Genomic DNA, 56657 nt, shown 5'->3' with positions numbered 1-56657 from the left:
GGGATGATTCCTTCCGCCTTCATGTTTTCGCTGAGCGCGGTTAGCTCGTTGTAGTTCGTCGGCACGCTCCAGCCGTTCTCTTGGAACAGCGTCTCGTTGTACACCAGCAGCAAGCCCTCGTAGTTCCAAGGAATGCCGACCGTCTTCCCGTCGATCGAGTAGGCGTTTTTCGCCCAGTCGAACATGCCCTCGTCCCAGCCGTACTGCTCGTAGTACCGATCAAGCGGCTCCACGTAGTTTTGCTTGTAGCTCTCTTTTGCCGCGAACGGATCCATCAACATGAGGTCGGGCGCTTCGCCGGCCGCCAGCGCCGGGGCGTAATCCTCCACCGTGACCTCTTTTATCTCGATGTCCGGGTTTTCGGCGGCGAACAAATCGTACATGATTTGCAGCGCGGAGCTCTCCTCGCCCCAGATGTTCGAATCCGGCACCGTAATCGTCGCATTGCCGCTAGAATTGCTTCCCGCATTGGTACAAGCTGCGACCATGGCGAACGCTGCCAACAACAGAGGCGCTGCGAAGCGGCGAGACGGTTTTGAACTTTTCCGCATTTGACAATCCCCCTTAGGATGCTAGGATCCATGCTATGTGAAGCGCTTACAAGGAAATTATAAAGCAATCCCCTTGCGGTGGAATTAGCTGGAATACATCCGAATTGATCAGGTTTACAGGTTGGGGGTTGTTTTTACGGCGAAAACGACGAGAACGCTCGGGCACATTCAGCGCGCTTCGTAAATCGCGGAAGCGGACGCCGAGCTTCGAAAATGTTGCGGAGACATGCCGACGATGAGGCGGAACGCCCGGTAGAACGGCGATATGCTCTGGAAGCCGCTCCGAAGGCAGACGTCGAGCACCGGCTCGTTCGTCGTCGCCAGCAGACGCTTGGCTTCCGCGACGCGGAGACGCAACAGATATTCTTTATACCCTTCGCCGACCGCCTCTTTAAACAGGTGACGCGCACGCGATGCGCTGACGTCGAGCAATGCGGCGACGTCGTTCAACGAGACGGGCTCCAAGAAATTGGCGTGGATGTATTCGAGGGCGGGCTGAATTTTTCGGTACATCCGCAGCGCGTGGGGGTCGCGCTCCGCGCCGGCGGATTCGTAATGCCGGAGCAATGTGCCGCAAATGTGCAGCAAGTAGCCGCGGACGAAATGACGGAATGCATGCCGGCGCGCCGTCGACTCCGCGTACGCCGCCTCGATCAACGACCGGATGCTTACGGCGGCCGGTTCGTCCGCGGCGATTTTGTTGTTCGTCTTCCCCGGCCGGTACATAAAGGGGAGCAGCAATTCTTCTTCTCCCGGGGCGAAGACGTTCGGGTTAAAAAACAAAAAAATAAACGTAAGGGCTTCTCCCTTGTCCGATTGCGCGATATGCGGATCCATCGGGTTGACGATAAAAATGTCGCCTGGCGTTGCCTCGTACGTGCGGTTGCCGAAATAAAACGTTCCCGTTCCCGAAACGCAGCAGCCGATTTCCAGCGCGGTATGCCAATGAAGCGGCGTCTTCTCTTCGGGCACCGTATGCATTTCGCATCGGATAAACCAATCCTTTTCGAACGAGTAATGGTATTTCATGAGACCTCCAACGGACCGATCGTTTACTGCCATTATAGCCGCTTTTGGGAATTTCCGGGCGAAAATCGGCAAGACTTGCTCGCCTTATATCCCTTAGTATGAGGAAACGAGGGAAATGATCGAAAGGGGATAAACGACATGATAGGCGCACTTAAGACGGGGGACATCGCCGCCGCACATACGATTCCGCAGGATTACGTGGAGCGCGTGTACGCCGGTTGGGTCGGGAAGGCGATCGGCGTCCGCCACGGCGGCAACGTCGAGGGGTGGACGTACGAGCGGATTCAAGAAGTGTTCGGGGAAATTACACATTATGTGCACCATTTTAAAAATTTCGCCGCCGACGACGACACGAACGGTCCGATGTTCTTTCTTCGGGCGTTGGAAGACGTTACGCATACACGCGATATTACGCCGGCGGACATCGGGGACACATGGTTGAACTACGCCGGGGACGGTCACGGCTTCTACTGGTGGGGCGGCTACGGCAAGTCGACGGAGCATACGGCGTATTTGAATATGAAAAACGGCATCCCCGCGCCCGACTCCGGATCGATTCGCCGGAACGGGGCGGCGGTCGCCGAGCAAATCGGCGGGCAAATTTTTATCGACGTATGGGGACTCATCGCTCCGGGGAATCCGGCGCTCGCAGCCGAGTACGCGGCGAAGGCGGCCAGCGTCTCTCACGACGGCAACGGCGTGTACGGCGGGCAATTCATTGCCGCTTGCATCGCGGCAGCATTCACTGCGAAGAGCGTCTCGGACATCATCGAAGCGGGTCTGTCCGTCATTCCGGACGATTGCGAGTACGCACGGATGACGCGAAACGTCGTTGCCTACTACCGGGAGCATCCCGAAAATTGGCGGGACTGCTTCGCATACGTGAAGGGCAACTTCGGCTACGATCGATACCCCGGGGCATGCCACATTATCCCGAACGCCGCCGTTATCGTGCTTTCCCTGCTGTACGGGGAAGGCGACTTCGCGCGAACGATCAACATTTGCAACATGTGCGGGTGGGACACCGATTGCAACGTAGGCAATGCGGGAACGATTCTCGGCGTGTTCGTCGGCATCGACGGCATCGACGATTCGTGGCGCAGGCCGATCAACGACTTCCTGTGCTGCTCGAGCGCCGTCGGTACGTTAAATATGCTGACGCTGCCTTGGTGCGCGGCCTACATCGCGAGCTTCGGCTACAAAATCGCGGAGCGGCAGCCGCCGGAACGGTGGGCTTCGATATTGGCCGGAACCGCGCCGCGCTTTCATTTCGAATTTCCGGGATCGACGCATGCGTTCCGGACGGACGCCGAACCGGTCGGAAGCGGGACTTCCTTCGTCGAAGGGAGCGACGAACAGGCCGCCTCCGGGACAAGGTCGTTGAAAGCCGTCTTCGACAGGGCGATTGCAGGCAAAGGGCATCGGGTGTATTACAAAACTTACTACCGCCCGTCCGATTTTAACGACAGCCGGTACGACCCTAGCTTCTCCCCGCAGCTGTATCCGGGGCAAACGGCGGAAGCCCAAATTTTCGTTCCATCGTTCGTACGCGGCGACGTGCTCGCCAGGCTATATGCGAAGGACGGGAACGGGGACGTCCGTCATTACGGGGAGAAGACGACGATTGCGAAGGATGCTTGGCAAAAGCTGACGTATCGGATCCCGGCGATGTCGGGCAGCTGCCTCGAGGAGGTCGGCGTAGAACTGATTCCTGCGGAAAACGGACCGCTGGTGTGTTACATCGACGACTTTGACTTCGGCGGCGTGCCGGAATACGAGGTGTTGTTCGAGAAGGAGCGGCTGGAGCAATGGAACGCTCTTCATATCGAAGTGAGCCAGTGCACTTATCTTCGCGGCATCTGGACGCTCGAAGACGGGGAGCTGAGCGGCAGCTACTACGGCGAACCCGCGGAATGCTACACGGGCGACTTGGCGTGGCGGGATTACCGCTTCGAAGCCGAGGTCATTCCGAAGGTCGGGCCGAGCCACCACATTATGTTCCGGGTGCAGGGCGGCATCCGCTCGTATGCGGCAGGATTTGCGGAGGGCGGCCGGTTCGCGCTCTATAAAAACGCGAAAGGGTACGCGGAGCTTGCGTCCGTTCCGTTCGATTGGGCGCCGGAACAAACGTACCGCATCGCGGTCGAAGCCGTCGGGGACACGTTCAGGTTTTTCGTCGACGGCCGCGCGGTGCTGACGCACCGGGATGCGGAGAACCCGTATTTGCACGGACAGATCGGCTTTTCGAACATGGGCGGCAGCCATACGCATTACCGGTCGTTCCGCGTGAATGGATACTAATGCAAGGAAGGATCCGGAGGCGTCCGGATCCTTATTTTTGATTGAGCGCAGCGTGTCCTTGAGGGCCGATCCATATCGTAGACACTCTCCTTTGTTTTATCCGGGTTTTATCTTATGATTTAAGTAACTGTCATGCGATCGGATGGAACGGTCAGACAGTATCGTTCGAAGGGAGCGGGGAACGCGCGATGTCAAATACGCCGATTTTGGCTGCGAAACTGCTTGTTCCCCTCCCCCGGACGAAGCTGGTTCGGCGGCCGCATCTGATCGAGCGATTGAACGACGGGTTGGATCGAAAGTTGACCCTGGTTTCCGCCTCCGCCGGTTTCGGCAAGACGACGCTGCTCGGCGAATGGGTCGCCGGGTGCGGTCGGCCTGTCGCCTGGTTGTCGTTGGACGATGGGGATAACGACCCGGCGCGGTTTCTGGCACACCTCGTCGCCGCGGTAGCAAAGAGCGCGGACGGTCGGGGGAAGGGCTTGCTTCGCGCGCTCCATTCCCTGCCGCCGTCTTCGATGGAGTCGACGTTGACGCTCTTGCTTAACGAGATCTCGACCCTGCCGTATGCATTCCTCCTCGTCCTTGACGACTACCATGTCATCCACGCCAAAGCGATCGACGAGGTCCTGCGCTTCTTGCTCGAACATCTTCCGCCGCAGATGCATCTGGTCATCGCCACCCGAGAAAACCCGCAGCTTCCCCTCGGCCGCTTGCGCGCCCGAGGCCAGTTAACCGAGCTGCGGGCCGCCGACCTGCGCTTTACGCCCGAGGAGGCGGCCGATTTCCTCCGCCAGGTTATGGGTTTGATTCTCTCGGACGATGAAATTTCAGCGTTGGAAGCCCGTACCGAAGGGTGGATCGCAGGGCTCCAACTGGCGGCGCTCTCGATGCAGGGGCGCGAGGATATTCCGGCGTTCATTCGAGCGTTCGCCGGCGACAATCGGTACATTGTGGATTTTTTAGTCGAAGAAGTGTTGCAGCGTCAGCCGGACCAAGTTCGAAGCTTCTTGCTGCAGACCTCCATACTCGACCGGTTGCACGGCCCGTTATGCGAGGCGGTCACCGGACAGGAAGAGGGGAGCGCGCGACTCCACTCCCTTGAACAAGGCAATTTTTTTGTCGTCGCGCTTGACGACAAGCGTCGCTGGTACCGCTACCATCACCTCTTCGCCGAGGTGCTCTCCGCGCATCTAAGGGCGGAATGGCCCGGCCAAGTCGCCGCGCTGCATCGTCGCGCGAGCGAATGGTACGGGCGGCACGGTTTTACCGACGAATCGATCCATCATGCGCTCGCCGCCGAGGATTATGCGCGAGCGGCGGATCTGATCGAGCCGGCATGTTCGGGCATGGCTAGAGAGGGACATCCGGCGAAGTTGCTTCGATGGTTGGGCGCGATCCCGGACGAACTGATGCGGTACAGACCCGTGCTTAGCGTGTGGTATGCCGGGGCGCTATTGTCCGCCGGCAAGCCGGAAAGCGTGGAGGAGCGACTGCAGGACGCCGAGCGTTGGGTGGAGCTCGAGGGAGACGCGGCGGAGCGGCGGGACGCCCCTGAGGCAACAATGGTTGTCGTAGACGAAGCAGAATTTCGTCGTCTCCCGGGCTCGATCGCGATGTACCGTGCCGGTTTAGCCTTGATGCTGGGGGATGTGACCGCTACGGAGAAATATGCCCGGCAAGTACTCTCCCTTGCCCCGACGGATGACCATCTACGGCGCGGAGCGGCGGCTGCGCTCCTCGGACTCGCATGCTGGCGGACCGGGCAGCTCGAGGAAGCCCATCGGATGTTCGCCGACGGCATCGCCTACGTTCGGTTGGCCGGAAACATTGCCGACGCCGTGAACGGATGCATCGCGCTGGCCGAAATCCGAACGGCTCAAGGCCGGCTCCGCGAGGCGATGCGCATATATGAGCAGGGCTTGCTGCTTGCAACGGAGCGGGGAGATTCGGAGCTGAGGGGAACGGCGGATATATACGTGGGTATGAGCGAGCTCTATCGCGAGTATGACGATCTGCAGACCGCCGAGCATTGCCTTGCGAAGAGCAAGGAACTGGGGGAGCAGAGCGGGTTTCCGCAAAATCGACATCGCTGGGGCGTTGCCATGTCGCGTATCCGAGAGTCCCGCGGGGATTTGGAAGGTGCGTATAACCTGCTCTGCGAGGCGGAGCGCTTATATGTGAAAGACTTCTTCGTGAATACGCGGCCGATCGCCGCATTGAAAGCCCGAGTGCGGATCGGTCAGGGAAAGCTGGACGAAGCCTTAGACTGGGTGCGGGAGCGGGGGCTCTCCGCCGAGGACGACCTTAGCTACCTATGCGAATTCGAGCATATCACCTTGGCTAGGGTGCTCCTGGCTCGGTCGCAGGGGAACCGTACCGACGGTACTTTGCTTGCGGCGATCAAATTATTTCTAGAGCGCCTCCACCAAGCTGCGGAAGAAGGCGGAAGGACGGGGAGCGCGATCGAAATTTTAATTTTGCTTGCGCTCGCGCATCGGATGCTTGGCAATCATCCGGCCGCGCTTGCAACGCTGGAACGCGTCCTGACGCTGGCCGAGCCGGGGGGCTATGTCCGCATCTTTGCGGACGAGGGGCCGCCGATGGCGTCCCTGCTGGAAGCGGCCGCGAAGCAAGGGATCGCTCCGGGTTATGTCCGTCGCCTCCTGGCGGCTTTCGGCAAGCCGGAAGACAGGGCGCTTGCCGAACAGGGGACGAACGATCCGTTGAGCGAACGCGAACGCGAGGTGCTCCGGCTGCTCGGAACCGACTTGAGCGGTCCGGACATCGCCCGCGAACTTATGGTTTCCCTGAACACCCTGCGTACGCATACCAAAAACATATACGACAAACTCGAGGTGAACAACCGTCGGGCCGCCGTCCGTCGGGCTAAGGAACTCGGTTTGTTCTAGCGAACATCGCTGCGCCTCCTAGCTCCGGCAATTCATCGGCCGGAGCTTTTCCCCATTCTCGCATAACCCCCGGCACGAAAAAATCACCATATCGATCACCCGTTGTGGTGATGCCGACCTCTGCCTGATCGTGTATTCTCGTAAGCAAGGTAGAATGACAAGGTAGAGATATCTCCGAAAAAGAGGAGGGGGGCGCGTCATGAGGGAACCCGGCGAGTCGAAATCGGCGGAGGACCGTCAAAAGCACGACCATTATGAAATACGCGTCAAAGGACATCTCGATGCCCGTTGGGTCGAACGGTTCGAAGGGTTCCGCTTTATTCACGAAGACGACGGAACGACGGTCATGGCCGGTCCGGTAGTCGATCAAGCCGCATTACACGGGCTGCTGAGGGGCGTGCGCGATCTCGGCCTGCCGTTAGTTTCGGTCCAAATGAAGAAGGAGGCAAATCCATAATGAAGGTAACGAGTTCGAGTCTTTTCCGTTGGGCAGGTTTCGCAGCTATGCTGGCAGGGGTCCTTTTTATTGTCATGCAGACGATCCATCCTGCCGATACCCTGGCGTCCGTCTCTACCGGTCGTTGGGCAGTCGTTCACTTGTCGGGCGTGGCGATGTGCTTGTTCGGCTTGGCGGGCATTACGGGAATTTACGCCCGGCAAGCGAAAGCGTCCGGCGGGCTCGGTTTGGCAGGCTATCTACTATTCAGCCTTTTCTTTGCTCTTACAATGTGCTTTCAATTTGCCGAAGCTTTGATTTTTCCGCTGCTTACGACAGAGGCGCCCGGATTATTAGAAGGCTTCTTAGCGCTTGCCGGCGGGGCTTCCGTAGGGACGGAGCTCGGGGCTCTCGCGACGGTGTATTCGGTCGTAGGGGGGCTGTATATGTTAGGGGGCACGTTGTTCGGGATCGCGACGTTTCGCTCCGGCATGTTTCCTCGCTGGGCGGCGGGACTGTTAGCCGCCGGGGGGCTCGCATCGGTCCTTGTGGTTTCGCTGCTGCCGCATCCGCTCGACCGGCTTGCGGCGGCGCCGATCGGGGTTGGTTTGGCCTGGCTCGGCTATTCGCTCTGGACGGAACGGAGAGAATAATGAATATTTCTGGCAAAAGAAGGATTCGGGTTCGATAAGGCGAATATATATTCGTATTAATGGGTAAATGTACCATCCCGCAATCATCTTATTTTGCCAAAGGAGATATGAATCCGTTGACTGCCAGCACAGGGGCTTTGCACGCGCGTATAGCGTGGAGGGACGAATTTCAGGTCGTCGGGGAGAAAATTCGGTTCGATCCGTCCGAGGGGACGCCGCCGGCGGAGAACGACATCGCGAAGCTGTGGCCGCGCTTCAGCGAGCGCGTGCCGGAGATCGGCAACGTCGTCGGCGGGGCTTACGGTCTATGCTTGTTCGGTCCGGACTGCGCTCCCGGTCGTCCGTTCGATTACTTGGCCGGCGTGGGCGTAAGCCGCATCGACGACGTCCCCGAAGGCATGACGGGGGCGACGTTCCCCGGAGGACTGTACTGCGTCGTGACGAGACAAGGACGGATCAACGAGATCGGAGCGGCGTTCGACTATTTCCGCTCTTCCTGGCTGCCGGAGTCCGGATACCGGTATCGGGGCGGCGGGGTCGAATTCGAATTTTACGACGCACGATACCGCGGCAACGAAGACCCTGCGTCCGTCATGGAGCTGTGGTTTCCGATCGAGCCGGCGGAAGCGGTCCCCATCGTAAACCGAGTGGCTAGCGTATTCGTTCACGTCAGCGATCTGCGCCGTTCCGCGGAATGGTACAGCAGATTGCTCGGTCTCCCGGTGATCGAGGAGCGGCTGAACGGCGGCCCGGTCTATTGGTTAGAGCTCCCCGGCACGCATCTGATTTTAGACAATGACGCGGCCAACCGCAGAAACCCGGATTGGAACGAGAGCATGGAGCCGAGATTGATGCTGCAGGCGCTGGACATCGACGAAGCCTACCGGTACGTATCCGAACGGGCGGAGACGATCGGGGGCATCGAACGCCATGGGACGATGGCGTATTTCAACTTCCGGGATTCCGAAGGCAACGCGCTGATGGCCTGTTGGACCGCCGAGCCGTCGCCGGACGGCGATTACGCGTCTTCCGGACCGATCGAGGCGCGCATCGGCGGCGCATTTGTAGACGTGAGAGAGGTGCGGAGCGCCGCCGAATGGTATAACGCGTTGCTCGGATTGCCGCTCGACGAGACGGTCGCGGCGCAGAGCGTCTACGCGGTACCCGTCGTACGCGGCGCTGCGCTGCTCCTCGACGGCAACCGCCGCGCGAACGGGGAGACGTTCACCGAGCGCTTCTACCTGGAGACGAAGGATTTCGAAGCCGCGCTTGCATACGTAACGGAGCAGGGATTTCGGCTTGCGGGGGAACCCAACGACTTTCCGGATTTAAGCGAATTCGCGCTGCTCGATCCCGACGGCAACCGGATCGTCGTCGCATGCATGAAGTAGAATAACGGACGGCGGCGCTCTCGGTATTCGACCGGAGCGCCGCGCCGGAAATGTCGGGAGGGGAAACGATGAAGGTGGAAATTACCGCGCGGCCGGAGCTGAAGGCGGCCGTGCTGGAAGTGCCCAGGGACGGAAGCCGCGTCCGGGAGGACTGGAAGACCGTCGCAGCGCTGCTGGAAGGCCATCCGGCCGTCGCGGACCGCGAGCACGGCTACGTGTTCATTCCCGAGTGGCAATGGTCGACCGAGGTGACGACGTTATGGGTCGGCATGGCCGTGCGGACGTTCGAGGGGTTGCCGGAGGGAGTACAGCGGGTAACCATCCCGGCGAAGCGCTTCGCGAAGACGACGGTGCGCGGCGACCGCGGGCAGATGAATGCCGCGTATGGAACGTTATCCGATTGGTTCCGTTCCGGACCCTATGAGCGCGACGTCTCGATGGGTTCCTTGGGGTACGAGGCGAATCGCCTCGCGCCGGTCAATCCGTTCGACGTTCCGGCGGACGTAATCGACTTCTTCGATTACGACATCTACGCGCCAATCGCCGAGGAGGCCGCGATCGCTCGACCTCCTGCGTAGCCCGGCATCCTCGGCGTCGAATACGTACCGAATGGAGGGCGCTTCGTCAGTTGTTGATAAGCTCCTTTCGGTCCGCGTTTTGCGGGGGCGTCTCGAGCCAGCCGTTGGCGATCATAATGTTGGCGCCGTCGTTCCCGTATTCTGAGATCTCCTCGATCAATCTCGCGTAGTCGATGGCGATATCTTTCCGAGGGCTGTTCCCGAAGGCCATTCCGTAATTGCCGATCGAGATGCTGGTTAAGAACGTAGCGTGATAGGCCATAATTTTATCCGAGAACGGGGGGACCTTGGATCGTTCTACGGTTTTCGCCCACGTCATCGGCGCGTCGACGTCCTCGTCCGTCAGCGCGGAGGAGAAGATTTGTACGTGCTTCTTCGCGATGTCCGTGCCTCGGATCAGGTGATCCCGCACTTTGGGGTCCGAAGCGACTTGACTGAATCCGAGCAGCAGCGTATACCCGATCGCGTTCGTCTGCAGATTGGCGAACAGGTGAGAAATTTCCGTAGCCGTCATAGGACGCCGCGGCCCGATCAAGCCGTCCAGAAAGCCTTGGTTCCGGGTAAATTCGATTCGTTCGGGATAGGGGATGACCGGGGGCTTCATGTACAGCCCTTTGTTCAACAGCACGTCCGCCACGCGGTTGTACAGCTCGACCGTCGATTGCAAGCTTTCCGTATAGAACGCCTTCACGTCTGTCCTTGTGATCTGGGATAGCGAAAATCCGTAAAACGCCATCCCGATCTTGCACATGCTGTTGATGTAGTACATATGGAGCGGGTCGGAGTAGAGCCGGGGCGCCTCGACGAACACGTCCTCCTCCGTAAACCCTACGGGGCACGGAATCCCCTCCTTCTCGAACAGATCGCGCACCGTTCGCACATGCTGCTCGGACAAGTGCAAAGCGTAACGGATCACATCGGCGAAGGCCGCGTCCTCGTTTTTCGCCAGAAAATACTTTAAGACGCATGCCGCCATACTGTCGTTCAGGTAAGAGCCCCAAAGCGCCGCCAACTCGGAAGAATGCAATTTCATGCCGCTTTTTTCATATTCCACGTGTTATACCTCACCGTTTACCCCGTTTGGGCGACTTATACGGTTATTTTTAGAATACCGGATGGAATTTATGCACAGTCGACATAACATTAAACCTCCGCCCCCTGAACCGCCTCTTTTCTTCGAACTTTAGAGACTCTTTAGAATTGCTTTCGAGGCGCTTTAGACTCCTCCTTTAGACTGAAGTTGTAGGCAAGCGCAAGAGCGAAGCCCATACAACCTAAAGGAGTGCGTTGGATATGAAGAAGAGAGGCAAAGCGATCATGATCGGCGCGGCCGCGGCCGCGGTAAGTTTGTTCGCGGTGACCGCGCTGGCGTCGACGCCGAATACGGCGGGATACGATGCGTTCAAGGAAGTGCTGAAGGCGAATCATGCGGAAGGACAGGCGGTCGAGAGCGTCGCGGTGACCGGCAGCTTCTCGATGGCGGCCGACGGCGAGACCGTCCTCTCCCTGAGCGGAGCCGGGAAGGTGCGGCACGGGGACGACGGGCATGCGATGAGCGGCGACTTCGACCTCGCGCTCGAGGGCTTCCAGCGCAGCGGCAGCTTGTACAGCAGCGGCGAAGATGCCGTCTATTTCGTAGATCGGACGCACGATTTGCATTACCAGGTCATCAACTTGGACCGCGAGCATGCGGATCATCGGAAATGGGAGCGCGACGGCGAATTCCGAGGCCACGGCCAGCCGATGGGCCAGGCCGAGGAAGCGCTGCTGGATTTCCTGGTCGGCGACCTGAAGCAGGAGTTCGCCGTGGCGAACCATGCGGACGGCTCGAGGACGATTACGGTCGACGTGAGCCAAGACGAAATTCCGCTGCCGCTGCGCCTCTTGATCGACGCGGCAGCGGCCGAGGAGCGCGGCGAGCGGACGGGGCCTGACCCGAGCGCGGAGGCGCGGCTGTCGCAATATCCGTTCTTCCAAGGCATCGAGGAGCTGCGCCTAGAGGAGCGGCTGCCGGAGCTGAAGGAAGGCGTCGCGATCGAGCGGGTGCAGCTGCGAATGACGGTCGACGCGAGCAACCGGCTGCAGCGCGTGGACGGCAAGCTGGAGGTAAGCGGCAAAGATACGGCCGGCGCATGGCATCGTATTACAATGGAAGGCGCAGGCGAGATCGGCGGGCTCAACGCAACGACGCCCGATGCGTACGACCCGGGCGGCAAAGCCGTCGAGATCGTCGACGCGGCCTCGTTCGGCGACCGGCGATGACGCAGCGGCCTCGGGAGGACATGCCGATGTTTGAAGTCCGCGGGCTGACGAAGGCGTATCCCGGCGGCCGGGGCATCCAAGATCTCAACCTCGCGGTTCGTCCCGGCGAGGTTGTCGCGTTATTGGGGCCGAACGGAGCCGGGAAGACGACGGCGCTGCGAGCGATGGCGGGGTTCATCCGGGCGGACCGCGGGGAGGCGCGCTGGAACGGCGCGTCCGTCGCCGATCGGCCCGAGCTGACGAAGCCGCATATGGGTTTTATGATCGGCGAGCCGGCCCCTTACCCGTACCTTACGGGCTACGAATATTTGAAACTCTATCATAAGCTGTACCCCGGCGTCGACGAGTCGCGTATTCGGGAGACGCTGGAGCAGGTAGGGATGGCGCAGCAAGGTCATGTCAAAATCAAGCGTTACTCTACCGGCATGAAGCAGCGGATCGAGCTCGCGAGCGCGCTCTTGCACCGACCGAAGCTGATGCTGCTCGACGAGCCGTTCTCGGGCATGGACATCGAGGGTCGCCGCGAGATGGCGACGGCGCTCCGCGCCCTTGCCGCAGAGTCGGGCGCGGGGCTGATCGTCTCGTCCCATGTCGTGCACGACATCGAGGATCTGATCACGCATGCCTGCATCGTTCGGGAGGGGCGCTGGGTCGAGACCGCGAGCGTGGACCGAGTAAGGGAGTCGTTTTCGAATGTAGAGGATTATTACTTGCACTGCGTCGGGGGACGGAAAGGCGGTGCCGCATAATGCAAGCGTTGATGTATGTGACGGGGCAAGAGCTTCGCAAGCTGTTCCGCGGCGGTAAGCCGAAGGCGCTGCTGGCGCTCGGCTTCCTTGCAGGCGTTCTCTTCGTCTGGTTCGCCGCGTCCGCGGGGCTGAACGGGAGCTTGCCGCGAACGGCGCTGGCGCTGGCGATTCCGGTGCTGCTGCCGCTGTTTATGGCGTCCTTGGGCAGCGAGCTGATGGCGGCCGAGTTTCAGGAAGGCTCGATAAAAAATATGTTGAGGCTGCCGCTGAGCCGGGAAATGCTTTATTTTGGGAAAATGTTCGCGGGATGGATCGTCGGCGCGCTCATCGTGTCGAGCGTCATCGTCCCAGCGGCGCTTGGGGGGCTATGGCTGCAGGGGATACCTTCCCTGCCCGAGCTGGGAGCGGACGTCGCGGAAGCGGCGGGAGCGGTCGTGTTTTGCGGCTTGCTGCTCGTTCTGGCGAATTGCGTCTCATTGTGGACCGGGAGCGCCGGACTCGGGCTTGTCGCGAGCGTCCTGCTTTGGCTGGCGATGGGCGTCGCCGGCTTGCTCGAGCCTTCGCTTCGCCGATTGCTCGTAATCGACTATGCGGATTGGCTGCAGCCGCTCCTATACTCCGGCGATTTCGGCGCTACGGTATCGATGTTGCTATTTATAACGGCCTACTATATCATTGGCACTATCTTGGGCTTGCTAGCCTTTCAAAGGAAAGAAATGTAACGTATGTCCATACGCTTGAAGCTTCTGTTTACGTATCTATTCGGGATTACGCTGACGGCTCTGATCGTCGCGGGACTCGGGATCGGGTTCGTCTCGGCGATCGTCACGTATTTCGCGAACAGCGTCGTGAAGGATCAGAGCGCGGAGGATGCCATCCGGCGGGGCGTCGATCTCATCGTGGATTTACGCTATGCGGAGCGGTTCGCGCCTGAGACGCTGGCGACCCCGGCGTTCGCGGCGCCGATCGGCGACCGGCTGCAGCCGTTCGAAGGCTTCCTCGTGGTCCGGCAAGGGGAGCGATGGGACAGCTACGGCGCTCTGCAGCAAGGGGACGCGTTCTTAGCGCAGCTGAAGCGGGACATCCAGGCCCAGTCCGAATCCGAGTCCCCCAGGCCCCATTCGGACGTCTTCGCGACGACTGTCTGGGAGAACCGCGAATGGTTTGCCTTGCGGTACGATTTTCCGGAAATCGACGCCCCCTTATCGTATTACCTCGTCTTCGACGCGACCGACACGGAGCGGCGAGGCGACCGGTTCCAAGGGATGTTCCTGCTCGGCATCGCCGCGCTGCTCGGTATCATCCTCATCCCCTTGCTGTGGATTACGACGATGGATATCGTGAGGCCGCTGCGGCAGCTGGAGCAAGGCTCCCGCCGGATCGCGGAAGGGGACCTCAATTTCAGCCTGCGCTCGAAGGTGCGGAACGAAGTGGGCAGCGTAATCCGCTCCTACGAGAAGATGCGCAGCGAGCTGCAGCGTTCGATTCAGGCGCAGGTCGCGCTGGAGGAAAGCCGAAAGCAGCTTATCTCGAATATATCGCATGACCTGAAGACGCCGCTCACCTCGATCAAGGGGTATGTGGAGGGCATTCGGGAAGGAATCGCGAGCGACCCGGAAAAGCTGAACCGGTACATCGACGTCATTTACGCGAAGACGCTCGATATGGATCGGATGATCGACGATTTGTTCCTGTTGTCGAAGCTGGATTTGCGGCAGGAGCAGTTCCATTTCGAGGCGGTGCGGCTGCAGGAGTTTTACGACCGGACGATGAATGAGCTGCACATGGAGTACGACGGCGAAGGCATCGCCCTGACGAGCGAGTACGAGGCCGGCCCCGACGCGGTCGCCCGGATGGACGCGCAGAAAATCAAACGCGTCATCATGAACATCGTGGGCAATTCGGCGAAATTTAACGATAAGCCCGACCCGCGCATCCACATTCATTTCGGCCGGGAGATGGGAGGCTGGACGATCGGCGTGACGGATAACGGCCCCGGCATGGCGCCGGACGAGCTCGAGCGAATCTTCGACCGTTTCTATCGCGCGGATCCGGAACGCAATCCGAATGTCGCCGGGTCGGGGCTCGGCCTTGCAATCGCAAAGCAGATCGTTGCGCAGCACGGCGGCACGATTCATGCGCGGAGCGAGCCTGGGCGTTCGATGACGGTGCTGGCGACGATACCGATGAATCTTGAGGACGGGAATGGGAGCGCGGAAGATGGCGAAGCGGAAAGTGTTGATCGTCGAGGATGATCAAGCGATTGCCGAGTTGGAGCGGGATTATTTGGAGGCGCACGGGTACGAGGTGGCGGTCCGGTCGGACGGCAAGCAGGCGCTCGCGGAGGCGATGGAGCAGTCGTACGACTTGCTCCTGCTCGACGTGATGCTGCCGGGCATGGACGGCTTCGAGCTGCTGCGGAAATTCCGGGAGACGAAGGATACGCCGGTGCTGATGGTATCCGCCCGCAAGGAGGATATCGATAAAATCCGGGGCCTTGGGCTCGGCGCCGACGATTACGTCACGAAGCCGTTCAGCCCGTCGGAGCTCGTCGCGAGGGTGAAGGCGCATCTGGAGCGGTACGACCGGCTGACCGGCGCCGCGTCGGGCGCGAGGGCTTCGGCGGCCCGGAAGCCGCGGGAACTGCGCTTTCGCAGCCTTGCGATCCAGATCGACGCCCGGCGGGTCACGCTGCACGGCGAAGAAGTAGCGCTCACCGCGAAGGAGTTCGACTTGCTGCTCTTCCTCGCGGAGAACCCGGACCGCGTCTATTCGAAGGAGGCGCTGCTCGATAAGGTGTGGGGGTTCGAGCACTTCGGCGATCCCGCGACGGTCACCGTGCATATCGGGAAAATTCGCGAGAAAATTCAGAAGGACCCGTCGCAGCATCCGTTCATCGAGACGGTCTGGGGCGCGGGGTACCGGTTCAAGGTGTAGCCGTTACGGGATTCCGTTTCGGTCGCACCGCTGTTAACGCACCGCTTTCGCCGGCCCATGAGGGGCGGAGAGCGGTGTTTTTTACTTGGAATTATATTCTTGACAATGTAGGGTACCACCCTATACTATAAAAACAGACTCGATGGAATTCGCGCGTTCGTCCGTTCCGACGGCCGTCACGGAGTCGCGCGCGATTCGCGGAGTCGATATGACAAAGGAGGTTTTCTGACCATGGCGGTTCAAGCCCAAGCGGCCCCGCAGGCCGACCCGAAACGTTGGAAAGCGTTGGCGTTGTTGTGCCTTGCGAATTTTATGGTCATTATGGACACGTCGATTATCGGCGTCGCGCTCCCGGCGATCAAAGCCGCGCTGGGGTATACGCAAGAAAGCTTGCAGTGGGTGTTCAATGCTTACGTCATTTTCTTCGGGGGATTGCTGCTCTTAGGCGGTCGGTTGTCCGATCTGTACGGACAAAGACGGATATTTATGTGGGGGTTCCTTATTTTAACGCTGTCGTCGCTGCTGGCCGGTCTCGCCTGGAACGATGGGGCGCTCAACGCCGGCCGCGCGTTGCAGGGATTCGGCTCCGCGCTGATCGCGCCGGCTGCGCTGACGATCGTCATGATGCTGTTCGGCGGCAATCCGAAAGAGCTCGGCAAGGCGCTCGGCTTCTGGGGCGCGTCCGCGGCCGCGGGCGGCTCGGCGGGGGTATTCCTCGGCGGCGTTATTACGGAATGGCTCAGCTGGCAATGGACGTTCCTCATTAACGTGCCGGTCGGCATCGTCGCGATCCTGCTGTCGCCCGCTTTGCTGGCCAAGGGCGTCCGCAGGCAAGGCAGCATAGACGTATCCGGGGCGATCTCGGTCACCGCGGCGCTCGTCTTGATCGTATACGGCATCGTCACCGCGGAGCACAACGGCTGGGGGGCGCCGAGCACCGTCTGGACGCTCGCGATCGGCGCGGCCTTGTTCGTGATCTTCTTGATCCTGCAAGCCGCGAAGAAGGAGCCGCTCGTCCCCTTGCGCATCTTCAAGGCGCCGAATCTCGCCGCCGGCAATCTCGCGCTGATGCTATTGTCCGGCGCCTGGATTCCGCTCTGGTATTTCTTGAACCTGTATTTGCAGCAGGTGCTGCAATTTACCGCGTTCGAAGGCGGCGTCGCGCTGCTGCCGATGACCGTGCTAATCGCCGTCTTTATGATTTTGATTACCGGGAAGCTGATCGGACGGTTCGGGATGAAGGCGAACCTCATCGTCGGACTGATCGCCCTCGGCGGGTCGCTCCTGTTGTTCTACGGAAACACGCCGACCGACGGCAGCTTCGTCGCTCATGTGCTCCCCGCTTCGTTGCTCGGCGCGTTAGGGATGTCGCTGGCATACATCCCGGCGACGATGGCGGCGATGTCCGGCGCGAAGCCGGAAGAAGCCGGGCTCGCGTCGGGACTCGCCAGCACGAGTTATCAGATCGGCTCCGCCATCAGCTTGGCGGTCATGGTGGCGATCGCCGCATCGGCGACCTCGTCCCTCGGCGGGGATCCGGTAGAGGCGCTCAACGGCGGCTTCCAGCAGGCGTTCTTCTGGTCGGGCATCGTGGCGTTCGCCGGCGCATTGCTGGCGCTGTTATCGATCCGCACGCCGAAGGCGGCGACGGAGTCAAGCGGGCATGCAATCGTGTAATGAACTGTTGCAAAATATAGGGTAGGGTAGTATACTAATAACCAAAGAGGTGATCCCCATGCAAGTCGATACGATACCCGGGGTCCCGTCATCGCTATCGCCATCGCCAGCGCCCACGCGCGAAACCGGTTGTTGCTTACCGGAGACAGGGGAGCGCAAGAGTCGTCATTCGGAGAAGACGAAGAGCAGCCTGACGAATCGCCTCAATCGGATCGAAGGCCAAATCCGAGGGATCAAGGGGTTGATCGACAGGAATGCGTACTGCGATGACGTCCTGATTCAGATCGCTTCCGTTCAATCGGCGCTGAACGGCGTCGGCAAGCTGCTGCTGGAGAATCACCTTCGGGGCTGCGTCGTCGACCGGATTCAGGAAGGCGACGCGAAGGTCGTGGCGGAGCTTCTCGAGACGATGCGCAAGCTCATGAAATGAGCGAGCGGCATGATAAAAGTATAGGGTGCATGGGTATACTAATAAAAAGGGGAGAACTGTGTATGAAAACTATGACGTTGCAAGTAGAGGGCATGAGCTGCCAGCATTGCGTACATTCCATCGAAGGGGCGCTGAAGAAGCTCGGCGCGAACGGGAAGGTCGACTTGAAGCGCAATGCCGTGGACGTCGCTTTCGACGAAACGAGCATCACGGTCGACCAGGTGAAGGATGCGATCGAGGAGCAAGGCTACGAGGTTTCGGGAGTATAAAGCCGTGAGGAGGTGAACGAAGTGGAAGCCATCGCAACGAGCAAGGAACAGCAAACTACGCTCCAAATCGCCGGCATGACGTGCGCCGCTTGCGCCAATCGGATCGAGAAGGGCTTGAATAAGCTGGAGGGCGTCTCCTCGGCGAACGTGAACTTCGCGCTGGAGAAAGCGAGCGTGACATACGATCCCAATAAAGTCGATGCCGGCCGCTTGGAAGAGACGATCCGCAAGCTCGGATACGACACGGTGAAGGAAGTCGCACAGTTCCGGCTGGAGGGCATGACGTGCGCCGCCTGCGCGAACCGGATCGAGAAAGGTCTCGCCAAGCTGCCCGGCGTCGCCTCGGCCGCCGTCAACTTCGCGATGGAGACGGCGCGCGTCGAGTATGCCCCGGGGGAGATCTCCGTCGAGGGGATGCAGGAGAAAGTGCGGCAGCTCGGGTACAAAGCCGTCGTGAAGCGCGACGATGCGAACGAGGGCGACCGCCGGGAGCGGGACGTGCGCCTGCAGAAGCGAAAGCTGATCGTCTCTGCGCTGCTCTCCTTGCCGCTGCTCTGGAGCATGGTCGGCCACTTCTCCTTCACCTCTTGGATTTATGTGCCGGACCTGTTCATGCATCCGTGGGTTCAGTTCTTGCTGGCTACGCCGGTGCAGTTTTACATCGGGAAACCGTTTTATGTGGGCGCCTACAAGGCGCTCCGCAACGGCAGCGCCAATATGGACGTCTTGGTGGCGCTCGGCACGTCGGCGGCGTATTTTTACAGCTTATACCTATCGATCGATTGGTCCTTAGGCGGCGCGAGCGCTCACCACGGGCCTTCCCTGTACTACGAGACGAGCGCGGTGTTGATTACGCTCGTCATCTTGGGGAAGCTGTTCGAGACGTTGGCCAAGGGCCGAACGTCGGAAGCGATCAAATCGCTGATGGGGCTGCAAGCGAAGACGGCGATCGTCGAACGAGACGGCCAGGAGCTGACGATTCCGGTGGAGGAAGTGCTGAGCGGCGATATCGTTCTTGTCCGTCCCGGCGACAAAGTGCCGGTCGACGGCGTCGTGCTCGAAGGCGCCTCTTCCGTCGACGAATCGATGCTGACGGGCGAAAGCCTGCCGGTCGAGAAGAAAGCTGGGGACAACGTCATCGGCGCAACGATCAATAAGAACGGAAGGCTGCGCGTACGGGCGACGAAGGTCGGCAAGGATACGGCGCTCGCCCAAATTATTAAGGTCGTCGAGGAAGCGCAAGGCTCGAAAGCCCCGATCCAACGGGTGGCGGACGTCATCTCGGGCATCTTCGTGCCGATCGTCGTCGGCATCGCGGCGTTGGCGTTCGCCGCTTGGTATTTCTTCTTCGCGCCGGGCGACTTCGCCGAGGCGCTGGAGAAGGCGATCGCGATTCTCGTTATCGCCTGCCCGTGCGCCCTCGGTCTCGCGACCCCGACCTCCATTATGGCGGGTTCGGGACGCGCGGCCGAGCTCGGGATTTTGTTTAAGGGCGGAGAGCACCTCGAGCAGACGCACAAGATCGACGCGATTCTGCTCGACAAGACCGGCACGGTGACGAAAGGCAAACCCGAGTTGACGGACGTGCGGGCGGAAGGCGACGAAACCGAGCTGCTGCGCCTTGTCGGCGCCGCGGAGCGGGGCTCCGAGCATCCGCTCGCCGAAGCGATCGTCGCCGGCATTAAAGCGCGGGGGATCGAGCTTCCGGACGCCGACTCGTTCGAGGCGATCCCCGGGTTCGGCGTGAAGGCTGTCGTCGAGGGCAAAGCGCTGCTCATCGGGACGCGGAGGCTGATGGAAGCCAACGACGTAAACGCACGGCCAGCGTATGACGCTATGGCTCGGCTGGAGGAAGCCGGAAAGACCGCGATGCTCGTCGCCGTCGACGGGCGGTATGCGGGCATGGTCGCCGTAGCCGACACGGTGAAGGAAACTTCGAAGGCGGCCGTCGAGCGGCTGAAAGCCATGGGCCTTGAGGTGATCATGATGACGGGCGACAACGAGCGAACGGCGAAGGCGATCGCCGCGCAGGTCGGCATCGAACGGGTGCTGGCGGAGGTGCTGCCGGAAGGGAAAGCGGCGGAGGTCAAGCGGCTCCAGGCCGAAGGCAAAGTCGTGGCGATGGTCGGCGACGGAATTAACGACGCGCCTGCGCTCGCGACGGCGAACATCGGCATGGCGATCGGCACCGGCACCGACGTAGCGATGGAGGCGGCGGACGTCACCCTGATGCGGGGCGACCTCGCAAGCATTCCGGACGCGATCGATATGAGCCGCAAAACCATGCGCAATATTAAGCAAAACTTGTTCTGGGCGCTCGGATACAACACGCTGGGCATACCGATCGCGGCCGTCGGGCTGCTCGCGCCTTGGGTCGCTGGCGCGGCAATGGCGCTCAGCTCGGTGTCGGTCGTGCTCAACGCGCTCCGGCTGCAGCGGGCGAAGGTGAGATGAACCATACACTTATATAGAAGGATAGGAGAATAGCTTGCCATGAGGAAGAGGTTACTTTACGCATTTGCGGTATTGACGTTCGGCTTGTTGGCCGCATGCAGCAATGCGGGCAGCGGCGGTACGGATGCCGGGCACGAGGACGCGCATCATGAGGGCGACGGCGGACATGGGGACCAAGGCGATCATGGGGACCAAGGCGATCATGGGGACCATGGCGGGCACGGGGAACAGGGCGCGGAAGCGGGAATGGTCGGCTTGACCGCGGCGTTCTCGTTCCCGAACGGAGCGCCCGCGGCGAAGGAAGAGACGGAGCTTGCGATCGCCTTCCGGGATGAGTCCGGCGGCGCCGTAACCGAATTCGAGATCACCCATGAGAAGCTGCTTCATTTAATCGTCGTCAGCCATGATTTGTCGTTCTTCAACCACATTCACCCGGACGCTCGGGAAGACGGCACGTTCCACATCAACACATCGTTCCCGACCGGCGGCGAATATAAGTTGTTCGCCGACGTGAAGCCGAAGGGCGGGGCGGGCGTCACGCTCAGCGAGTGGGTGAAAGTCGAAGGCGCGGAAGGAAAGCATGAAGCGATCGCGCCCGACGCGGCGTTCGTGAAGGAGGCGTCCGGCAAGGAGATCGAGCTTGCGGCCGACCGCTGGAAGGCGAACGAGGACGTCACGCTGACGTTCGTCGTTCGCGATGCGCGGACGAAGGAAGGCATCGCCGATCTTGAGCCGTATTTGGGGGCGGTGGGCCATGTCGTGATCCTGTCCGCCGACGCCGAGCGGTACCTGCATGTACACCCGATCGACGAGCGATCGACCGGACCGGAGGCGGCGTTCGCGACGTCGTTCCCGGAGCCCGGCATCTATAAGATCTGGGGACAGTTCCAGCACCAAGGGGAAGTCATTACAGTGTCTTACGTCGTCGAGGTGGAATGACGATGGAACGGATGAAGATCGCGGCGTCCGCGCCGCCTCAGGTCGGCGGAAGTTTATTTACGCCGGAGCAGCTCGCCCTCGTCGGGACGCTCGCGGGTCCCGAAGCGGTCGTCGAGCTGACGCCGTTCAAGCAGCTGTATATCGAAACGTCGGCGGAGCGGATGACGGCGCTGCGCGAGGCGTTGGAGCGGTCCGGCTTAGAGACGTACCCCGCGGGCCCGGTCGTGAAAAGCCTGATCGCCTGCAATTTCTGCAAAGGCGCGGACGACGCGGGACTCGACATCGCCCGGCGGCTGCACCGCGCGATCGCGGGTACGCCGTCTCCGACTCCGCTGAAGGTCGGCTACGCGGGCTGCGCGCTCGGCACGAGCGAGCCGCTGCTCAAGGATATCGGCGTCGTGAAGATGAAGGAGACGTTCGACATTTACGTCGGAGGCGAGCCGAAAGGGCTGAAAACTTCCATCGCCAAGCTGCTCGTCTCCGGCGTGACGGAGGAACGGCTCGTGCCGGCGGTCTCGGCCGTCCTCGACTATTACCGAACGCATGCGAAAGGGAAAGAGAAGTTCGCGAAGTTCGTCGACCGGGTGACGCCGGAAGCGCTGCGGCGCGTCGCGGAAGCCGGATAAGTAAGTTCGGAGGTCTCGCTCGCAGGTGTCGAGCCCTAAACGGAAGAAGTCCCGATGAGGTTGTCGTCGGGACTTCTTTCTTTGCGACGCTCGCCGTCCGAACGGTTTCGTACTTCCATTTACGAGCGCATGGGCTGTGGTATATGATGGCTCTAAGGAATACATCGCATAAAGGAGTGTTTGCTCATATGATCGGAAAATTAGGACAAGTCATGGTGTACGTGAACGATCAGGATGCCGCGCGGCGCTTTTGGACGGAGAAGCTCGGATTCGAGGTCATCGCGGAGGAGGATAACGGCCAGGGGTTCCGCTGGATCGAAGTCGCCCCGTCGAAGGCGGCGGAGACGAGTATCGTCCTCCACAATAAGGCGTTCATCGCGCAGATGGAGCCCGATATGAACCTCGGTACGCCGTCGCTTATGTTCGTGACGGACCGGCTCGAGCAGCTCCACGGCGACTTGGCCGATAAGAACGTGAAGGTCGGCGATATCGTACCGATGCCGACGGGGCGGGTATTTAACTTCGCGGACGACGAAGACAATTACTTCGCGGTGATGGAGAAGCTTTAATCCATACGGAGACCGGCTGCCGCTTGCGGGGGCCGGTTTTTTATCGGGCGCGCGAGTGTTTTCAACCCGAATATCGGAACATAATGACATCCAGAGGGATAGTAAAAAATTGTGAAGCACGGAGGGAACCCGCCCATGGTCCAGCGATATAGAATTACGAGGGAACATCAAGACATCGGAGAACCGGAGAAAACGATCACGTTGGACGAATGCCGGGCGTTATTCGCGCAGCTGCCCGATTTCGACTACGCATCCGTCTACACCGTGAAAGGTAGCGGGGGGGCGACCACGATGAGCATCGACGGGGATTTCTTCCTGTGGCGCCATGACGGAGCGCAAATTCCGTTCCGACATTACCGAGGCGATCTTTACGTATCCGGCGCGCATGAGGCGGTCGTCCCGAAGATGATCGAAGTCGCAAGCGCCCTTCGAGCGGACATCGAGGAGGGGTAGCGAACCGGCTCTACCTTGTCTGGTAAGCCGGTAGAAGCAGGGTTGGCAGCGTCGCCGTTCGGCGGCGCTGTTTTCATTTTCCATGTGGGCTGGAGAGGAATTGTTATTGACAGGATGTGGGATGGTGGGGAATAATGTCGTGAAGTGTTCATAAAACCACGACATCGGAGGAAACATTCAGTGCTTCGGCTCGTCCTGTTTTATTTGCCGCTGACCGCGTCGGCGCTGCTCGCTTCCTTGACGCACGTCATCATTAACGCGGTGCTGGCCCGCTCGCCTCATCCCGACCTGACGATCAGCGGGTATGCGGTAGCGCTTAGCCTGTGCTTCATCCTCGAGCAAGCGATCGCGCCGCTTCGGCAGACGAGCGCGAAATACGTGCGGGACCGACATTCGTTCCGGCAGATGGTACGCATGATCGCGGTCGTGCTCGGTTGTCTGGCCGCGTTCAACGCGCTTATCGCTTGGACGCCGGTCGGACGCTATTTCTTTCACTATATCTACGGCGCCGACGAGAGTCTGCTGGACTCTACCGTGCACGCCTACCAAATTCTGCTCTTCGTCAATGTGTTTTCCGCGGCGAGGAGCTTGTATCAGGGCATCATCATTCAGCAGCTGCAGACGCGTTGGATGACGATCGGGATCGTAATTCGGCTCGTCGCGATGGCGGCGTTGTCTTGGCTGATGGTGAGCTGGGGCTATACGGACGACAGCCGATACGGCGCGCTGCTGTTTCTGATCGGCATGGCGATCGAGACGGTCGTCGCCTGCTGGGAAGGGCACCATCTGGCGTCCCGGCTGCCGGAGCGGCTGCCGCCCCAGTCGGCGCATGCGGTCCGGACGTGGAAGCTGGATATCTTCCCGTTCTACATGCCGCTGCTGTACGGGTCGCTCGTCTCGATCGTGATCGGGCCGGCCACGCAGACGACGATGAATCACAGCGTCCAGCCGATTCTCGCCATCGCGGCGTTCGCCGTCGCCTCGAACTTGACCGGGCTGATTTCGGGCCTGGCGACGTTCCTGCACCAAGCGGTGCTCAATTTCCAAGAGACGGAGCCGCGGCGGGTGAAGCAGCTGACGGCTGCGGTAACGGCGCTGTCCGTCCTCATTCAAGGCTTTCTCTCTTGGACGCCGTGGGGGCATGCCGTGCTCGTGCATGGATTGCACCTGCAAGGCGAGCTGCTGCAGGCGACGCTGCTGATCTTGAACGCGCTGCTCGTCCGTACCGCGGTGTTCCCTTGGATCGACTACGTGAACGGGCTCGCGATGTATCACGGCGTCAGCAAGGCGATCGCGTGGAGCAAGATCGGCAGCGTCTCTTGCATGTTGACGCTCCTGTACCTCCTCGTGACGCTCCGGCCGGAATGGAACGGCATGATTCCGGCGATCGCCGGCTCGTTCGTGACCGTCTTCGAGCTGGCGTTGAACGTCGTCCTGCTGCGGCGGGCGATTCGGCGCAAGGAAGCCGCGGCGGCGGAAAGAAGGGTTTCGGCGTAGATGCGTTGAAAGTGTTTACAGACGACTACGAAACCAAGGGAGGATGACGGTTGATGAAGGACAAGCTGAAGGGGCTGCTCGTCGGCATCGGGATCGGTAGCCTGCTGAGCGGCACGGTCGCGTTCGCGGGCGGCGGGGCGAAGATCGACGTCGTGTTTCAGGATTTCAAGTACATGTTCGACGGGGTCGAGAAGACGCCGGCGCAAGAGAGCTTCCTTTACAAGGGTACTACCTATGTGCCGCTCCGCTTTGTAAGCGAAGCGCTCGGGAAAACCGTCGATTGGGACGAGGCGAGCGGGACGATTTGGATCGGGAAAAATCCCACGAAGACGGTCGCCGCGTTCCAAGGCGGAACCGTCACGGCCGGTCAGCTGGACGAATTCCTTGCGGTGCAGAAGTTCTTCAATCCGTCCTACGCGCAATACGAGACGGACCCGACTTACCGGGAGTTCATGGCGAAGCAGCTGATCCGCAACGCGGTGCTCGGCGCGCGCGCGACAGCCGAGGAGAAGGCGGCGGCGGCGAATGAGGCGAAGGCGCAAATCGCGGCCTGGCAGCAAGCCGATGCGTCGAACGGCTTCTCGGCCTCCCTTGCGGCGGCGGGGTTGGACGTCGCGGCCGTGGAGCGGTTCCTTACGGCCGATCACACGATGCGGGCGGCGCTGCGCAAGGGGATCACCGACCAAGAGCTGCAGGCGCAATACCTTGAAAATCTTTCCGCGGACCCAGGCGCGTATACGACCGCTTCCGTCCGGCACATCTTAATCGGGTTGACGGACGCCGGCGGCGCCGCCCGGACGAAGGAGGCGGCGCTCGCGCTCGCCGAGGAGGTGCGGGCGAAGCTGATCGGCGGCGGCGACTTCGCCGCGCTCGCGAAGCAATATTCGGACGACCCCGGCTCGAAGGAGAACGGCGGCTTGTACGCCGACGCCCCCGTATCGAATTGGGTTCCGGAATTCAAGCAAGCCGCGATGGAGCTGCCGCTCGGCGAAATTAGCGAGCCGGTCGAGACGAGCTACGGCTACCACATTATGAAGGTGGAGGCGCGGACGGCGCGGACGTGGGAGCAGGCGAAGAGCGAGCTGCAAAATCAACTGCTGAGCGAGAAGCTGACGCAGTTTATGGAGAACGAGCTGCCGGCCTTGATCGAACGCATCGACCTTGCGGAATAAGGGAACGAACCCTCCCATTACATTTTTATATTGCGGATTAGCTCGGTATGTTATAACATGTTGTGTTAAGTGTAAATCAATCTACGTCATCGGCAAAGGCGTAAAGGGTGGGGGAAAAGGTGTTCATGGGAACGAATCAATCCAGCGCGAAGCAGTATGTTTATGACGTGCTCGAAACAATCACGAAGCGGAACCCGAACGAAACGGAATTTCATCAAGCGGCGAAGGAAATTTTGATCTCGCTCGTGCCGGTTATGGAAAAATACCCGATTTATAGGGAGCAGGGCATCCTCGAGCGGATTACGGAGCCGGAGCGGCTTATTACCTTCCGGGTGCCGTGGGTCGACGACAACGGCAAAGTGCAAGTGAACCGGGGATTCCGGGTGCAATTCAACAGCACGCTCGGTCCGTACAAGGGCGGTCTTCGTTTCCATCCTTCCGTGAACGCAAGCATCATTAAATTCCTCGGGCTCGAGCAAATTTTCAAGAACGCGCTTACCGGCCAGCCGATCGGCGGGGGCAAGGGCGGCTCCGACTTCGACCCGAAAGGGAAATCCGATTGGGAAATCATGCGCTTTACGCAAAGCTTCATGACGGAGCTGTATCGGTACATCGGTCCGGATATCGACGTCCCCGCAGGGGATATCGGGGTAGGCGCAAGAGAGATCGGTTATTTATTCGGGCAGTACAAGCGGATTCGCAGCGGCAACGAAGCCGGCGTATTGACCGGGAAGGGGCTCGGGTACGGAGGCAGCTTGGTGCGGAAGGAAGCTACAGGTTATGGCTGCGTTTATTTCGTGAACGAGATGCTGAAGTCGAAGGGTCTGGATTACGAAGGGGCGACCGTCGTCGTATCCGGTTCCGGCAATGTGGCGATCTACGCGATGGAGAAGGCGATGCAATTCGGCGCGAAGGTTGTCGCTTGCAGCGACTCGGGCGGCTTTATTTACGACAAGAACGGCATCGACCTGGAGACGGTGCGCCGTCTGAAGGAAGTCGAGCGTAAACGCATCAGCGATTACACGAAGGAGCACCCGCAAGCCGTTTATGTGGAAGGCTGCGAGAAAATTTGGACGATTCCTTGCGATATCGCGCTCCCTTGCGCCACGCAGAACGAGATCGACGAGGCGTCCGCGAAGCTGCTTGTCGCCAACGGCGTGAAGGCGGTTGGCGAGGGGGCGAATATGCCTTCGACGCTGGAAGCGATCGACGTATTTCTGGAGGCAGGCGTGTTGTTCGGACCCGGCAAGGCGGCGAACGCCGGCGGTGTCGCGGTATCCGCGCTCGAGATGTCCCAGAACAGCATGCGTTTCTCGTGGCGGTTCCACGAGGTGGACGACAAGCTGCAAGAAATTATGAAGAACATCTACCGCGACTCGATCCAGGCGTCCGAGGAGTTCGACCATCCGGGCAACCTCGTCGTCGGTTCGAATATCGCCGGCTTCCGCAAGGTCGCCGACGCGATGATCGCGCAAGGGGTCATTTAAAGTCCTTCAGCACGCTGCCCGCAGTTCCGGCCCCGACAGGGGTACGGCGCTGCGGGCTTCTTCTTGACAAAGCGGGAGAGGAGAGGTATTGTATGTATAATACAATTGATGTATTATACATACTTTGGATTCGGGGGAATGGTCGAATGAGAACGGAAGACGTCTTGGAGCTGCGCAGCGCGGTGCAGCAGTTCATTCGCTCGTTCGGGCTGCTCGAGCAGACAAAGACGCCGTGCGGGTTTTCGCTTTCGCTGTCCCAGGTGTTCGCGCTGCAAGAACTGGAGAAACAGACGTTGACGGTAACGGAACTGGCCGACAAGCTTCGCCTGGAGCGGAGCACGGTCAGCCGGTTGGTCGACGGACTGGTGAAGGGCGGTTTCGTGACGAGAGCCCCGAACGAACTTAACCGGCGCGAGGTGATCTTGAGCTTAACGGAGAAGGGCGAGCGCTCGATCGGGAAGGTGCGGGAGCAGTCGGTCGAGTTTTATTCGACGATTCTCGGCCGAATGACGGAAGCGGAACAGGCGCAGGTGCTTGAAAGCTTTAAGGCGTTCAACCGGTCGCTCCGGGAAGTCCGGAAAGACGCGGCCCTCGCGGAATCGGCGCATTCGTAGCGGCGGTTTCTTTTTCGGGGTATATGTGTATAGTACAACTAATGTGAAAAACAACAAATAATAAACAGTAAGGAGAGAGGAAATATGCATCATCATCCATCTTCCCATCGGAAGGACGCGGCATCGACGGTGGCGGCATCGGTCTCGTCCGTCGCGCTGTCGGTCGTCGCTTCCTCGCACCATTGGCTGCATCTCGCGGTCCTGCTGCTCCTCGGCGGCTCGACGCACTCCATGGCGATGATGACCGGCGTCGTCTGGGTGAAGCGCGCCATGATTCTGATGTCCGCCGCGACGACCGCCTTCGCGGTGTACCGCATGCTCCGTCGCAAGGGCATGCCGCTCTGGATGCGGGGGCTCACCGCTCTCTCCGCCGTCGTGTCGATCGGGTTTATTTTCTTTACGCTTCTCCGTTATGGGTGGTAAAGGGGGCTGAGACGGTGGAATTCCACAAGGATTTATCGATGCTTGGTTGGGAGGAAGTCAGGCGCCGCCAGCTGCATCGGCTGCCGCTGGCGCAACGCTGGATCGATCTCGCGGGCCTCCGGGAAGGGGAGGTCGTATTGGATATCGGTCCGGGACCCGGCGTATTCGCGGCGCGTTATGCGGAGGCGGTCGGGCGCGGCGGTAAAGTAATCGCCTTAGAGAAATCGCGCGAGGCCATCGCTCTCCTGCGGGCGGAGGCGTCGCGGACGGGCAGCCGCGTCGTGGCGGTCGAAGGGGACGCGGAGACCGCCGGCGCGCTGGCGGGGCTCGGACGGATCGACGCGGTGCTGCTGACGGACGTGCTGCATCACACGGACGCGCCCGAGCGCGTGCTGCGCAACGTACGCGCCGAACTGCCCCATGCCCGGGTGCTCGTATCGGAATTCGACCCGGAGGCGGCGGGCGCGTTCGGTCCTCCGCTCGCGAAGCGGCTGCCCCAGGCGGATGTCGAAGCGATGCTGCGAGAGAGCGGGTACGCGGACATCGCCGGGGGAACGCTGGAATACGAGCATTATTATCTCCTGGCCGAACCGCCGCAACCGCAATAACGAACGGCAGAAGCACGCCCGCGCACGGTTTCGCGGGCGTGCTTCTTCTTTAAAGGCGCTAGCAGCTTTCCGGCGAAGTCCGGCGGTTCGACGAAGGCGTCATACCGACAGCGGCAGCTTCTCCGGATTCACGATGTAATAGATGCTTGCGATATCGCCCGCCTCGTCCGTCTCAAAGAGGACGGCGAGCGCCGGACGGCCGCCGCGGGTAAGCAGAAGGCCGGGTTCGCCGTTCCAACGGGCGATGCGGAATTCGCCGTCGAACGCTCCCTTCGCGCGAACGCCCCGCACGAACGCCGCGACGCGATCGATTCCGATAATCGGCCGAAGGGCGGCTTTCCGCTTGCCTCCGCCGTCCGAGATCAGCTTGACGTCGTTCGCGAGGCGCCGCACCAGCTCGTCGTAACGATCCGTCCGGACCGCCTGCAAGAAGAGCTCAGCGGCCTTACGGGAGTCCGGCCTCGCGTCGGATGGAGCCCCTTCGATGGAACGAGGCAGCTTGCGTTTCGCCCGGCTTAGAAGCTGGCGGCAATTGCTCTCGGTCAGCTCCAACATGTCCGCGATTTCGGGATATCGATAGCCGAGCAGTTCCTTCAAGACGTATACCGCCCGCTCCGGCGGCGACAACGTCTCGAGCAGGACGAGCGCGGCGTAACGCACTTGTTCCTCGCGCACCGACGCCTCCTCGGGCTGCTCCCAAGGAGCTTCGAGCATCGGCTCCGGGAGCCATGGGCCGACGTATCGCTCCCGCTGACTCGCACGTGCGCGAAGCGCGTCGATGCAGCGCCGGACGGCCGCCTTCGCGAGGTATGACTTTACGTTCGCGACGCCGCTCCAATCGAAATCGGACAGCCGCGCGAACAGTTCCTGGACCAAATCCTCCGCGTCGGCCGCCGACCCGAGCATGCGGTATGCGAGACGGACGAGGTCCGATCTGTACATCCGGTATACCTCTTCGATCGCCAACGGAACATCGTCCCCTTCGCGGATTGTCACAAAATCAACCCCCGGGTACGTCTTTATAGGTGATATCATATCACAGACATGGAGGGCTTCTCATGAAATTGCGCGTCAACCACTATGAAGCGAACCCGGCCGCCTACGAGGCGATGATGCAGCTGGAGTCGTACATCCGCCAAAGCGGTCTTGATCCGATGTTATACGATCTAATCAAGCTGCGCGTATCGCAGATCAACGGCTGCTCCTTCTGCATCGACATGCACGGCAAGCATCTGCAACACGAGGGCGAAGCCTTCGAGCGCATCCTGCTGCTGACGGCATGGCGAGAGGCATCGATTTATTCGGATAAGGAGAAGGCGGCGCTTGCCCTCGCCGAATGCCTGACCCGCTTGCCCGAAACCGGCGTGCCCGACGACGTGTACGAGCGGGCGCGTGAGCACTTCGACGAGAAGGAATACGTCGACCTCATCATGGCGGTCGTAACGATCAACGGTTGGAACCGGCTAGGCGTCGGAACCGGGATGTCGCCCGGCTGCTTGCTCCGGTAACCATGCGCGGAACGGGCGGGGCGATCCGCTCATGGCCCCGCCAGCGGCAGCCGGATCAAATATTCGGTGCCTTGGCCGGGGCTGCTCGTCACGCTGAGTTTCCCGCCCATCGCGTCGACGACTTTGAAGGCGACCATCATGCCGAGACCGGTTCCCTCGGTGCCTCTCGGGGTAAAATACGGCTCTCCGAGCCGAGCGAGCTGCTCTTCCGTCAAGCCATTGCCGTCGTCGATAATGGCGAGGAGCAGCTCTTGCTCCGCCGTGCGAGTTTCGATCCGGAGCGTGCCCCGGTCGGGCATCGTCTCGATGGCATATTTCGCGATGCCGATCAAGCATTGCTGCAACGCCTTCTCCTCGCCTCGGACGTACAGCTCGTCCACGCGTTGGTAAATTTCTACGGAGAACATATTGGCGAACGGCGTCAGAAGCTGCAGCGTTCGGTCGACCTGCTCCTTGACGTTCAACGATTCGACCGAGCCGATCGAAGGCTTTGCGAACGTTAAGTAGCATTGGATGATATCGTCCGCGCGGTCGATCTCGTCGAGAGAGAGGTCCACGTAACGCCGTACGCGCGCGTCGGGCAGATCGCGTTCGCGAATCAGCTGCAGAAAGCCCTTGACGGCGGCGAGCGGGTTGCGCACCTCGTGCGACACCGAGGCGGCCAGATGGCTCACGACCTCCATCTTCTCCGCTTTCAGCAAGCGTCTTTGGAAAGACAAACCTTCAAGGAAAAGCTCGTAAAAGAAAATCAGCAGCGCGGTCACGATCATGGTCACCGGAAAGAAGATCGAGACGAAGGAAGCGGAAAACGTTGCGCCGAACCCGACGATCGAGGTTACGATCGCGAGAACGGTGCCGAGCAGCGACAGGCCTGTGCCGATCATGATGCGCTTCCGCTTATCCGCGCGCCGGAAAGGCATACGCGAAAGCAGCAGCGCGATGAGGAACAATGGGACCACGATGCCCGTCGCCGTCGCTCCGATGCCGCCGACCAGCAGCGCTCTGAGCAGAACCGTGAAGACGCTTAGAAGGAGCATCGCGGGCAGCCCGCCGTAGAGACCGCCGATCGTGAGCGCCACGAATCGCAGGTCGAAGATATACCCTTCCATTATCTCGATCGGGAACAAGATGCACAGCACGATCGCGATCGCGGCGGACACCGTAAAATATATCGAGCGGCGTTTGTCGAAGAACCCGTACATATTCGATTCCAGCAAGATCGGAATGAAAAAGAGAAAGATGAGGAGAGACAGGACGTTTAAGAGCAGCGCTTCGTATGGAATCAAGGTATGCCTCCCGTGTGAGTCCTGACGCTATACGCCTTCATCATAACATCTTTCAATACCTCGTTTAAGCAAAAATCAGACGTTTAAAAAAAGCGGGAAGCCGGCGTGAACGTAGAGCGGGCGCTGCCTTGAGACATGCTGACGAAGATCGCGACGGTGCAGCTCGAGTAGGGCTATCCGTACATCATGAACAAGACTAACGCGAACCGCGTCCACGCGCTCGGCGGCCCCGGCAGCATTCGCGCCGGGCGTCGCGAAGGCGAGCGTCGTCAACGGCATTCGCACGCAGACGAAGCAACACGACTTCTTCTCGAAGAAGGGGAACGGCTACGTACGTACGACTCGCGTCGAGCCGCCGCGCGACGAGGATTTCCTTTTCGACTCATGAATTCGCCTCAAACTTCGCCTCATGAGGTGAAGTTTTTTGTTGCGTTTTAACGTTGACAACACCGATGATAACAATTATCATTTGCGATGTGGTGATAATAGTTATCATTGTAGAAGCAAGAACATAGAAATTGTTCGCGGGGGGAATGGAGAGACATGAAGAAGATGTTTTTGGCGGCAAGCTGCGCGCTGTTGATCGCGATGGTCGTCGCGGGCTGCGGCGGGCAGGCCGGGACTGCGGTAACGGCGAGCGGGACGCAAGAGGGGACGACGCAACCGTCGGCGGCAGGGACGTCGGTCGGCGAAGAGGGAGTACGAATGGTTTCGCACGCCATGGGCGAGACGCCCGTCGAAGGCACGCCGACTAGAATCGTAACTTTATATCAAGGGGCGACCGACGTTGCCGTCGCATTGGGCATCGTCCCGGTCGGCGTCGTCGAATCTTGGACGCAGCAGCCCATCTATGAATACTTACGGGACGAACTGAAGGACGTCCCCGTCGTCGGGACGGAGACGCAGCCGAACTTGGAGGAAATCGCGAAACTAAAGCCGGATCTCATTATCGCCTCCAAGCTTCGCCACGAGAAAATTTACGAGCAGCTTTCGCAAATTGCCCCGACCGTTACGCACGAGACGGTGTTCAAATTTAAGGATACGGTCCGCCTCATCGGCCAGGCCGCGAATGCGGAGGACAAAGCCGACGAATTGCTTGCGGACTGGGACGCTAGAGTCGCGGACTTTCAGTCGAAAATCGGCGCGAAATTAGAAGGACAATGGCCGATCGAGGTGTCCGTGCTCAACTTCCGGACGGATCATGCGCGGATTTACGTGACGGGCTTCGCGGGGGACATCTTAAGCGAGCTTGGCTTCGTGCGGCCGGAGCCGCAGCGGAAAGCCGCGGAGGAGGGCAACGTCGTTCTCCAGTTGACAAGCATGGAAAGCATTCCGTCCATGAATGCGGACGTATTTTTTATCTTTAACGCAGACGGGCACAATGCGGATGCGGCACTCATCCAGAAAACATACGATGAATGGACGGCTCACCCGCTATGGAAAAATCTAGACGCCGTAAAGCAGGGTCAAATTACCCTTGTCGACGAAGTCGCATGGAACATGGGCGGCGGCATCCTCGCCGCGAATACGATGCTGGATCAAATCTACGCGCATTTCGAATTGGAGCCATAGCATTCGACCGGGGGGAGCCGCTTCCCCCTGTTTTTGCGTACGAACAACCCTGTCGAAAAGAGTGTGCATATGAAGCCGTTATGTAGTCGAACGTCGATGAAGATTGCAGGCTTTGGGGTCGGGTTATGCCTCTTATTTGGTTTCTTTCTGTCGAGCCTTGCGCTCGGGCAAGCGACGACCTCGTTCCGCACGGCTGTACAAGCGATTCTCGATTACGATGCAACGTCCACGGAGCATATCGTCATTACGACGACTCGTCTGTCCAGAGCGGTCATCGCCAGCATCATAGGGGCAAGCCTTGCGGTCGCGGGCGCGCTCATGCAGGCACTTACGCGAAATCCTCTCGCTTCGCCGAGCCTGTTCGGCGTGAATGCCGGCGCGATGTTTTTTGTCGTGTTCGCGACGGTATTTTTTTCGTTCCATTCGCTCCAACATCTGATGTGGTTCGCGTTCCTCGGGGCGGGTCTGGCGGCGGCCATGGTGTTCCTGCTGGGCTCCATCGGAAGGGACGGCTTGTCGCCGGTCAAGGTCGTCCTTGCCGGCTCGGCGTTAACCGCTCTGTTCGGCTCGTTCACGCAAGGGCTGCTCGTCATGGATGAACAGAGTTTGGAAGGGGTACTGTTTTGGATCGGCGGCTCCGTGTCGGCCAGAACGTTGGAAGGCGTCGCCCCTATCTTTCCGGTGGTGTTGGGCGCGGGCGCGGTATCGATGTTCTTGGGCGGGTCTATTAATATCCTAGCCTCCGGGGAAGACGTCGCGAGAGGTCTGGGGCAGAGGGTGCTGGCCGTAAAGATAACGATGGGCGCCGCGATCGTATGCCTTGCCGGCGGATCCGTCGCGATCGGAGGCATGATCGGGTTTATCGGACTCATCGTGCCGCATCTGGTGCGTACATTGGTGGGCACCGATTATCGTTGGATTTTGCCTTATTCCGCCGTTGTCGGAGCGAGCCTGTTGCTGCTAGCGGACGTCGTCGCGCGATTCGTCATCATGCCGGAGGAGATGCCGATCGGCGTGTTGACGGCCATGATCGGCGCGCCCTTCTTCATCTACATCGCCAGAAGGGGGTTTCGAGCGGAATGAAGAAGCACACGGCGTTACGAACGCGATCGGGGAACCTCTCCTTCCTCGTGGATCGACGAGCGGTTCGGGTTTGCCTCCTGCTGGCCTGCTTGTCGGCGGCGTTGTTTCTCGCGGGACTATCCCTTGGAAGTACGGCGATCCCCCCTTGGATCGTCCTCGAGCATCTGATCGGCAAGGGCGGAGAGGAGCATGCCTTCACCATCGGGACGCTGCGTCTGCCGAGAATGGTTCTTTCGATGCTGGCCGGCGTCGCGCTGGGGGTGTCCGGACTGATTTTACAAAGCATGGTTCGCAATCCGCTGGCTTCGCCCGACATCATTGGGGTCACGGGCGGCGCCTCCGTCGCTGCCGTATGGTTTATCACCTATTACTCGGACGTCAGCTTGGATTGGCTTCCGTTCGTCGCGATCGCGGGCGCGGGGCTGGTTTCCCTCTTGATATACCTATTAGCCTGGAAGAAGGGCGTTACGCCGATGCGTCTCGTGTTGATCGGCATCGGCGTGCAAGCGCTCATGAGCGGGTTGGTCACGATGATGATCGTCCTTAGTCCTACCTATTCCACAAGCGAAGCTTATATTTGGTTGACCGGGAGCGTGTACGGCGCGAACTGGACGCATGTAGCCTCTATGCTGCCCTGGGTGCTCGTGTTCGTCCCGCTTTCGCTGGCGCTCTCCAGGAACGTGGACGTACAAGTGCTGGGGGACGATCCGGCCACGGGCCTAGGCTCGAAGGTGCAAGTTCAACGCTTCGTGCTGCTCTGCGTCAGCGTCGCTCTGGCCGGATCCGCGGTCGCCTTCGCCGGCGGCATCGGCTTCGTCGGGTTGATTGCCCCGCATATCGCAAGGAAGCTGATCGGCCGCTCTTTTGCCGCGTTGGTTCCGTCTACCGCGATCATTGGCGGGACGATCGTCTTCGTCGCCGATGTCGTCGCGAGAACCGCTTTCCTGCCGTCGGATCTTCCGGTCGGCGTCTTCGTCTCCGGGATCGGAGCGCCATTCTTTATTTATTTGCTTTACCGAAATCGACATCAATCTTGAAAGCGGGGGTGTCCGGATGAAATCCGTGGAAGCGCAAGCGTTAACGTTATCCTATGGGAGCGAACCGATTATTCGCGACTTGAATCTCGTCATCCCGAGAGGAAAAATCACTGTCTTCGTAGGAAGCAACGGCTGCGGAAAGTCGACATTGCTTCGTTCCATGGCTCGTCTTCTGAAGCCGCAGCAAGGGTCGATTTTGCTTGACGGCAAGGAGATCATGGAAATTCCGACGAAGGAAGTGGCGAAGAAGCTCGCCATTCTCCCTCAAGGGCCGGTCGCTCCGGAGGGCTTGACCGTATTTCAATTGGTGAAGCAGGGGCGGTATCCTTATCAAAATCTAATGCGCCGTTGGTCCAAAGAAGACGAACGGTCGGTCGACAAAGCGCTCGAGGTGACGGGGATGAAGGAGCTCGCCGATCGCCCGGTCGACGCGCTCTCCGGCGGGCAGCGTCAACGGGCTTGGATCGCGATGACGCTTGCGCAGGAGACGGAAGTGCTGCTGTTGGACGAACCGACGACATACCTGGACGTTACGCATCAGATCGAGATTCTGGATCTCTTGTTCGAGTTGAACGAGAGGGAGCAGCGAACGATTGTCATGGTGCTGCACGACTTGAATTTAGCCGCTCGTTACGCGCACCATATGGTCGCTCTGCACAACCGTGCGGTCTACGCGCAGGGGAAGCCGGAGGACATCGTCACGAAAGAGCTGGTACGCCGCGTCTTTCGGATGGAATGCGAGATTGCCGTCGATCCGTTGTTCGGTACGCCGCTGTGCATTCCGCACGGACGAGGGCGAGTGGTGCAGGCCGGCAAGAAAGAAATGTCGTACGCCTAACGACGTTCGCGAAGGGTAGATGCAAGCCGTCTACAATATCTCCCCTGCAACGATTGGATGAGTTCGCTTTTGGGCATCAATGAATTAATGTTCTTTGACCCCATCCATCGAAGCGAGTGAACCATATGCAAGCCGTCACCTTCAAAGCGTTCGCCGTCGCCAACGAGATCGACCTGAATCGAATCGCGACCCGCTGCGGCATACCGAAGAAATTTACGTGGGAGCAGCCGCTCGCGCTGCGGGGCGAGACGCTCGGCGCGATTTTGCGTAAGCCCGTGCAGCCGACGCAGGCGGCGCTCGTCTTTGCGTTCGGCAGCGTTGTGTTCGTCGATATCGACCTGCCCGGCGAAATCAAGACGTTCCTGAACTACCTCCACGCGATCGATCCCGCGGTGGACGTACGCCACGTGAATAAATACGCGGACGACTACCGCCTCCACGTCGAGGAGGGAGCCGAAGGCGTCCGGTTGACGGACGAGTCCGTCGTCGTGCCGGCCTACGAGTCGTTTTATCCGGAGCTCATCTCGACGACGCTGGCGAAGTCGGTCGCGCTGGAGCGGACCGAGGAGGAGCTCGGCAAAATTACGGATAAACTGGAGACGGTCATCGACCGGCTCGAGAAGGGAAAGCTTCGCGTCGGCAATAAGGAACTGGCTCGAACGACCGCGCGCATCGTCAGACACGAGTACAACACGCTCGCGTACATTATGATTTTGGATAAGCCGGACGTGACGTGGACGAGCGGGGCGGCGAGCGACTTTTACGAGAAGATGAGCGAGTTCTTCGAGCTGAACGACCGGTACAAAATTATGAAAAGCAAGACCGAGACGCTCTATCACATTATGGAGGGCTTCTCGACGATCAGCCATTCGATGCGCGGCTTGTTCGTCGAGTGGATCATCGTGTTCCTTATCGTGTTCGAGGTGGTATTGACGCTGCTGGAGATGGCCGGCTTGCTGCCGTAAGGAGCGCCGCGCGAGAGCTTGCGTATAAGTAATCGTGCCGCTGTTGTTCAAGCACGACGTCGATTTTCTTCGATTGATGGGTGGCTTTGCGTCCGACGAATTACGGACCATCCCTATGGGAAAAATAACGGCAAAGCCAGCTGGCGGTGAATAGCCCGGCGTACAATGCGACAAACACGCCGTCCGATCCGGACAACGAGACGCCGGCCGCGCAGCCGTAAACGGGCGCGTTGGAAATCCCGCCAACATTTGAGGGGTTCACCTCTGCAACTGGGTGCGTTATCCTAGGTTGCGGGGGGGATAAAGGAAATGAAACAGTTTACATTGCTTCTATTCGCTTGTCTACTCGGGTTTGCCGTAGTCGTCCCGCAGCCGGCATCGGCGGCGACAACGGGGACCAGAATCGTGGCGACGGCGAAGTCGTACCTTGGCGATTTCAGATACAAATACGGCGCAGAGCCTTGGAATACGAGGTATCGCTACTCCGATTGTTCGGCCTTCGTACAGCAGGTATTCAATCGAAAGCATGGGTACGATCTGCCGCGCACGAGCCGTTCGCAAGCGCGGGAAGGATACCGCGTGTCGAAGTCGAAGCTGAAGCCGGGCGATCTCGTCTTCTTCGATACGAACGACAACGGAAAAATTAACCACGTCGGCATCTATATCGGTTCGGGCGACTTCATTCACAGCTCGCCTTCGAACAAAGTCGGCAAGAACGCGCTCGACCGCGGGTTTTGGGAAGACGCGTACGTGACGGCGCGGCGGGTGTTGTAAGAAAAGTACGGAAAAAGAGGCTCCGGGAGCGATCCCGGAGTCTCTCTTCGTTGCGCAGAAATCCGCAAACCCCATAACATCTTGATGTTTTCTTCGCATCTTCTTGATTCCTTCCGTCCCGCGGCGACTTATAATGATTCGTATGAATTCGCATGCGGGAGGCGCATATTCGTGAATGAAAACTTGCCTATCGGTCGGAAAGACCCCGCCGGCCCCGCCTCGTCCGCCGCGGCGGCCTTCGGCGCGAGCGCCGTCGCAGGCGGCCTGTTGTGGGCCGGCAAGACGCTGTACGACACGCTCGCGCTCGGCCGGGGCGTCGATCAGGGATATGCGCCGACAGACCCGACCGATTGGATCCGGTTCGCGCTGCCCCTCTTGTGCATCGGCGGCGTCTTGGCCGCCGGATTCGTTCGTCGAAGAGGGTGGGCCGCTTGCTCGATCGCCGGACTCGTCTTGATTGCGTCGTACTTTGCGGCCGAGACGTTCTTGTTCGGCCGATCGGCGCCTTACGGCTTGCTGCTGCTGTTCCCGGGCTTCGTCCTGTCCTTCGCCGGCGCCGCCGGTTCGTTCGCCGCGGGAGGCGGACGCTGGTACGGCTTGATCGCGGCGTCCGCGGGCGTCATCGTGCTGACGCCGTTCCTCCAAGGCGCGCTCGTACCGGAAGCGGAAGTCTTCTCCATGGTGGCGGGACAGACGCTCTTTGCGCTCGGTTGGTCGGGTCTCGGTTACGCGGAGAGGAGGAAGGAACAATGAACAAACGAACATGGCTGCGGCTTGCGGCGCTCGCGGCTATTGCCGGGGGGGCGATCTGGGCGTGGACCGGAGCGCACATCTCGCTGATGCCGCCGGGCGATCCGGGAGCGGGCGTCTATCGGGACACGCATTCGTTCATGACGCGGCTCGGGCTCGGCATGGCGCTCGTCACGGTCGGCATGACGGGGGTATACGCGTCGCTCCGCGCGCCCGGACGCTGGACGACAGGCGCGTACGTCGCGGCGGCGGCAGGGAGTCTCTTGTATGGGGTCGGCACGCTCGTGCGAAGCGATATGGATATGAGCGTGCAATTCGATCCGCTGCAGCCCTTGGGCTTCGTCCTCGCGATGATCGGCTCGCTTGGATTCGCCGCGCGGCTGACGCGATCCCGCGACGTGCCGGCGTGGGTCAAGGCGCTGCTATGGGTAGGCGCCGTCTCGATGGTATTGTTCAACGACCAATTCGTGACGTCGTGGGCGGCCGTCCCGTTCGGCTTGTCCTGGGTCGCGATCGGCGGGTATTTGGCGTTGCAAACGGGGAAGAAGGGCGAGTAACAGGAGCGAAACCGGAAGAACGAGCAGAAAGGCATGTCTCAGGCGGAATCGCCGGGGCATGCCTTTTTTGTTGCGAAACGTGCAGTTATTTTTTCTTTGCGGCAGGATGAAAGCGCTTATTAAGTGCAGACATACAGGTATTCGGCCGCAAGAAGCGACCTGCGCCTTGAAATAAATGTAGATTTTGCAAGAATGCGCTTACATGTGATAGTGGGGGAGAAAATAGCTGCATATTTTGTCATAAAGCTCGGCCCGGGCGTTGTTTTCTGCAGCGTCGTCGGACGAGCTTTTTATTATTTTGCCGCGTCCATAACGATAGAATATAACAACCACTCCGATATAAATATTTGCAAACGATAATTATGTATTGACAATAACTATTACACGACATAATATAATAACATACAATATTATCGAGTGTTCGCGATGCGGACGATGGAGTTTTGCTCGGCAGACAGGGGGCCTTACATTGAAAGCGCTAAAGAACGTCGATTTGTACGTCATGCTCGCGCCCGGCATTTTGTTTTTTCTCGTGTTCTCCTATTTTCCGATGGCTTGGATTTTTATCGCATTCCAGGATTTCAAAATCGGTCAGGGGATCTTCGGAAGCGCTTTCGTCGGATTCAAGCACTTCGCGGCGCTGTTCCAAGATCCTTACTTCTACACGATTTTGCGAAACACGGTGCTGATCAGCTTCTACAAGCTGCTGTTCGGCTTCCCGGTGCCGATCATTCTGGCGCTGGCGATGAACGAAATCCGGCACCGCCTCGCGCTCCGATTCATCCAATCGGTCGTCTACTTGCCGCACTTCTTGTCTTGGGCGGTCGTCGCGACGCTGATGATCAGCATCTTCTCGTTCGACACCGGCATCTTGAACGACTTCCTGAAGCTTCTCGGCTTCGAGCCGATCGCGTTCCTAAGCGACAGCTCCTCGTTCCGGACGATGCTCGTCGCCTCGGATATTTGGAAGGGCGCCGGCTGGGGCACGATCCTCTACCTCGCGGCGCTGACCGGCATCGACACGCATCTGTACGAGGCCGCCCGCATCGACGGCGCTTCGAAGCTGCGGCAGATGTGGCATATTTCGCTGCCGGGCATTCAGCCGACGATGACGCTGCTGCTCATTCTGAGCATGGGCAGCCTCATCAACGCCGACTTCGAGCAAATCCTGCTCATGTACAGCCCGGCCGTCTACGGCGTCGCGGACGTCATTCAGACCTACGTCTACCGGGTCGGCCTCGGACAGCTGCGGCTCAGCTACACGACCGCGGTGGGGCTGTTCCAATCGGTCGTCTCGTTCTTGCTCGTCTATAGCGCAAATCGTCTGGCTCGGAAAATGGGAGGGGACTCGATATGGTAACCCGCGACCGGCAAGAGACGATCGTTACGATCGTATCCTACGTCCTGCTGATCGTCGCTACGCTGCTATGCATCTTGCCGTTCGTCCGGCTGCTCGCGATCTCCTTCAGCAGCGAGGGCTTCGTGCAGGCGGGGGAGGTGCTGCTGTGGCCGAAAGGCTTTACGACCGGCGCCGTCGAGTTCGTCTTCGGCAACTTCGCCTTCCAGCGCGCCTTCTTCGTCACGGTCGCGGCGACGCTGTCGTTCACGTCGCTGGCGCTCGTCATGTCGGTGTTGACGGCGTATCCGCTCTCGCGGCGGTATCTCAAGGGCGCCCGCTTCTTCTCGCTCATGATCGTCTTTACGATGCTGTTCAACGGCGGCCTCATTCCGACGTACCTCGTCGTCAAGACGCTCGGCCTGCTCGATACGTTCTGGGGTTTGCTCATTCCGCATATGATCAGCGCCTTCAACGTGATCATCCTAATGTCGTTCTTCCGCTCCGTGCCGATGGATTTCGAGGAATCCGCGAAGCTGGACGGCGCGTCGAACTGGCAGGTGCTGCTGCACATCATCGTGCCGCTGTCGAAGCCGGTGCTCGCGACCATTACGTTGTTTTACGCGGTTTTCCGGTGGAACAGCTGGTTCGACGTTCTGATGTACATCAACTCGCCGGAGCTCTACACGATGCAAATCGTGCTGAAAAATTTGATCAACTCCTCCAACGGCTCGATCATGACCGTCTACGTCGCTCATGAGCATGCGCTGTTGTCCGTGCAGGGCGCGGCCGTCATTTTCACGATTTTCCCGATTTTGCTCGTATATCCGTTCCTTCAAAAATACTTCGTCAAGGGGGTGTTGATCGGCGGGATCAAGGGGTAGCGCGGCAATCTGAATCATCGGCAATACTAAAATCTCTATAAGAAGGGGACAGTACAATGAATCGAAAATGGAAAACGGCCCTCGCCTCGCTTCTGACCTTGTCCATGCTCGCGGCTTGCTCCGGCGGCGGCGGCGCTTCCTCGAACGGGGAAGGCGGCGAGCGCAAGCAGGTCAAAATTATCGTCGGCGGCAACGTGCAGGAATTTCCGGCGGGCGTCACCAAGGACGACAACTTCATTATGGAGTATTGGGAACGAGAGAGCGGCTTCGACGTCGAGCTGGAAATTCTTCCGCTCGAGGGCGGCGACGAGAAGCTGAACGCGATGCTCGTCTCGGGCGAGGCGACCGGCATCATTATCAAGGGCGGCACCGAGTGGCTCGCGAACCTCGTGCATCAGGACGTGCTCGAGCCGTTGGACGAACACCTCAAGGGGACGTCGCTCGAGAACCTGTACCCCGAGCTGCATTCCGCGGCGACGATCGACGGGAAGCGTTACGGCATTCTGACGCCGGACGCGATCGCGGCGCAGGCGACGGCGTTCCTCGTTCGCAAGGATTGGATGGTCGAGGACGGCTTCGCGCAACAGCCGAAGACGTTCGAGGAGTTCAACGCGCTGCTGAAGTCGTTCAAGGATCGTGGCGTCGTTCCGATCGGCGTCAGCGGCACGCCGCACAGCTCCACCTTCTCCCCGTTCATGGGCATGTTCGGCATCCCGACGGAATTCGCGCTGCGCGACGGCAAGGTCGTCTACAACCCGATCAGCCCGCAAGCGAAGCAGTTCCTGACGTACATGAATCAGCTGTATAAAGACGGCATGCTTCCGAAGGATTTCGCGATGCTGAACGAGCAGAGTCTTCAGGAGATGTTCACCGGCGGCAAGATCGGCTTGTTCGTGCTGCCGTACCCGTGGCCGTCCAAGACGATCATCCCGACGATGGCGGAAGCCGGCGCCGACGTGAAATTCATGGACTTCCCGACAGGCGTCGACGGCAAGCCGTCGTACGCGAGAGCGTACTTCCCGGTCGGACCGTCCGCCGCGATCGCGAAAGGAACGAAGGACGTCAAGGCCGCCGTCGAATTCATCGAGTTTCTGCTCAAGCCGGAGACGCAGAAAATCACGAACTACGGCATCGAGGGCGAGCATTACACGATGGAAGGCGAGCGCATGGTGCCGACGGAAGAAGGACTTAACATCGCGTGGTCCGTCTACTTCAAGCAGCTGGCCGATCCGAACGAGTGGTACAACATGTACGGCGTAATGGCCGAGTGGGCGGAATATTACTATCCGGTCGAGCGCAACGCCGCGAAGGAAGACGTCGATCCGGTGTTCTTTATGCCGCCGCAGCCGGAGCTCGTCGCGATCAAGAAGGATCTCGATACGAAGGTAGACCAGTATTATACGGAGTTCGTCATGGGCCAGCGCAGCCTCGATCAATTCGACGCCTTCGCCGAGGAGTGGCTGAAGGGCGGCGGCCAGCAGGTGCTGGACGGCTACAACGAGCTGTACCAGTCGCTCGGCTCGCCGGAGTTCAAGTATAACGAATACTACGTCGGCGATTTGTATACGGGCGCGAACTTGTTCGACGGCACGAAATAACAACGGCGCAAGGCGGCTCCTCCCGGTCGGAGGGGCCGTCTTTCGTTTCGTTGTGAGGGCGAACGCGGCGCGTCCGGGACATATGTCCTTCCATTCCGCGTTCCGATCGCTATGATGTAAAATATAGCGAGGAATCGAACGAGGGGCGAAGGAACGTGAGAGGGAATTGGATCGGCGGGGCGTTCGCGTTGTTCGGCGGCGCGTTCATAACGCTGCAAGGGGTGGCGAACGCCCGCATCAGCCAAGATACGGGAACGTGGCAAGCGGCGGCGTTGACCCAATGGACGGGATTCGCCGCGGCGCTGCTGCTGCTGCTGGCGTTCCGCGACCGGGGGTGGCGGGAGTTCAAGCGGGTGAAGCCGCCGTATTTGTTCGGCGGGGCGTTGGCCGCCGTCATTATTTACGCGAACGTCTCGGCGATCGAGCGCATCGGCGTGACGCTGTCGATCGCCGCGGTGCTCATCGCCCAATTGGCGGTGACGTTCGCGATCGACGCCAACGGCTGGTTCGGCGTGCCGAAACGGAAGATGCGGCTGCCGCAGTTTCTCGGGCTCGGCTTGATGACGGTCGGCATCGCGTTGCTGAGCCTGTGAGCGGCGAGGGAGGTGCGAAGGCATGCCGACGGACCAACGCATAATCCGCGTGAAGCGAGCGCTGGAGGCGCACGGGCTCGATGCGGTCTTTCCCGAGCCGCTGCTGCCGCATTTCGCGCCGGTCGACCTGGCGCCGGGGGCGCTCGTCTGCGCGCAAGGGGACGCCGCGGGCGCCCTCTACGTCATCGTCGAAGGGAAAGTCAAGGTGTATCATCATTCCGCCGAAGGACGGACGCTCGTCGTCTCGTTCTGTTCGGCGCTCGAGGTCATCGGGGATATCGAATTCGTCCGCGGGCTCGACTTCATTAATACCGTCGAGGCGGTCACGCCCGTGCGCATGCTCGCCATCGAGCATCGGTGGCTGCGATTGTACGGCGATGATCACGCGCCGCTGCTGCGCTTCCTCCTCGACATCGTGACGAAAAAATTTGCGACGAAGTCGAATTCGTTAAGCTTTCAGCTGTTGCACCCCGTCGAGGTGCGGCTGGCCAGCTATTTGCTGGCCGCGGCCGAGGAGGCGGGGCCGGCCTCGGAAGGCCGACTGCCGGCGTCGGCGCTCGCGGACGCGGCGAGCTTTATCGGCACGAGTCACCGGCATCTGAACCGGGTCGTGCGGAAGCTCTGCGAGGCGGGCTGGATCGAGCGGAGCCGGGAATGCGTCATCGTTAAAAACAAGGAAGCGCTGCGCGCGCTTTCGTTCGGGGAGCGAAGCTTATGACGGCGGGATTGACGCTGGCGATTCTCGCCGGGGCGCTGGTCGGGTTGCAAAACGTATTCAATCACCGCGTCAGCGAGCGCGCGGGCACATGGCCGACGATCGCGCTCGTCTTGGGCTTCGGCTTCGCGGCGTCGCTCGCGCTCGGATGGCTGGCGGAAGGCCGCCGCATGTTCGCGCTGCCGGACATGCAGCCTTGGTATTGGTTCAGCGGCTTGATCGGCGTCGGGGTCGTGCTGTGCCTGGTTCAGGGCATTCGATGGCTGGGACCGACCTACGCGGTGTCCATCGCGCTCGCTTCGCAGCTCGGCTTCGCGCTGCTGTTCGACGCGCAAGGCTGGCTCGGGCTGGAGCGCATCCCGCTGTCCCCCGTAAAACTGCTCGGGGCGGCGGTTGTCGTCGCGGGGATCATCGTCTTCAAGGCGGGCGAGACGCGCAGGGGCGAGCCGGCGCCCGGCGAATGAGGCCGGAGCCGAGCCGACGGAAGAAGGCGCGCGAGAGCACAAGCACGTCCCGGGCGGGTTCGCCGCGGGGCGTGTTTTTTTTAATCATTTGTACGATGAAACCAACGCGGTATAATGGGAGTAGAAGATTATGAGGTGACGACGAGATGACCGAGACGAACGAGAACGAACTGACATTGGAAAGAGCGTACGAAATCCTCGGGCTGACGAACGGCGCGCCGAGGGAAGAGGTCGAGAAGCGGTACGAGCTGCTGCTTCGCAAGTCGCGGGGAGGCCGGCAGGGCGGCTTCGAGGAGGTCAACCGGGCGTATAAGCTGATCGTAAAGACCGAGGACGAGAAGGTCGTCGGCGAGATCGAGGCGCAGCAATACGGGAAGTACAAACGGTTCTCCGGACATGCCGCGAAAATCGATCATTTCATGAGTTATTATAAATGGCATCTCATCGGAAGCATCGCCGCCGTGCTGCTGATCGTATACGGGATATCGTCGTACATGGATCATCGCGCGGAGCAGGCGCGGCTCGCGGCGCTTCCGCCGCCCGAGCTCGAAGCGTCGTTCATCGGGCGGTTTTACTTGCCGCAGGAGGGCGACGCGACGGAGCGGCTGGAAGCGGCGCTCGTCGCTTCGATGCCGGGCTGGCAGCGGGTGGAGGCCGACGTGCTGCCGCTCGACATGGGCGCGCAAAGCACGATGGACGTCGCAATGCAGCAGAAGGCGATGGTCCAGCTCGCGACGGAGCGGCCGGACGTCTATATTATGGACGCCGATTCGTTCCAGTGGATCGCTCGCAGCGGCGGCCTTCGTCCGTTGGATGCGGAGGCGGCGGCCTGGGGCGACCTGCTCCCGGAAAGCGCCGCGATGCGCTCGGCGGTCGTAGAGTCGTCGCCTGGCAGCGCGGAGCCGGCCTTCGGCGAAGAGCATGTGTACGGGATCGACGTCGGGGCGAGCCCGCTCGCCGAGGCGCTGCCCGCGGCGAAGCGGGAGATGATCGTCGGCCTGCGCGTCGACGCGCAGCGGCCGGACAACGCGCTCGCGTTCATCGAGCGGTACTTGGAAGCGATGAAAGCGGGACAATAAGAATAAGGGGGCGCTCGCAGATGCGGGCACCCCCTCTTTTATGACATCATTTCCCGTCGCGCAGGAACGCTTCGATGCGGGCGCGGATCGCGTCGCGCACCTCGCGGAACTTCGCCGTAATTTCTTCCTCCGGTCCGGTCGCCTTCGCCGGGTCCTCGAAGCCCCAGTGCCAGCGCTCCGCCTTGTCGTTGCGGACGACCGGGCAATGGTCGTTCGCGTGACCGCACAGCGTAATGATGTAATCGGCGCGCGCGAGCGTCTCCTCGTCGATGACGTCCGACGTATGCGTCGAGATGTCGATGCCGGCCTCCTTCATGATGGCGACGGCGCGCGGATTGAGGCCGTGCGCCTCGAGGCCGGCGCTCTTCACTTCGTAGCGGTCGCCGCCGAGCGCCTTCAGGAAGCCGTCGGCGATTTGGCTGCGGCAGGAGTTGCCGGTGCAGAGGAAGTACACTAAGGGTTTGTCGGTTTCGGACATGTTCGTAACAGCCTCCTTAAGTTATGAGCATTAACCACAAATACAAGCCGACCAAGGTGACGAAGAGCGTCGGAATCGTCAGCACGATGCCGACCCGGAAGTAATACCCCCACGTAATCTTGACGCCCTTGCGGGACAACACATGCAGCCAAAGCAGCGTCGCGAGCGAGCCGATCGGCGTAATTTTCGGCCCGAGGTCGGAACCGATGACGTTGGCGTACGCGAGCGCCTCCCGGACGGCGCCGGTCGCCGTCGTCGCGTCGATCGCGAGCGCGTCGATCATGACCGTCGGCATATTGTTCATGACGGACGAGAGCAGCGCGGCGAGGAAGCCCATGCCGAGCGTCGCGGCGAACAAGCCGCGGTCCGCGAACGTTTGGATGACGCTGCCCAGCATATCCGTGAGGCCGACGTTGCGCAGCCCGTACACGACGACATACATCCCAATAGAGAAAACGACCACCGCCCACGGCGCGTCCTTCACGAGCTTCTTCGCGTCGACGGCCTTGCTCCCGCGGGCGAGCAGCAGGAACGCGAGCGCCGCGGCGCCGGCGACGAACGATACCGGCACGTCGACGAAGCCGCTCAGCAAATATGCGACGAGCAGGACGCCGAGGATGACCCACGACCAGCGGAACATGCGCATGTCTTTGATCGCGTCGGCCGGCGCCTTCAGCTGCGCGAGGTCGTAGCGGTCGGGGATGCGTTTTCGGAAGAACAGGTAGAGAACCCCGAGGCTCGCGGCGATCGAGAAGAGGCCCGGCACGACCATGCGGCTCGCATACTCGAGGAATGTGATGCCGAAGTAATCTGCGGACACGATATTGACCAGGTTGCTTACGACGAGCGGTACGGAGGCGGTGTCGGCGATAAAGCCGCCGGCCATTATGTAAGGTAAGACCATGGCGTCGGGAAATTTCAGCGCTCGCACCATCGCGAGCACGATCGGCGTCAGAATGAGCGCCGCGCCGTCATTGGCGAAGAAGGCGGAGACGCCGGCGCCGAGCAGCACGACGTAGACGAGCATGCGCCGGCCGTCGCCGCGCGCCGCCCGGGCCATGTGCAGCGCCGCCCATTCGAAGAAGCCGATCTCGTCGAGCACGAGCGAGTAGATGATGATCGCGACGAAGGCGAGCGTCGCGTTCCAGACGATGCCGGTAACGGTCGCGACGTCTTGCAGGCTGACGACCTGGAACAGCAGCGCCAGGACGGCGCCCGCGGACGCGGACCAGCCGATATTCAGCCCCTTGGGCTGCCAGATGACGAACGTTAAGGTGACGAGAAAGATGAGCGTGGCGATCCAAATCATGTCGCGGCGAGGCCTCCAGTTAACTGCATGCTGCTTTCGTTAAGGTTTGTAGCAATGCTCCGGCCGAAGGCAGGCTGTCGAACACGGGGCGGAGCCGCGGCTGATCGTCGACGGATAACGCGTAGTATACCCACTGCCCGCGTTTGGTTTCGCGCAGCAAGCCGGCGTCCTTCAGCTTGCGCAGATGCTGGCTGACGTTCGGCTGGCTCGTGCCGAGCAGCTCGACGAGCTCGCAGACGCACAGCTCGCGCTCTCGAAGCAACGCGACGATCGTGAGCCGCGTCTTGTCGCCGATGAGCCGGAACAGGCTCGCCATGTGTTCGATCGAGCCGGCCGCCGCGGCTTCGCCGTGATCGGCCTCGAGCACGTTCAAGGTGCGAAGCAGCTCCAGCACCTTCGCCTTGATGGCGTCGCGCGCCTTGCGCACCTCCGCGATATCGCCGCTCGGGAGCGGGTCGGGAATATCCCATTGGTAGTTTTGGATGCCGAAGGGCACCGCGGGACAACGCTCCTTCGCTTGCTCGCACAGCTTGACGACCGCGTTCGCGTGGAGGAACGTCTTCATGTCGATCGGCTTCGAGCGGTGCGTCGCCAGATCGAAGCCTTCTTCGCGCATGACCTCGTACGTCAACGGGTGAATGTCGTCCGTCTCGAGGCCGGCGCTCTCGACCGAGACGTTCGCCCCGCCGTACCGTCTGGCGTACGCCTCGGCGATTTGGCTGCGGCAGCGGTTCTGCATGCAGAGAAAGTAAATCCGAACGGGCTTCATCATCCGGTCGCGGCACCTCCTTTTCATTCATGATTCATTATATAATTATCTGATTATGTACGTAAAGTAAAGAAATGATGTTGACGGGAGGAACGCGTTAGGTTAATATATCGTTAAATAACGATATTACGAAGAGGGTGAACGGCTTGGACGAGCGGTTGCTGGCGTTCTTCAAGGCGTTGTCCAGCGAAAACCGGCAGCAGATCATGCTGCTGTTCGTCGGCGGGAAGCGGATGACCGTGAACGAAATCGCGGAAGCGGTCGGGCTCGGACAGTCCACGGCGTCGGAGCAGCTGGCGATTTTGAAGCGGGCGGGCTTGCTCACCGCGGAGAAGGCGGGCAAGGAAGTGAGGTACGGTCCGAATAAGGAGAATATCCTCTCGCTGGTCGATTCGTTGTCGGCGTTCCTCGGAAGGTGCTGCGACTGCGAATGAAGGGGTTGCCTTTTTCGCCCCATACATATCGTTAAATAACGAAATAACGAAAGGTGAGCGGATGCTATGGAAAATACAACGTTATACGACGCGGTCGTCATCGGGGGCGGGCAAGCCGGCCTTGCGACGGCCTACTATCTTCGGCGGGAGGGGCTTCGTTACGTCGTCTTGGAGGCGGGGAAGCAAGCGGCCGGTTCGTGGCCGGACTATTACGACAGCTTAACGCTCTTCTCGCCTGCGCGGTATGCGTCGCTTCCGGGCTTTCCGTTCCCGGGAGACCCGGACCGGTATCCGCGGAAGCGGGAGATCATCGAATATTTAACGGCGTACCGGGAACGGTTCCGCTTCCCGGTCGTAACGAACGAAGCCGTCGTATCCGTCGAGAAGCACGCGGACGGGGCGTTCGTCGTGCGAACGGAGAGGGGCAGCCGGTACGTTGCCCGCAACGTGGTCTCCGCCACGGGAGCGTTCCGCGATCCTTATCTGCCGGACGTTCCCGACCGGGAAGCATATGCCGGTCGCGTCCTCCATTCGAAGGACTACCGGTCGCCGTCGGGCTTCGAAGGCCGCCGCGTCGTCGTCGTCGGCGCCGGCAACTCCGCCGTTCAGATCGCGGCCGAGCTGGCGCAGACCGCGGACGTCACCCTCGCGACGCGGGGGCCGATCCGTTTCCTGCCCCAGCGCGTGCTCGGGCGCGACGTTCATTTCTGGGTGCGCGCCGTCGGCTTCGACCGGCTTCCGATCGGCCGCTGGCTCCGCCGCGCGCCGGGCACGGACGTGCTCGACGACGGGACGTACCGCGCCTTGATCGAAAGCCGGCGCCCCGACCGGCGGGACATGTTCGTCCGGTTCCGGAGCGACGGGGTCGTCTGGGCGGACGGCACGGCGGAGGCGGTCGACGCGGTCGTCTTCGCGACCGGCTACCGGCATCGCGCGGACTATTTGCGCGGGCTTGGCGCTTTGGACGGGGAAGGGCTTCCCGTGCAGGCCGACGGGGTCAGCCGGCGCGTTGAGGGGCTGTATTTCGTCGGCATCCCCTGGCAGCGGTCGCATGCGTCCGCGACGCTGCGGGGCGTCGGCGACGATGCGCGTTACGTCGTCCGGCGCATGAAGGCGCGCGGCTCCCGCCCCGGCCTATAGATCGCGGAGCAGCAAGGCGATGTATTCTCTCCGGTATCGGCTGTCGGCATAGTCCGAACCGGTAATTTTCTTGAACGCGGGTCCGAGCAAGGCGGGGAAGACGGAGGCGGCGATCAGCTGCAGCATCTTTGCGCGCACCAGCTTTTCCGGCTGCTCCTCCCGCGTAATTTCGAGCAACGTCTTCTGCAGCGCGGCCAATCCCTCTTGACGGAAGAAGGCGATGAATTCGTTCTGCGCCGCATTCTCCTGGATGCTCTGAACGATAAAGTTTTTAATGACGTCCGGATATTTGGAAACGGCGTCCGCGTATGAGAACAAGAAGTTTTCCAGGCGCCGCCTAGGGTCGTACCCCTCTTCCTCGAGCGCTTCGAACGCGGCGCGGAAATCTCCGGTCATTCGGGACAGCGCGGCGTTCACCGCCAGATCCTTCGAGCCGAAGTGGTAGTTGACCGAGGCGACGTTCACCCCGGCCCGCTCCGCGATTTTGCGGACGGTCACATGCTGAAAGCCCTCATTGCGAATTAAATCCAAGACGGCGTCGAGAATTTTCTCTTTGGTTTCTTGCTTGGCCTGCGACAAGTTGCTCCTCCTCCTTACGCGGCATGTCCGCCTCCCTTCACTTTACCATACCGCACCGCGTTGCCGACAATAAACAGCCCGTGCAGCGCGGTCGCGACGATGCCCATTGCGGTAAAGCCGAATACTTGGAATGAGTCCCAAAACAACAAATTGGCCCCGCCGAGGATGGCGTGAACGAGAACGGCGTACAGATGCCAAAATCGGACGTCGGGCGCGTCGGAAAACCGAATGAGCAAGAAGCCGATGGTCGCGGCCAACGCATGCGCTTCGACGAAGCCGATCGTATAAGGGGATTGCTCGAAGGCGACCGCGAGCATCCCCTTCCCCGCAAAATGCGCTAAAAACTCCTGAAAGACTTGAACGACGCCTACGGCCGTCAGGAAGACGCCGTCGGCTTGAAGCCACCGTCGACTAGACATAGAACGCACCACCCCATGTAAACAATGTTTTAAACAAAACAAATTTACCATGTCGGACGAGAGCTGTCAAAGCCTTTATGTATTCGGAAAATTATTGACAACACGATGTTGCAAACTTATGATTTGTGTAAACATAGTTTAAAACAGTATTCAAAATTAAAAGGGGCTGAGCTTTCATGGGTGGTCTTGCGTTTTGGTTCCGATTGACGAACTTGTCGGGCAGGGCTGTGTTCATTACGGGCATGTATTTGCATTTGACGGCGATTTTGTTGGGAAGGGAGCTGTTTTTAGAAAAGGTCTTCACCCCCGTCTTCGACATGGTCCTCGCGGTCCCGATGACGTTCGCGGGCGTTATGGGTTTGGCGCTATGGAAGCGGACGCGGCTGCCGACCGCCGCGCACCGCGCGGTGTACGGCGTGCTGCTGGCGTACTTCTGCGTGAGCATCGCCGTTCACGTCTCCACGTTCTTTACGCGGGACACAAGCTATATCGTCGCGTTCCCCGAGGCGTTCAGCTACTATATCATCCCGGTGCAGGCGCTGTTCCTGTACGTGTTCTCCACCGCGAAGCCGGATTCGGCGGATCGAACCTAGCTTACCTGCCCATGCCTATTGTTGCGGTTTACTGCAGCATGTGGGCGAAGCGGGCGATCGTCTCCCGCTGCTCCTCCGGCGACGCCATCGGGTGCTGCTCCCAGCCGTGCGCGCGCATCAGCTCGCCGTAGCGCTCGGCGAAATGCACCTGCTGCAGCGCCATATCGACGTGCACCCGCTTGGCGTTCGGGTGGTGCATCTGCAGCGCCGAGAGGAAATTTTCCCGCGCCATGTTTAGCGATGTCGCGCGCGTCTCCGCAAGCAGCTGTTTGAAGTCGAGCGGCCACTCCGCCATCAGCGCCGCCGCGAACCGATGCGCGATCGGCTTCAGACGGACGGGCTCCCGGCGTTCGGGATCCAGCAGCTCGAGCATCGCCCGGACGTGATCGAGCATGACGCGGATTTGCTCGGAGACGATGCGATCATACGTTTCATCCTTCGCTAAGGTACGGTATAGCGACAGCTTGGCGAGGATCGCCTCGTGCTTTTCGAGATGATTCGCCATCAGGCCGGTATCGACAGCGGGCAAACGCATAACATACCTCCGTGTGTTCGTGTTGGAATCGATATAGGGTATTCACCCAGACGCCGGGTTGTTACCGGGACGGACGGGAGGGACGGGTAGGGCCGGAAAGAAGAGCTGTCCTTCCATGCTACAATGAGGGAAAAACAGGAGGAGATGCATGAAAATGGAAAACGGGTCAGGGGCTAGAAGCGTTATCGACGACAGCCGGGCGTCTCCGGATGGGTAAAATACCGATTAGCCACCTCATTCAAGTGACCTTGGACGTTCAAAGGAACAAACCGAAAGCGATAAAATGAAGTCCCTTGGGACAGGACAACGATGGGTAGTCCGCAAAGGAGTCAGACAATCGTGGAATATGAAGCGCAATGGGCCAAAGGGAAAATGGTCATGTGAGGGTCCAGGCCAGTTCAAACGATAATGCTTCCAACGACTTGAAGCTCGCTACCTTTGCTGGTCAACCGATTCCCAACAAAACATTTTTGCGTGGGTTAGAAATACTTATCGCCGACTTGGTAAAGGCCAAAGCCGTAGGGAGGCTTAAATATTTATGGATCTCCCACCACTTTTAAGTGCAAAGCACATCATGTTCATCTGCTCCTGCAGCCGGCCTAAAGCCTACGAGATCATGCAACAGCCGCATCGCCCGGTATGGCGACTCGGCGGTATCGTGCGGATCTATCGAGACGCTTTCCTGAACAATAGGAATCAAGGAGTTCTGTTCCATCTTGATGAAGCGCAGCGAGCTCCCAAGACGTCTACAGGCCGTACTTCAGAATCTTCTTTATTCGATGGTCGTCACTATGGGAAGTTCCGGTTTGGTACATCCATCGACTGTTCTGGACGAGTTGGATCGGGGGGATGTTGACGTACTCTTGGATCGGCTTGAAAAGTCCAGGCGTATCCCTCAGCGGGTTTCCCGGAATCAGGTGCGGGCTACGGCTACGCGGCGGACTTCCTGCCGAAGCCCGGCGTGCGGATCGAGGGGGGGCGGTTCGAGGGAGACGTCTGGCGGAGAGGCCGGGTGCTGAACGGGGACGAAGGCGCGTACGGCGTCAAGCTCGGCTTAGACCCCGACATGCTGCGCGTGGAAGTGTATACGTACGAATAAGCTCGCGGGCGGCTCTATACGAAAAAGCTATAACTCCTCATAGGATTTCCGTGTTATTCGGCGGCGGCGACCCGACCCTATAATGGGCTCAAACGAGCGCGAGAAGGGGTCGAGGTTATGCAAACATCGGTAGTAGGGTATCCGAGAATCGGAGAGCGGCGGGAGCTGAAGTTCGCTTCCGAGCGGTATTTCCGAGGGGAGCTGTCGAAGGAGGAGCTGCTCGAGGCGGCTTCCCGGCTGCGGGAGACGCATTGGCGCGAACAGCGGGAGCGAGGCATCGATTATATCCCGTCCAACGATTTCTCGTTGTACGACGGGGTGCTCGATCTGGCTTGCCTGCTCAATCTGGTCCCGCGGCGGTATCGGGAGCTCGGGCTGGATCCGCTAGAGACGTATTATGCGATGGCGCGGGGCTATCAAGGCGAGGGCGGCGACGCGAAGGCGCTCCCGATGAAGAAGTGGTTCAACACGAATTATCATTACTTGGTTCCGGAGGTGGAGGCGGCGGCGGACGTTCGTCTCGTCGGGACGAAGCCGTTCGACGAATTCGAGGAGGCGCGACGGCTCGGCATCGAGACGAAGCCGACGCTCGTCGGCGCCTTCACGCTGCTGAAGCTCGCGAACGTCGCGGAAGGCGCGAGCCCGGCGCATTTCGCGGAGGGAATCGCGCGCGCTTACGGAGACATCTTGGAACGGTTCGGCCGGCTCGGGGCGGCGTGGGTGCAATTCGACGAGCCGGCGTTGGTCACGGATCTGACGGAAGCGGATCTCGCCTTGTTCCGCGCGCTGTACGAGCGAATTCTGCCGGCCAAAGGAACCGTCAAGGTGCTGGCGCAGACGTACTTCGGCGACGTGCGCGACGCGTACGAGGATCTGCTGGCGCTCCCGTTCGACGGCGTCGGCCTCGACTTCGTCGAAGGCCGGAAGTCGCTGGAGCTGCTCGAGCGGCACGGCTTCCCGGACGGCAAGACGTTGTTCGCCGGCGTCGTGAACGGGAAGAACGTCTGGAGAAATTCGTACGAGGATACCGTACGGCTTCTTAATCGGCTCCGTCGGTCCGCGAACGACGTCGTGCTGAGCGCCTCATGCTCGCTGCTGCACGTTCCTTATACGGTCGAGAAGGAAGGGGAGCTTGGCGACGCCCGCAGGAGCCGTCTCGCGTTCGCGAAGGAGAAGCTGCGGGAGCTGGCGGAGCTCGGGCGGCTGGTCGAGCAACCCGATCCGACGACGTCGGAAGCCTACTTGGAAAATGCAGCCCTCTTCGCCGCCCCCCGCGGCGGCGCGAACGAAGCCGTCCGCGCGAAGACGGCCGCCCTCGCCGAAGCGGACTTCGCGCGATCGCCGGCCTTCGCCGAACGGCGGGCGATTCAGAAGGAGAAGCTCGCGCTGCCGCCGCTGCCGACGACGACGATCGGGTCGTTCCCGCAAACCGCCGACGTGCGCGCGGCCCGGGCGGCGGCGAAGCGGGGGAGCGTCTCCGAGGCGGAGTATGAGGCGTTCCTGCGGGAGAAGATCGCGGCCTGCGTCGCGCTGCAGGAGGAGCTGGGCCTCGACGTGCTCGTGCACGGCGAATTCGAACGGAACGATATGGTGGAGTATTTCGGCGAGCGGCTGGACGGCTTCCTGTTCACGGAGCAGGGCTGGGTCCAATCGTACGGCACGCGCTGCGTCAAGCCGCCGATCGTCTGGGGCGACGTCTCCCGGCCGGGGCCGATCACGGTCGAGTACGCCGTTTACGCCCAGCGCTTGACGCGGAAGCCGGTGAAGGGCATGCTGACGGGGCCGGTCACGATCTTGAACTGGTCGTTTCCGCGCGAGGACGTGCCGCTGCAAGAGACGGCGTTCCAGCTCGCGCTGGCCATCCGGGAGGAAGTCCTGGAACTGGAGGCGAACGGCATCGGCATCATTCAGATCGACGAGGCCGCGCTGCGGGAGAAGCTGCCGCTTCGGGCGTCGGATTGGCGGAGCGAATATTTGGATTGGGCGATTCCCGCGTTCCGCTTGACGCACAGCGGCGTACAGCCGAGCACGCAAATCCACACCCATATGTGCTATAGCGAATTCGCCGATATGATTCGGGACATCGACGACATGGACGCCGACGTGATCACGCTCGAGGCGTCGCGCTCCGCGCTTGCGGTCCTCGAACCGCTCCGCGGCTCCGGATTCCGGACGGAGGTCGGACCGGGCGTGTACGACATTCATTCGCCGCGCGTGCCCGGCGTCGAGGAGCTGCGGGAGGTCATCCTGTCGCTCGCGGAACGGATCGACCCGTCGAAGCTGTGGGTAAACCCGGACTGCGGGCTAAAGACGAGAGGCGAGAAGGAAGTCCGCGCCGCCCTGAGGAATATGGTGGCCGCCGCGCGGGAAGCGAGGCGGCTTCTATAGAAGAAGAGAATGCTCTCTTAGCAGAGGGCATCCTCTTCTTCGTCGACCGCGAAGCCGAAGGCGCGGATCGTCTCCTTCAGCTTTTCGATATACCGCGCGGCCAACCCGCTCATCTGCACGCTCTCGTTCGTAATATAGCCGATTCGCATCGTCTCGTCCGTGCGCAGCCGCACCGATACGATTCTATCTCCGTTCAAGTCGCTGTTGAGCACGCCCGAGCTGATCGTGTACCCGTTCAATCCGATGAGCAGGTTGAACAACGTGGCGCGGTCGCTCACCGCGATCTTCTTCTTGAAGACGTTCGTGCTTAATATTTCTTCCGAAAAGTAGAACGAATTGTACTCGCCCTGCTCGAACGCGAGGCAAGGATAGTCGTCCAGTTCTTCGATCTCGATCAGGTCCCTCGAAGCGAGCGGATGGTCCGCGCTGATGAACACGTGGGGGTCCGCCGTAAACAGCGGATGGAACCGAACTCCCCGGTCCTTCATCAGCTTCCGCAGCACCTTGCGGTTAAACTCGCTCAAGTAGAGGATGCCGAGCTCGCTCCGCAGATGGCGGACGTCTTCGAGAATCTCGTAAGTTCGCGTCTCCCGCAGCGTGCATTCGTACTCGTTGGCGTCGAGCTCCTTCAGCAGGGCGACGAACGCTTGGACGGCGAAGGCGTAATGCTGCGTCGAGATCGCGCACAGCTTCTTGGAAGGCTTCTTATGCACGTACCGTTGCTCGAGCAATTCCGCCTGCTCGACGACTTGCCGCGCGTACGACAGAAACTCGACGCCTTCGCTGGAGAGCGCGATGCCCCGCGCCGACCGGACGAAGATGTCGATGCCGAGCTCCTGCTCCAGGTCTTTCACGGCGCTC

57 protein-coding genes and 2 pseudogenes (1 of these 59 running past the window's edge) are annotated in these 56657 nt (G+C 60.4%); 47 read left to right on the top strand and 12 right to left on the bottom strand.

The window, feature by feature from the left end; all coding sequences use genetic code 11:
- Together VEZ38_RS19840 and VEZ38_RS19835 are read right to left on the bottom strand one after the other, a co-directional pair.
- Positions 1-551, bottom strand: the beginning of a protein-coding gene (locus VEZ38_RS19840) for an ABC transporter substrate-binding protein (RefSeq protein ID WP_324896626.1). The gene continues 748 nt to the left of window position 1, outside the view; the window shows 551 of its 1299 coding nt (coding positions 1-551); the start codon lies at positions 549-551; the stop codon falls past the left edge of the window.
- 168 nt (positions 552-719) lie between these two features.
- Positions 720-1580 (bottom strand): AraC family transcriptional regulator, encoded by an 861-nt coding sequence (locus VEZ38_RS19835; RefSeq protein WP_324896624.1) that lies wholly within the window; start codon positions 1578-1580, stop codon positions 720-722.
- Positions 1581-1718: 138 nt separating this feature from the next.
- Between VEZ38_RS19835 and VEZ38_RS19830 the strand changes: the two genes are divergently transcribed.
- The 6 genes from VEZ38_RS19830 (at position 1719) to VEZ38_RS19805 (ending at position 9848) form a co-directional block, all read left to right on the top strand.
- On the top strand, positions 1719-3881 hold the full coding sequence (locus VEZ38_RS19830) for an ADP-ribosylglycohydrolase family protein (RefSeq protein ID WP_324896622.1): 2163 nt from the start codon (positions 1719-1721) through the stop codon (positions 3879-3881).
- Positions 3882-4069: 188 nt separating this feature from the next.
- Entirely contained in the window at positions 4070-6790 is a 2721-nt protein-coding gene (locus tag VEZ38_RS19825; RefSeq protein WP_324896620.1) for a LuxR C-terminal-related transcriptional regulator, read from the top strand.
- Between the two features lie 199 nt (positions 6791-6989).
- Positions 6990-7247 (top strand): hypothetical protein, encoded by a 258-nt coding sequence (locus VEZ38_RS19820; RefSeq protein ID WP_324896618.1) that lies wholly within the window; start codon positions 6990-6992, stop codon positions 7245-7247.
- A gap of 74 nt (positions 7248-7321) precedes the next feature.
- The gene (locus tag VEZ38_RS19815; protein ID WP_324896616.1) at positions 7322-7879 is read left to right on the top strand and encodes a hypothetical protein; all 558 of its coding nucleotides are present in this window, start codon (positions 7322-7324) and stop codon (positions 7877-7879) included.
- Between the two features lie 116 nt (positions 7880-7995).
- Positions 7996-9270 carry a GyrI-like domain-containing protein gene (locus VEZ38_RS19810; protein WP_324896614.1) on the top strand — a complete coding sequence of 425 codons (1275 nt, stop codon included), beginning with the start codon at positions 7996-7998 and terminating at the stop codon, positions 9268-9270.
- Positions 9271-9338: 68 nt separating this feature from the next.
- Positions 9339-9848 carry a GyrI-like domain-containing protein gene (locus VEZ38_RS19805; protein WP_324896612.1) on the top strand — a complete coding sequence of 170 codons (510 nt, stop codon included), beginning with the start codon at positions 9339-9341 and terminating at the stop codon, positions 9846-9848.
- 46 nt (positions 9849-9894) lie between these two features.
- Here the strand turns inward: VEZ38_RS19805 and VEZ38_RS19800 are convergent, their stop codons facing one another.
- Positions 9895-10881: a DUF3231 family protein gene (locus VEZ38_RS19800; protein WP_324896610.1), complete on the bottom strand. Its 987-nt coding sequence runs from the start codon at positions 10879-10881 to the stop codon at positions 9895-9897.
- 260 nt (positions 10882-11141) lie between these two features.
- Here VEZ38_RS19800 and VEZ38_RS19795 point away from each other — a divergent pair, with 260 nt between their 5' ends.
- The 19 genes from VEZ38_RS19795 (at position 11142) to VEZ38_RS19705 (ending at position 29014) form a co-directional block, all read left to right on the top strand.
- Positions 11142-12110, top strand: coding sequence for a hypothetical protein (locus VEZ38_RS19795; RefSeq protein ID WP_324896608.1), 969 nt, complete (start codon positions 11142-11144; stop codon positions 12108-12110).
- Between the two features lie 26 nt (positions 12111-12136).
- On the top strand, positions 12137-12859 hold the full coding sequence (locus VEZ38_RS19790; protein ID WP_324896607.1) for an ABC transporter ATP-binding protein: 723 nt from the start codon (positions 12137-12139) through the stop codon (positions 12857-12859).
- Positions 12859-13581, top strand: a complete 723-nt coding sequence (locus VEZ38_RS19785; RefSeq protein WP_324896605.1) for an ABC transporter permease — start codon at positions 12859-12861, stop codon at positions 13579-13581. Before VEZ38_RS19790 ends, VEZ38_RS19785 begins: the two co-directional genes overlap by 1 nt.
- Positions 13582-13584: 3 nt before the next feature.
- Positions 13585-15114: a HAMP domain-containing sensor histidine kinase gene (locus VEZ38_RS19780; RefSeq protein WP_324896603.1), complete on the top strand. Its 1530-nt coding sequence runs from the start codon at positions 13585-13587 to the stop codon at positions 15112-15114.
- The gene (locus tag VEZ38_RS19775) at positions 15080-15796 is read left to right on the top strand and encodes a response regulator transcription factor (RefSeq protein ID WP_324896601.1); all 717 of its coding nucleotides are present in this window, start codon (positions 15080-15082) and stop codon (positions 15794-15796) included. The genes VEZ38_RS19780 and VEZ38_RS19775 overlap by 35 nt, the downstream gene beginning before the upstream one ends.
- Positions 15797-16027: 231 nt before the next feature.
- Positions 16028-17473, top strand: a complete 1446-nt coding sequence (locus VEZ38_RS19770) for an MFS transporter (protein WP_324896599.1) — start codon at positions 16028-16030, stop codon at positions 17471-17473.
- Between the two features lie 58 nt (positions 17474-17531).
- A complete protein-coding gene (locus VEZ38_RS19765; protein WP_324896597.1) occupies positions 17532-17903 on the top strand; it encodes a metal-sensitive transcriptional regulator in 372 nt (123 codons plus the stop codon).
- A gap of 62 nt (positions 17904-17965) precedes the next feature.
- On the top strand, positions 17966-18172 hold the full coding sequence (locus VEZ38_RS19760) for a copper ion binding protein (RefSeq protein WP_324896595.1): 207 nt from the start codon (positions 17966-17968) through the stop codon (positions 18170-18172).
- 21 nt (positions 18173-18193) lie between these two features.
- A complete protein-coding gene (locus VEZ38_RS19755) occupies positions 18194-20626 on the top strand; it encodes a heavy metal translocating P-type ATPase (RefSeq protein WP_324896593.1) in 2433 nt (810 codons plus the stop codon).
- Positions 20627-20665: 39 nt separating this feature from the next.
- A complete protein-coding gene (locus VEZ38_RS19750; protein WP_324896591.1) occupies positions 20666-21565 on the top strand; it encodes a hypothetical protein in 900 nt (299 codons plus the stop codon).
- A gap of 2 nt (positions 21566-21567) precedes the next feature.
- A complete protein-coding gene (locus VEZ38_RS19745) occupies positions 21568-22191 on the top strand; it encodes a nitrite reductase (protein ID WP_324896589.1) in 624 nt (207 codons plus the stop codon).
- A 188-nt stretch (positions 22192-22379) separates the two neighbouring features.
- Positions 22380-22760, top strand: coding sequence for a VOC family protein (locus VEZ38_RS19740; RefSeq protein WP_324896587.1), 381 nt, complete (start codon positions 22380-22382; stop codon positions 22758-22760).
- Positions 22761-22895: 135 nt separating this feature from the next.
- Complete coding sequence (locus VEZ38_RS19735; protein ID WP_324896585.1) at positions 22896-23213, top strand: hypothetical protein; 318 nt, start codon at positions 22896-22898, stop codon at positions 23211-23213.
- A 180-nt stretch (positions 23214-23393) separates the two neighbouring features.
- On the top strand, positions 23394-24710 hold the full coding sequence (locus VEZ38_RS19730; protein WP_324896583.1) for a hypothetical protein: 1317 nt from the start codon (positions 23394-23396) through the stop codon (positions 24708-24710).
- Positions 24711-24763: 53 nt separating this feature from the next.
- On the top strand, positions 24764-25882 hold the full coding sequence (locus VEZ38_RS19725) for a peptidylprolyl isomerase (protein WP_324896581.1): 1119 nt from the start codon (positions 24764-24766) through the stop codon (positions 25880-25882).
- Between the two features lie 125 nt (positions 25883-26007).
- Positions 26008-27369: an NADP-specific glutamate dehydrogenase gene (gdhA, locus tag VEZ38_RS19720; RefSeq protein ID WP_324896579.1), complete on the top strand. Its 1362-nt coding sequence runs from the start codon at positions 26008-26010 to the stop codon at positions 27367-27369.
- A gap of 146 nt (positions 27370-27515) precedes the next feature.
- A complete protein-coding gene (locus VEZ38_RS19715; RefSeq protein ID WP_324896577.1) occupies positions 27516-27983 on the top strand; it encodes a MarR family winged helix-turn-helix transcriptional regulator in 468 nt (155 codons plus the stop codon).
- Positions 27984-28067: 84 nt separating this feature from the next.
- A complete protein-coding gene (locus tag VEZ38_RS19710; RefSeq protein ID WP_324896575.1) occupies positions 28068-28406 on the top strand; it encodes a hypothetical protein in 339 nt (112 codons plus the stop codon).
- Positions 28407-28420: 14 nt separating this feature from the next.
- On the top strand, positions 28421-29014 hold the full coding sequence (locus VEZ38_RS19705; RefSeq protein WP_324896573.1) for a class I SAM-dependent methyltransferase: 594 nt from the start codon (positions 28421-28423) through the stop codon (positions 29012-29014).
- A gap of 99 nt (positions 29015-29113) precedes the next feature.
- Here the strand turns inward: VEZ38_RS19705 and VEZ38_RS19700 are convergent, their stop codons facing one another.
- Positions 29114-30049 carry a sigma-70 family RNA polymerase sigma factor gene (locus VEZ38_RS19700; protein ID WP_324896571.1) on the bottom strand — a complete coding sequence of 312 codons (936 nt, stop codon included), beginning with the start codon at positions 30047-30049 and terminating at the stop codon, positions 29114-29116.
- Between the two features lie 23 nt (positions 30050-30072).
- Here VEZ38_RS19700 and VEZ38_RS19695 point away from each other — a divergent pair, with 23 nt between their 5' ends.
- Positions 30073-30522 carry a carboxymuconolactone decarboxylase family protein gene (locus VEZ38_RS19695; RefSeq protein ID WP_324896570.1) on the top strand — a complete coding sequence of 150 codons (450 nt, stop codon included), beginning with the start codon at positions 30073-30075 and terminating at the stop codon, positions 30520-30522.
- A 29-nt stretch (positions 30523-30551) separates the two neighbouring features.
- Here VEZ38_RS19695 and VEZ38_RS19690 read toward each other — a convergent pair whose 3' ends face one another.
- On the bottom strand, positions 30552-31808 hold the full coding sequence (locus VEZ38_RS19690; protein WP_324896569.1) for an ATP-binding protein: 1257 nt from the start codon (positions 31806-31808) through the stop codon (positions 30552-30554).
- Positions 31809-32073: 265 nt separating this feature from the next.
- On the opposite strand from VEZ38_RS19690, the pseudogene VEZ38_RS19685 reads away from it, so the two are divergent.
- The 16 genes and pseudogenes from VEZ38_RS19685 to VEZ38_RS19610 form a co-directional block, all read left to right on the top strand.
- Positions 32074-32196 (top strand): annotated as a pseudogene (locus tag VEZ38_RS19685) (ribonucleotide-diphosphate reductase); the annotation flags it as partial.
- Positions 32197-32351: 155 nt separating this feature from the next.
- The gene (locus VEZ38_RS19680) at positions 32352-33380 is read left to right on the top strand and encodes an ABC transporter substrate-binding protein (protein WP_324896568.1); all 1029 of its coding nucleotides are present in this window, start codon (positions 32352-32354) and stop codon (positions 33378-33380) included.
- Positions 33381-33449: 69 nt separating this feature from the next.
- On the top strand, positions 33450-34463 hold the full coding sequence (locus VEZ38_RS19675) for an iron ABC transporter permease (protein WP_324896567.1): 1014 nt from the start codon (positions 33450-33452) through the stop codon (positions 34461-34463).
- On the top strand, positions 34460-35500 hold the full coding sequence (locus VEZ38_RS19670) for an iron ABC transporter permease (protein WP_324896566.1): 1041 nt from the start codon (positions 34460-34462) through the stop codon (positions 35498-35500). Before VEZ38_RS19675 ends, VEZ38_RS19670 begins: the two co-directional genes overlap by 4 nt.
- Positions 35501-35516: 16 nt before the next feature.
- Positions 35517-36338, top strand: a complete 822-nt coding sequence (locus VEZ38_RS19665; RefSeq protein WP_324896565.1) for an ABC transporter ATP-binding protein — start codon at positions 35517-35519, stop codon at positions 36336-36338.
- Positions 36339-36463: 125 nt separating this feature from the next.
- On the top strand, positions 36464-37303 hold the full coding sequence (locus VEZ38_RS19660; protein ID WP_324896564.1) for an RMD1 family protein: 840 nt from the start codon (positions 36464-36466) through the stop codon (positions 37301-37303).
- 309 nt (positions 37304-37612) lie between these two features.
- The gene (locus VEZ38_RS19655) at positions 37613-38077 is read left to right on the top strand and encodes a C40 family peptidase (protein WP_324896563.1); all 465 of its coding nucleotides are present in this window, start codon (positions 37613-37615) and stop codon (positions 38075-38077) included.
- Positions 38078-38248: 171 nt separating this feature from the next.
- The gene (locus VEZ38_RS19650; protein ID WP_324896562.1) at positions 38249-38830 is read left to right on the top strand and encodes a hypothetical protein; all 582 of its coding nucleotides are present in this window, start codon (positions 38249-38251) and stop codon (positions 38828-38830) included.
- Positions 38827-39384 (top strand): hypothetical protein, encoded by a 558-nt coding sequence (locus tag VEZ38_RS19645; protein WP_324896561.1) that lies wholly within the window; start codon positions 38827-38829, stop codon positions 39382-39384. The genes VEZ38_RS19650 and VEZ38_RS19645 overlap by 4 nt, the downstream gene beginning before the upstream one ends.
- A 469-nt stretch (positions 39385-39853) precedes the next feature.
- Complete coding sequence (locus VEZ38_RS19640; protein ID WP_324896560.1) at positions 39854-40744, top strand: ABC transporter permease; 891 nt, start codon at positions 39854-39856, stop codon at positions 40742-40744.
- Positions 40738-41604, top strand: a complete 867-nt coding sequence (locus tag VEZ38_RS19635; protein ID WP_324896559.1) for a carbohydrate ABC transporter permease — start codon at positions 40738-40740, stop codon at positions 41602-41604. The genes VEZ38_RS19640 and VEZ38_RS19635 overlap by 7 nt, the downstream gene beginning before the upstream one ends.
- 56 nt (positions 41605-41660) lie before the next feature.
- Entirely contained in the window at positions 41661-43202 is a 1542-nt protein-coding gene (locus tag VEZ38_RS19630; protein ID WP_324896558.1) for an extracellular solute-binding protein, read from the top strand.
- A 155-nt stretch (positions 43203-43357) separates the two neighbouring features.
- Complete coding sequence (locus VEZ38_RS19625) at positions 43358-43795, top strand: DMT family transporter (protein ID WP_324896556.1); 438 nt, start codon at positions 43358-43360, stop codon at positions 43793-43795.
- 22 nt (positions 43796-43817) lie between these two features.
- Entirely contained in the window at positions 43818-44513 is a 696-nt protein-coding gene (locus VEZ38_RS19620; protein ID WP_324896554.1) for a Crp/Fnr family transcriptional regulator, read from the top strand.
- Positions 44510-44974, top strand: coding sequence for a DMT family transporter (locus tag VEZ38_RS19615; protein ID WP_324896552.1), 465 nt, complete (start codon positions 44510-44512; stop codon positions 44972-44974). The genes VEZ38_RS19620 and VEZ38_RS19615 overlap by 4 nt, the downstream gene beginning before the upstream one ends.
- Positions 44975-45120: 146 nt before the next feature.
- On the top strand, positions 45121-46053 hold the full coding sequence (locus tag VEZ38_RS19610; RefSeq protein WP_324896550.1) for a J domain-containing protein: 933 nt from the start codon (positions 45121-45123) through the stop codon (positions 46051-46053).
- A 46-nt stretch (positions 46054-46099) separates the two neighbouring features.
- Here the strand turns inward: VEZ38_RS19610 and arsC are convergent, their stop codons facing one another.
- From arsC to VEZ38_RS20670, 3 genes are read right to left on the bottom strand one after another with little or no spacing between them, the layout of a single operon-like run.
- A complete protein-coding gene (gene arsC, locus VEZ38_RS19605; protein ID WP_324896548.1) occupies positions 46100-46531 on the bottom strand; it encodes an arsenate reductase (thioredoxin) in 432 nt (143 codons plus the stop codon).
- Between the two features lie 16 nt (positions 46532-46547).
- Complete coding sequence (locus VEZ38_RS19600) at positions 46548-47840, bottom strand: arsenic transporter (protein ID WP_324896547.1); 1293 nt, start codon at positions 47838-47840, stop codon at positions 46548-46550.
- Positions 47841-47859: 19 nt separating this feature from the next.
- Positions 47860-48612: a metalloregulator ArsR/SmtB family transcription factor gene (locus tag VEZ38_RS20670; RefSeq protein ID WP_414694743.1), complete on the bottom strand. Its 753-nt coding sequence runs from the start codon at positions 48610-48612 to the stop codon at positions 47860-47862.
- Between the two features lie 143 nt (positions 48613-48755).
- Between VEZ38_RS20670 and VEZ38_RS19585 the strand changes: the two genes are divergently transcribed.
- Positions 48756-49043, top strand: a complete 288-nt coding sequence (locus VEZ38_RS19585; RefSeq protein ID WP_324896545.1) for a metalloregulator ArsR/SmtB family transcription factor — start codon at positions 48756-48758, stop codon at positions 49041-49043.
- A 66-nt stretch (positions 49044-49109) separates the two neighbouring features.
- Positions 49110-50183: an NAD(P)/FAD-dependent oxidoreductase gene (locus tag VEZ38_RS19580; RefSeq protein ID WP_324896543.1), complete on the top strand. Its 1074-nt coding sequence runs from the start codon at positions 49110-49112 to the stop codon at positions 50181-50183.
- On the opposite strand, the gene VEZ38_RS19575 is transcribed toward VEZ38_RS19580, so the two are convergent.
- Positions 50178-50762, bottom strand: coding sequence for a TetR/AcrR family transcriptional regulator (locus VEZ38_RS19575; RefSeq protein ID WP_324896542.1), 585 nt, complete (start codon positions 50760-50762; stop codon positions 50178-50180). The genes VEZ38_RS19580 and VEZ38_RS19575 overlap by 6 nt on opposite strands.
- Positions 50763-50776: 14 nt before the next feature.
- Entirely contained in the window at positions 50777-51181 is a 405-nt protein-coding gene (locus VEZ38_RS19570) for a hypothetical protein (protein ID WP_324896540.1), read from the bottom strand.
- A gap of 176 nt (positions 51182-51357) precedes the next feature.
- Between VEZ38_RS19570 and VEZ38_RS19565 the strand changes: the two genes are divergently transcribed.
- Positions 51358-51774, top strand: coding sequence for a hypothetical protein (locus VEZ38_RS19565; RefSeq protein WP_324896538.1), 417 nt, complete (start codon positions 51358-51360; stop codon positions 51772-51774).
- A gap of 28 nt (positions 51775-51802) precedes the next feature.
- On the opposite strand, the gene VEZ38_RS19560 is transcribed toward VEZ38_RS19565, so the two are convergent.
- Positions 51803-52309, bottom strand: coding sequence for a hypothetical protein (locus VEZ38_RS19560; protein WP_324896536.1), 507 nt, complete (start codon positions 52307-52309; stop codon positions 51803-51805).
- 934 nt (positions 52310-53243) lie between these two features.
- Between VEZ38_RS19560 and VEZ38_RS19555 the strand changes: the two are divergent.
- Together VEZ38_RS19555 and metE are read left to right on the top strand one after the other, a co-directional pair.
- Positions 53244-53408 (top strand): annotated as a pseudogene (locus VEZ38_RS19555) (DUF5597 domain-containing protein); the annotation flags it as partial.
- Between the two features lie 117 nt (positions 53409-53525).
- Complete coding sequence (gene metE / locus VEZ38_RS19550) at positions 53526-55796, top strand: 5-methyltetrahydropteroyltriglutamate--homocysteine S-methyltransferase (protein WP_324896534.1); 2271 nt, start codon at positions 53526-53528, stop codon at positions 55794-55796.
- Between the two features lie 17 nt (positions 55797-55813).
- Here the strand turns inward: metE and VEZ38_RS19545 are convergent.
- Positions 55814-56657, bottom strand: an 844-nt coding sequence (locus VEZ38_RS19545; RefSeq protein WP_324896532.1) for a LysR family transcriptional regulator, incomplete at its 5' end; no start/stop codon positions are given.

Origin of the sequence: Paenibacillus sp. (assembly GCF_035645235.1) — a bacterium.
Taxonomy (GTDB): domain Bacteria; phylum Bacillota; class Bacilli; order Paenibacillales; family YIM-B00363; genus Paenibacillus_AE.
This window is presented reverse-complemented; position numbering and strand designations above follow the sequence as displayed.

Bases quoted from the DNA above. Each gene is read 5' to 3' on its own strand.
- VEZ38_RS19835 (WP_324896624.1), bottom strand. From the start codon at position 1,580: ATGAAATACCATTACTCGTTCGAAAAGGATTGGTTTATCCGATGCGAA.
- VEZ38_RS19830 (WP_324896622.1), top strand. From the start codon at position 1,719: ATGATAGGCGCACTTAAGACGGGGGACATCGCCGCCGCACATACGATT.
- VEZ38_RS19825 (WP_324896620.1), top strand. From the start codon at position 4,070: ATGTCAAATACGCCGATTTTGGCTGCGAAACTGCTTGTTCCCCTCCCC.
- VEZ38_RS19820 (WP_324896618.1), top strand. From the start codon at position 6,990: ATGAGGGAACCCGGCGAGTCGAAATCGGCGGAGGACCGTCAAAAGCAC.
- VEZ38_RS19815 (WP_324896616.1), top strand. From the start codon at position 7,322: ATGCAGACGATCCATCCTGCCGATACCCTGGCGTCCGTCTCTACCGGT.
- VEZ38_RS19805 (WP_324896612.1), top strand. From the start codon at position 9,339: ATGAAGGTGGAAATTACCGCGCGGCCGGAGCTGAAGGCGGCCGTGCTG.
- VEZ38_RS19800 (WP_324896610.1), bottom strand. From the start codon at position 10,881: ATGAAATTGCATTCTTCCGAGTTGGCGGCGCTTTGGGGCTCTTACCTG.
- VEZ38_RS19795 (WP_324896608.1), top strand. From the start codon at position 11,142: ATGAAGAAGAGAGGCAAAGCGATCATGATCGGCGCGGCCGCGGCCGCG.
- VEZ38_RS19790 (WP_324896607.1), top strand. From the start codon at position 12,137: ATGTTTGAAGTCCGCGGGCTGACGAAGGCGTATCCCGGCGGCCGGGGC.
- VEZ38_RS19785 (WP_324896605.1), top strand. From the start codon at position 12,859: ATGCAAGCGTTGATGTATGTGACGGGGCAAGAGCTTCGCAAGCTGTTC.
- VEZ38_RS19780 (WP_324896603.1), top strand. From the start codon at position 13,585: ATGTCCATACGCTTGAAGCTTCTGTTTACGTATCTATTCGGGATTACG.
- VEZ38_RS19775 (WP_324896601.1), top strand. From the start codon at position 15,080: ATGGCGAAGCGGAAAGTGTTGATCGTCGAGGATGATCAAGCGATTGCC.
- VEZ38_RS19770 (WP_324896599.1), top strand. From the start codon at position 16,028: ATGGCGGTTCAAGCCCAAGCGGCCCCGCAGGCCGACCCGAAACGTTGG.
- VEZ38_RS19765 (WP_324896597.1), top strand. From the start codon at position 17,532: ATGCAAGTCGATACGATACCCGGGGTCCCGTCATCGCTATCGCCATCG.
- VEZ38_RS19760 (WP_324896595.1), top strand. From the start codon at position 17,966: ATGAAAACTATGACGTTGCAAGTAGAGGGCATGAGCTGCCAGCATTGC.
- VEZ38_RS19750 (WP_324896591.1), top strand. From the start codon at position 20,666: ATGAGGAAGAGGTTACTTTACGCATTTGCGGTATTGACGTTCGGCTTG.
- VEZ38_RS19745 (WP_324896589.1), top strand. From the start codon at position 21,568: ATGGAACGGATGAAGATCGCGGCGTCCGCGCCGCCTCAGGTCGGCGGA.
- VEZ38_RS19740 (WP_324896587.1), top strand. From the start codon at position 22,380: ATGATCGGAAAATTAGGACAAGTCATGGTGTACGTGAACGATCAGGAT.
- VEZ38_RS19735 (WP_324896585.1), top strand. From the start codon at position 22,896: ATGGTCCAGCGATATAGAATTACGAGGGAACATCAAGACATCGGAGAA.
- VEZ38_RS19725 (WP_324896581.1), top strand. From the start codon at position 24,764: ATGAAGGACAAGCTGAAGGGGCTGCTCGTCGGCATCGGGATCGGTAGC.
- gdhA (WP_324896579.1), top strand. From the start codon at position 26,008: ATGGGAACGAATCAATCCAGCGCGAAGCAGTATGTTTATGACGTGCTC.
- VEZ38_RS19715 (WP_324896577.1), top strand. From the start codon at position 27,516: ATGAGAACGGAAGACGTCTTGGAGCTGCGCAGCGCGGTGCAGCAGTTC.
- VEZ38_RS19710 (WP_324896575.1), top strand. From the start codon at position 28,068: ATGCATCATCATCCATCTTCCCATCGGAAGGACGCGGCATCGACGGTG.
- VEZ38_RS19700 (WP_324896571.1), bottom strand. From the start codon at position 30,049: ATGATATCACCTATAAAGACGTACCCGGGGGTTGATTTTGTGACAATC.
- VEZ38_RS19695 (WP_324896570.1), top strand. From the start codon at position 30,073: ATGAAATTGCGCGTCAACCACTATGAAGCGAACCCGGCCGCCTACGAG.
- VEZ38_RS19680 (WP_324896568.1), top strand. From the start codon at position 32,352: ATGAAGAAGATGTTTTTGGCGGCAAGCTGCGCGCTGTTGATCGCGATG.
- VEZ38_RS19675 (WP_324896567.1), top strand. From the start codon at position 33,450: ATGAAGCCGTTATGTAGTCGAACGTCGATGAAGATTGCAGGCTTTGGG.
- VEZ38_RS19670 (WP_324896566.1), top strand. From the start codon at position 34,460: ATGAAGAAGCACACGGCGTTACGAACGCGATCGGGGAACCTCTCCTTC.
- VEZ38_RS19665 (WP_324896565.1), top strand. From the start codon at position 35,517: ATGAAATCCGTGGAAGCGCAAGCGTTAACGTTATCCTATGGGAGCGAA.
- VEZ38_RS19660 (WP_324896564.1), top strand. From the start codon at position 36,464: ATGCAAGCCGTCACCTTCAAAGCGTTCGCCGTCGCCAACGAGATCGAC.
- VEZ38_RS19655 (WP_324896563.1), top strand. From the start codon at position 37,613: ATGAAACAGTTTACATTGCTTCTATTCGCTTGTCTACTCGGGTTTGCC.
- VEZ38_RS19645 (WP_324896561.1), top strand. From the start codon at position 38,827: ATGAACAAACGAACATGGCTGCGGCTTGCGGCGCTCGCGGCTATTGCC.
- VEZ38_RS19635 (WP_324896559.1), top strand. From the start codon at position 40,738: ATGGTAACCCGCGACCGGCAAGAGACGATCGTTACGATCGTATCCTAC.
- VEZ38_RS19630 (WP_324896558.1), top strand. From the start codon at position 41,661: ATGAATCGAAAATGGAAAACGGCCCTCGCCTCGCTTCTGACCTTGTCC.
- VEZ38_RS19620 (WP_324896554.1), top strand. From the start codon at position 43,818: ATGCCGACGGACCAACGCATAATCCGCGTGAAGCGAGCGCTGGAGGCG.
- VEZ38_RS19615 (WP_324896552.1), top strand. From the start codon at position 44,510: ATGACGGCGGGATTGACGCTGGCGATTCTCGCCGGGGCGCTGGTCGGG.
- VEZ38_RS19610 (WP_324896550.1), top strand. From the start codon at position 45,121: ATGACCGAGACGAACGAGAACGAACTGACATTGGAAAGAGCGTACGAA.
- arsC (WP_324896548.1), bottom strand. From the start codon at position 46,531: ATGTCCGAAACCGACAAACCCTTAGTGTACTTCCTCTGCACCGGCAAC.
- VEZ38_RS19600 (WP_324896547.1), bottom strand. From the start codon at position 47,840: ATGATTTGGATCGCCACGCTCATCTTTCTCGTCACCTTAACGTTCGTC.
- VEZ38_RS20670 (WP_414694743.1), bottom strand. From the start codon at position 48,612: ATGATGAAGCCCGTTCGGATTTACTTTCTCTGCATGCAGAACCGCTGC.
- VEZ38_RS19580 (WP_324896543.1), top strand. From the start codon at position 49,110: ATGGAAAATACAACGTTATACGACGCGGTCGTCATCGGGGGCGGGCAA.
- VEZ38_RS19570 (WP_324896540.1), bottom strand. From the start codon at position 51,181: ATGTCTAGTCGACGGTGGCTTCAAGCCGACGGCGTCTTCCTGACGGCC.
- VEZ38_RS19565 (WP_324896538.1), top strand. From the start codon at position 51,358: ATGGGTGGTCTTGCGTTTTGGTTCCGATTGACGAACTTGTCGGGCAGG.
- VEZ38_RS19560 (WP_324896536.1), bottom strand. From the start codon at position 52,309: ATGCGTTTGCCCGCTGTCGATACCGGCCTGATGGCGAATCATCTCGAA.
- metE (WP_324896534.1), top strand. From the start codon at position 53,526: ATGCAAACATCGGTAGTAGGGTATCCGAGAATCGGAGAGCGGCGGGAG.